This window comes from Corynebacterium sp. Marseille-P8863, assembly GCF_946902955.1.
GTDB lineage: Bacteria > Actinomycetota > Actinomycetes > Mycobacteriales > Mycobacteriaceae > Corynebacterium > Corynebacterium gottingense.
In genome coordinates this window covers 1-55,906 of record NZ_CAMPQC010000008.1, presented here as the reverse complement: position 1 = coordinate 55,906, position 55,906 = coordinate 1, and the positions used below count along the sequence as shown (strand labels likewise).

The following is a 55,906-nucleotide window of genomic DNA, read 5'->3' as shown; positions in this document are numbered from 1 at the left end:
GCTGAGGTCGCCCGCCGGTTCCCGGCGACGAAGGTGGTCATCTTGACCACGTTCGACGACGAAGACTACGTGGTCAACGCGCTTTCCGCTGGCGCGAGCGGCTTCCTGCTCAAGGATGCGCAGCCCGAGGTGCTGCTCGACGCCATCCGCACCGTGGCCGCCGGCGACGCCGTCATCTCCCCGCGAGCCACCAAACGCATCCTCGCGCGATTCTCCCAGCGCCCATCTCCAGCCGAGCACCACGACACCCCGCCGCTATCGGACGGGGATCGCGTGGCGCTCGACGAGCTCACTGCTCGCGAGCGCGAGGTCCTCGTCGCGATCGGCCGCGGCTGGTCGAATGCGGAGATCGCCGAGCGCATGTTCATTTCCATGCCGACGGTGAAGACCCACGTCGGCCGGATCCTGTCCAAGACGCAGTCGCGCGACCGCGTGCACGCGGCGCTGTTTGCCTACCGCACCGGCCTGGTCAGCCGCGCTGACCTGCTCGCTCCCTAAGGTGCGCTCATCCCCGGGTATGACCAGAAAGATGGTACCCCGCTCCGATGTTTTCGCAGCTCCGCGCGGCAAGAGTGGACACCATGGACACACCAATCATTGCAACGAAGGGTCTGACGAAGACCTACGGGAAACACGCAGTCGTCGATAAGCTCGATCTCGAAGTGCCCCAGGGCGCGGTACATGGCCTGCTGGGACCGAACGGCTCGGGCAAGTCGACCACGATGAAAATGCTGCTCGGCTTGACCACCCCCACCTCCGGCGAGATCACCGTGCTGGGCCGGCCGATGACGCGCGGGACCCGCGGCGAGGTACTCACCGGTATTGGTTCGCTCATCGAGTCGCCTGCCGCGTACCCGCACCTCACCGGCGCCGAGAACATGCGTATTGTCACCCGACTGTTTAAGGCCGACCCCGCCAACGCGCAGCGCGCGGTACGACTCGTGCGCCTTGAACAGCACATGGACAAGCAGGTCAAGCACTATTCACTCGGAATGAAGCAGCGCCTCGGGATCGCCATCGCGCTTGTGCGCGACCCGCAGCTACTCATTCTGGACGAGCCCACGAACGGCCTCGACCCGGCCGGCATCGAGGAGATCCGCGAGCTCATCATCAGCCTCGCACGCGACGAGGGCCGCACCGTCTTAGTCTCGAGCCACCTCCTCTCCGAGATTGAAAAGATGGCCACCAGCCTGAGCATCATCAACCAGGGCAAGCTCGTCTTTCAGGGCTCGCAGCAGCAGCTTTTCGACGCCCACCTCCCCGACCTCTTCATCCAAACCCCAGCAGGCGACGTCGCCGCGGAGGTCCTGCGGGCATCGCGCCCCCGCACCGTGACGGGCGGAATAGAACTGGCCGGGCTTGCCGACGACGACGTCGCCGCCGCGTGCGCGCAGCTTGTCAGCCATGGCGTGCCGATCCACCAGGTCGTGCGCAAACGCCGCAGCCTCGAAGAGATCTTCATTGGCATGACGGGACGAGAGGGGCTCAGCGCATGAGCGTCGAACTGTTAAAACTGCGCCGCACGCATGTCCTCCTGCTGGGCGGGGCGCTCTCGCTCGGGATCGTACTGATCGCGTGCATGTACATATTTGGCGGCGACCAGATCGAGCAATTCACCTCCGACCCGCACGACTCCTGGGCCAGCCACCTCATCGGTGTCGCGATCGCGCTCGCATTCCTTACACCCCTGCAGGCCGCGATCATTGCCAGCCGCACCGTGGATAACGAGCACGCCAACGGCGGGTGGCTGCTCAACGCCGTAGCCGGCATCCGGCAGGGCACGCTTTTGCGCCGCAAGCTTCACGTCGTCGCACCCCTGGTCGTCGCGCTGAAACTTGTGGAGGTCGGCGCAAGCGCCGCCGTGCCCGCTGCCATGGGAGCGCCGCTCCCCGCGGGTTCGGTCGCAACCGCGTGGGTGGCGTACGGTGCCGCTGCGGTGGTGACCAGCCTTGCTATCACGTGCATCATGCTCGTCCTCGCCGCCGTGACGGATTCCCAGATCGGCGTACTCACCTTGGGGGTAGTGGGCGGTTTCCTCGGGATTGCTTCGCTGCTCTCCCCCGCCTGGCTCGCTGCGTTCAACCCGTTCGGCTACTTCGCGGTGGTACTTCCCTACACCTTTGCCGACGACGGAATCGCCCTCACCCAACCCCATTGGGTGTTGTGGGCCGCCTACGTCATCTGCCTCGCCGCCGCCTTCGCCGTGGCAACACGGCACCTCAACAGGAAGGAGATCTAGCCATGGACCTGCTCTTCAATGACCTTGCTAAGCTCCGTCGCACCCACATTGCTGCGGTGCTGTGCGGTGTCCCTCTCATCGCGGTCGCGTTCGGCGTGGCCAACAACGCTGCACACTCCGAAACACTGAGCGCGGGGTGGCAAAGCTACTGGTCGCAAGCCACCCTGTTCTACGGCATGCTGTTTATGGTGGTGGGCATTGCCATCATCGCCGCAGCGGCCTGGCGCGTCGAGCACCGCGGCGGCAACTGGCACACGCTGCTCACCTCGTCTCGGTCCGCGGGCGCCATCGCCGCCGCCAAATTGGGGGCGATCGCCACCCTCACGCTGGTCATGCAGCTCATCTTCATCGTCTGCAGTCTTGCCGGCGGGTGGATGAGCGGACTCAGCGGCCTGCCGCCGTGGGCGCTGCTCGCGTCGTCGCTCATTGCGGTGCTTCCCGCGGTGGCGGTCGCCGCGTGGCAAAGCTTTTTATCCATGGTCATCCGAAACTTCGCCATGCCGATCGCGCTCGGCGCGGTCACTGGCGTCATTTCCTTCGGGTCGATCGCTGCCGGGGCACACGAGATGCAGTTCGTGCTCCCGCCCGTCGGATTGTCCAAGGCGCTGTGGATGGGCAGCTCCGCGGTCGCGGACGCCAACGCGCTCGACCTGCACACGGTCGCCAGCATCTCCCTCTCTGCCGCGGTACTCGCCGCGGCTGGGTGGCTCGCGTCAACGGTGTACCTGCGCCGCGTCGACGTGAACGCTTAAGTCCCAGGGGCTGCAAGGTACCCTGCCAGGCATGGCTGCGAAACAGGAGACGTACCAGATCGACACCGGCGAGGCCGAGGTCCACCACGAGCCGGACGGGTCGATGGTGCTCCTGGTCAACGGGGTCCCCAGCTCGCACATCGTGCCTGGCGAGCCGCAGCGCCTGGATTTTGAGTACATGCGCTGGATCGCGGACTTCCTGGACTCGGTCCAGCACCGTGGCGTGAGCGACCAGGCCCGCTGGCCCAAGCCTCGCCTGACGCATTTGGGCGGCGCGGCCTGCTCGCTGCCGCGGTACTTCGCGGATGCGTGGCCGGGTTCGCGCAACACCGTCGTGGAAATCGACGGCAGGCTCGCCGAGCTCGCGCGCGAGCTGTTCGACGTCCCCCGCGCCCCCGCCGTGAAGATCCGGGTGGGCGATGCGCGCGAGGTCACCGACTCGTTCAAGCCGGCGACCCGGGACGTCATCATCCGCGACGTGTTCGCCAACGCCGTGACTCCGCGGGAGCTGACGACGGTGGAGTTTTATGGGAACGTGTGGGCGTCGATAAGCGAAACCGGCGTCTACGTGGCCAACTGTGGCTCGCGCGCGGATCTCAAGGAGGCCAAGGAGGAGCTGGCCGGTATGTTCGAGGTGTTCCCGCACGTTGCGGCGATCGCGGACCCGCCGATGCTCAAGGGGCGGCGCTACGGCAATATCGTGCTCATCGGCGCCAACACCCCCATCGAGGCGAGCCCGCAGCTCACGCGCAACCTGCTCAAGGGCGCGGTGCCGGCGCAGTTCAAGGGCGAGCAGTGGGCACGGAGCTTAGCGACGACTCCGCGCCACGACCCCGAGCCGACACCCCCTGCCGGCGAGTGAGGAACTCCCGGGGCTACTTGGTGGCGTTATCCAACAGGATGAGCAGGTCGCCGACCTGGTAGTCGCCGATCATCATGCTGCGCAGGTCATCGACCGGCAGCTCGCCGTTGGCGGCGAGCTTGGCCACCAGGTCAGCGATGTTGCGCGCGTCCTCGTCGTCGAAGCCTGCCTGGTCGGCGGCCTCGGCGAGCCCGGCGATGCCGAGGGCGCCGCCCGCCAGCGCGAGGATCGCGACGACCAGGGCGGTGTTGTCCTGCTCCAGGACCTGCAGCTCGCCGGAGTCGGGTGCCTGGAACTGCTCGAGTAGGCCGCCGGCTGCGTCCAGGTTGCCGGCCGCGAACGCGTTGTACTGGGCGCCGGTGCCGTTGAACAGGTTCATGTCCACCGGGGTGTTGATGCCGGCAACGCGGCCGGCATCGGAGCGCTGCCAGAAGCTCAGCGTGCGCCAGCCACCAACCGGGGCCGGGGGCTGGTTCTGGTACGCGGCCAGCCAGAGCGGGTAGCTGGTGAACGCATTGGTGTTGTTCATGTGCTCGTACCAGAAGTAGCGGTAGGTGTACACGATGGGCTTGCGGCCGGTGCGCGCTTCAACCTCGCCCAGGAAGAGCTGGGTCCAGGCTGCGAGCTGGACCGGGCCGAGCCCCTCGTCGACCTCCAGGTCCAGCACCGGCGGCAGGTCTGTCTTGGGGCCCGCGTTGATGACGTCGGCGAAGTAGCGGGCCTGCGCCAGCGCGTCCTCGGCGGGGCGCGCGTAGTGGTACGCGCCGGCCTGCATGCCCGCGTCCGCGGCGGCCTGGGCGTCCTGGTCGTAGAAGTCATTTTTGAATCCGACGCCCTCGGTGGCCTTGATAAACGCGAACTTCTGACCGCCCGGGCCAGAAACGGTCTTCCAATCAATCGGGCCACCGCCCGGGTGCTGGTGGCCGGCAACGTCGACGCCGGAGATCAAGCCGGGTAGCGACTGCGCGTCCGCGGTCTTCTGACCGAACGGGCTCACGACGAGCAAGGTGAACACCATCGCGGCGGAGACCACCGCGGCAATGAGGGCTTTGGGGTGGCTGAGCAGGGCGTGCGGGCGCGAGGCGCGCGCGGGGGAAAGCGTCCAGGGTGCGTGCATACCCGGCACTCTAGCGCACTCAATTCACAACTTTCACACGAGACACACCATTGGAGGCGGAAAGTTTGGGAGCAAAAGAGGCGTCGACAAGCGCCCGTCCCTTACAGCGAGCCAGCCGCGCGGGCGCGCTCGATAACCTCGGCGATGTGGGCCACGAATGTATCGATGTCCTCCTCGGTGGTGGTTCGCCCCAGCGTGAGGCGCAGCGCGCCCATGCCATCGCGAGCGTCCACCCCCATGGCCTCGAGCACGTGCGAGACTCGATGCACGCCTGCCGAGCAGGCCGAGCCCGCCGACGCCTCGACGCCGAGCGAGTCCAGCAGCATGAGCATGGACTCCGCCTCCGCCCCCGGGAAGAGCAGGTGCGCGTGGCCGGCCAGGCGGGGTTCGGTCGCGGTCACCTTCGTCCCCGGGACCGCGGCGACGACACGCTCGATGAGCCGGTCGCGCAGGCCCGCGATCCGCGCGTTCTCCGCCTTGCGCTCGTCCAGCGCTTCGCGCAAGGCAGCCGCGGTGGCCGCCGCCGCGGCGACGTCGACGGTGCCGGGGCGCAGCCCTCGCTCCTGGCCGCCGCCGAGCACCACCGGCAGAGGGACCGGGGAACGCTTGGCCAGCAGGATGCCGGAGCCGCGAGGTCCGCCGAACTTGTGTGCGCTGGCGGCCAGCGTCGTCGCACCGGACGCGTGGAAGTCCACCTCGACCTTGCCCACCGCCTGCACCGCGTCGACGTGCAACGGCGTGCCGGCGGCGTTCGCACGCTCGGCGGCCTCACGGACCGGCTGGATCGCGCCAGTCTCGTTGTTTGCCCACATGAGCGTCGCCACCGCGGCGGGATCATCGAGCGCCGAAAGTTCGCGGACGTGGCCACCCCGGTCTGGCTCCAGCCACGCCACCTCCGCCCCTTCGGTCTGTGCCAGAGACTTGACCGTCTCCAGGACCGCGGAGTGCTCGATCGTGCTCGCGACGACCCGGCGCGGCGCCCCCTGCTTCGTCCGGGCACGGTAAAGGCCGCGCACCGCGATATTGTCCGCCTCGGTGCCGGAACCGGTGAACACCACTTCGACCGGGTCCGCACCAAGCAGCTCAGCGATGTCCTCGCGCGCCTGCGCGAGGACAGCGTTCGCCGCGCGGCCGGAGCCGTATTGCCCGCCTGGGTTGACGGCGTGTGCGTGTTCCACCCAGGCGTCGATAGCCACTTGCCGCATGGGGGTTGTTGCTGCGTGATCCAGATACACCATGCTGCTCATCGTAGCCGTCGCTTACGCCGCGGGGCGGTGCTCCCTCGCGTCGCAGATGTAGGCGAGCGCGTCGTCGCCGACCCGGGCTACAATCACGGCTCGCTGCTGCGTACCTTTGAGTTTGAGCTTCTTGCGCAGCGCGTCGGGGTCCACGTCCACGCCGCGCACGAGGATCTCTACCGCCCCGGCATCGTGGGCGCGAAGGGCCGCCTTCAGCTTCTTCAGCTGCACCACCTCGCGCAGGCGGAACCCGCTGTACCCCGGAGGTACGTCCCGCCCTGTCAGAAACGCGATGTGCGGATCGAGCATCCAGAGTCCGTGGCGGCGTGCCCACTCCTGCACCAGCCCGGCGCGGATGACGGCGCCGTCGGGTTCGACGATCCATTCCCCCGGCCCTTCGGCGCGGTGATCCCCCTCGCCCACGACGTCGCCCGCGCCGCGCACCACGTCCACGAACCCGTCGGCGCGGAGCACGACCGCCTCGCGTCCGGTGCCTATACCGGGGGTGTAGAGGCAGGTCTCCTTCACACCGCCATCCAACGAGACAACGCTGACCAACCCGTCCCACTCCGAGTAGTCAATGCCCGGCGCGCACTTGATCGCCAGCTCCGTACCCCGGTAGGCGTCCACGAGCGCCGGCAGGGGCGGCTCCAGGTCGGCGGGGTCTGTGATGCGACGCCCGTTTTTCCGCCGCGCCGGGTCTGCGACGACCACGCCCCCGGCCCCCGGCACGGACACCGGGTACAGCGCGTCGGCGCGGACGAGCCAGGCGCCGCGGCCGAGGTTGTAGCGCGCCATGCGCAGCCGCGCCTCGTCCAGGTCGGAGCCCAGCCAGGTGAGCCCCGCGTCCACCATGTGCGGGGCCTCGGACCCCACCGAACACGTCACGTCGTGCACGAGCGTCGCGCCCGCGCCGGCGAGCGTGCGCGCGCGGTGCGCGGCCACGAGCGCCGGAGTCGCCTGCTGCGCGGCGTCGGAGTCGGTGAGCCACCAGCCGGGGAACTTCCCGTCCGCCTGCCGCTGCGCGGCGATGAGCGCGGACACGGCGCGGGCGTGCTCCCCGAACTCCGCGTCTAGCCGTGCCCGGTCCGCAAACACGCTCACCTTCGTCAGGGCGATTTCCGGGGCGAGCGCCTCGATCCGCGTGGCGTGCTCCGCCAAGTAGGCGACCTCACTCGGGATGAATGCCATAACGGCCTCCGATCCGGTCCTTGGGTTTGAAAGTGAAAAACTCGGTGAAGCGCTCGTCGTCCACCGGGTCGCCGATCACCGGCGTGATGGTCGCATGCTTTGCCGCGGCCAAGACCTCGTCGACGGTGCCGTACTGCTCGATCAGCCTCAGCTGCGCCCAGGTCGCGGGGGCGAAACGGACCAGCCCGTGGCGCCAGCCCTCCAGCAGAAGGGAGGGCGGGAACCAGTTCGCGTCGTCCGCTTCCCCCGTGTTGCCGTCCGGCTCCTGCCCCGTCGGGTTGGCCGCGATAAAGCTAAACGTGTCGAACCAGTCGCCGCGACCGGATTGCCCCACCCAGCGCGCGAACGGTTTGAGCAGGTCGGCGCACACGTTGAGGTCGTTATCGCGCAGCACGTCCGTCAGCGATATTTCGTGCGACTCCAGTTGGAGGCGCTGGTGGTGGAACGGGCGGGCGTCGGCAAGCAGCTGCCCCTCCTCGTCGACGGCGAGCAGCGTGCCGGATTCCTCGAAGAGCTCGCGCACTGCCGCGAACACCAGCGCGTGTGCCTTGTACTTGGTCACGCCCAGCTGGCGGGCCATGGAGATCGCGCTGCGGCCAAGCCACAGGTCACCGTCGTTCCACGAGCGGCCTGGAAAGTCGCGGCTGTCCACCCCGCCGCCGGGAAACACCGTCACCCCGGGGTAGTTTTTCATGCTCAGCACGCGTTCCTGCATCCAGACTTCCAGCCCCGCTGCGGTGTCGCGCAGCAGGATCACGGTGGCGGACATGCGCGCACCATGGAACCCGCTGACCTCGGTGACGTCGATCTCGTCGCCGCGGTCGGTGGAAAACGCCCCCACGCTGCGCTGCATGCCTCGTCTCATGGTTCCGAAGGGCCCCGAGTGCTTCTCGACGCCCCCGCACTCACTTCCTGTGCGCCCCAGCGCGGGAGGAACGCGCCCGGCGCGCGAAGTAGCGCCCGTCGGCGCGGGTTACCTCGATCGGCTGGTGGTAGGCCTTGGACACGTTCTCGCTGTTCAGCACGTCATCGATGAGCCCTTGCGCGATCACCTCGCCCTCGTCCAGCAGCATGGCGTGCGTGAAGCCGTAGGGAATCTCCTCGAGGTGGTGGGTGATCATCACCATCGCCGGCGCGTCCGGGTCGAGCGCGAGCTCGCCCAGGTAGGCCATGAGGTCCTCGCGGCCGCCCAGGTCCATGCCCGCGGCCGGCTCGTCCATAATGAGCAGCTCCGGGTTGATCATCACCGCGCGCGCCACCATGACCCGCTTCTTCTCACCGTCGGACAGCGTGCCCCAGCGGCGGTCGATGAGGTGCATCGCGCCGACCTGCTCGAGCACGTCCATGGCCTGCTCGTAGTCCATCTCGTCGTAGTCCTCGCGCCACCGGCCCACGATGGCGTAGCCGGCGGAGACAACCAGGTCCCCCACTTTCTCGTCCTCCGGGACGCGCTGCGCGAGCGCCGAGGAGGTCAGCCCGATCGCGGCGCGCAGGTCGCGCATGTCGGTGCGCCCGAGCTGCTCGCCGAGCACGAACGCCGTGCCCTTGGACGGGAACTCCAGGGCCGATGCCATCCGGATCAGCGTGGTCTTGCCGGCGCCGTTGGGGCCCACGATCACCCAGCGCTCATCCAGTTCCACCTGCCAATCCACGGGGCCGACGAGTGTATTGCCGCCGCGGACAAACTCCACGCCGCGGAAGTCGAGCAAAAGGTCCGGATCGGTCACTGGTTCGGTTGCTTGTGCGTCATTCACGCCTCCCATTCTGTCCTATTTTCCGGCGCATGTGGGGAGGTTGGGGTGCGCGTCGCGCCAGCGCGAAAGTTAGGAGCAACTTAGGCCGGTGCGGTCCTTGCAGTTTCGCTACTGTGGCTAGTGTTACTGACCGGCTCGCGGTTGGCGCAGCACGCGCGTCGCGGGATCCCTACGCCACGTTCGAGGTAGATGACGCCATGGTTGCAAGATTCGGAATTGATGATGTCCGGCCCCAGGTCTCTGGCCGCACGCTCCCGTCGAAGGCGGTCGTCGGCGAGGTCGTTCCCGTCTCCGCCCTGGTGTGGCGCGAGGGCCACGACGCGGTGGCCGCAACCCTGGTCATCACCTCCCCCGACGGCGAGCAGTACTCCGTGCACATGCACCCAGAGCCCTACCGCCCCGACTACGTCCACTCCGTCTTCGTGCCCGACGAGCAGGGCCTGTGGCAGTTCCGCGTAGACGCCTGGTCCGACGTCATGGCGACCTGGCGCAACGCGGTGACGAAGAAGCTGGCGGCCGGCCAGTCCGCCGCCGAGCTGGCCAACGACCTCGCCCACGGCATCGAGCTGTTCACCGCCGCCGCCGAGCAAACCCCCGCCCCCGACGCCGCCGTGCTCAGCGACGCAGCATCGGCGCTTGCCGACGATTCCCTCCCCCTCCAGCAACGCGTCGAAGCGGGCTTGAGCGAGGACGTCCTCGACGTGCTCGCCGCCTACCCCCTGCGCGACCTGGTCTCCCACGGCCCGGTGTGCGACGTGCTCGTGGAGCGTCGCGAAGCGCTCGTGAACTCCTGGTACGAGCTCTTCCCGCGCTCCACCGGTGGACGCGACGAGAGTGGCGCACCGGTCCACGGCACGTGGGCGACGACCGCTCAGGCGCTCGACCGCGTGGCGGCGATGGGCTTTGACACCGTCTACTTCCCGCCAATCCACCCGATCGGCGAGGTCAACCGCAAAGGCCGCAACAACTCCGTTACTGCGGCGCCCGGCGACGTGGGCTCCCCCTGGGCTATCGGCTCCAAGGACGGCGGCCACGACGCATTCCACCCGGAGCTCGGCGGCGAAGAAGAATTCCTCGACATGCTCCGCCACGCCGACCAGCTCGGCCTGGAGATCGCCCTCGACTTCGCCCTGCAGGCCGCGCCCGACCACCCGTGGGCCGACGACCACCCCGAGTTCTTTACCGTGCTCGCGGACGGCACCATCGCCTACGCGGAGAACCCGCCGAAGAAGTACCAGGACATCTACCCCATCAACTTTGATAATGACCCAGAGACCCTCTACGACGAGGTCTACCGCGTCATCATGTACTGGGTTGAGCTGGGCATCTCTACCTTCCGAGTGGACAACCCACACACCAAGCCGGTGAACTTCTGGCACTGGCTCATTGCCAAGGTGCACGAGACCCACCCGGACGTCATCTTCCTCGCCGAGGCGTTTACCCGCCCGCCGCGCATGTACGGGCTGTCCAAGGCCGGTTTCTCGCAGTCTTACACCCACTTCACCTGGAAGGTGAGCAAGGAAGAGCTCACCGACTTCACCCAGCTGCTCATCGACGTCGCCGACGTCTCCCGCCCCAACCTCTTTGTCAACACCCCCGACATCCTGCACGCCTCGCTGCAGCAGGGCGGCCCCGCCGCCTTCGCACTCCGCGCCACCCTCGCCGCGACAATAAGCCCGCTGTGGGGTGTCTACTCCGGCTACGAGCTCTACGAGTCCATCCCCGTGCACGGCGGCTCCGAGGAGTACATGGATTCCGAGAAGTACCAGCTGCGCCCCCGCGACTTCGAGGCGGCCCTCGAGCGCGGCCAGTCCCTCGAGCCCTACCTCACCCTGCTCAACCGCATCCGCCGCGAACAGCCGGCCCTGCAGCAGCTACGCCAGATCCGCTTCCACGAGGTGACCAACGACCAGATCATCGCCTACTCCAAGGTTGACGCGGTCACGGGCAACGCCGTCCTCGTTGTGGTCAACCTGGACCCCTGGCACATGCAAGAGGGCATGGTGCGTATCGACGCCGCCTCGCTCGGCCTGGACCACGGCGAACCCTTCCCGGTCCACGACCTCATCACCGGCGACCGCTACACCTGGAACGAGCACAACTACGTCCAGCTCGTGCCGCAGCAAAACGTCGCCCATATCTTCCGCCTGCCCGAGGTTGCTCCGGAGCGTCGTGAAGCGCTCGCGTACCGCCAGATCTCGGACCACGACTACCGCCCGTAACCAGCACCTTCTCTACTCGCTTTACTAGAAAGACGATGATGACCGGCCACGAACTTTCCCCCGCAGCGCTTATCCCGGAGCACGACCGCCAACGCCTCCTCGAGTGCAAGCACCACGCACCGCACGACTTCTACGGCCGCCACGCCGTGGCAGGAAACACCGTCGTGCGCACTCGCCTGCTCGGCGCGACCGACGTGCAGCTGCTCATTCACAACGACGCCGTGCAGATGCACCACACCGGCGACGACATCTGGATCGCCGAGCTCGAGGGCGACCACGCGAGCGACTACCGCCTCAAGGTCACCTACCCGGACGCGGAGCCGCAGATCATCGCGGACCCCTACTTCTTCCTGCCCACCGTCGGCTCGCTGGACCTGCACCTGATCGCCGAGGGGCGCCACGAGCGCCTCTGGGAGGTCCTCGGTGCGAACGTCCACACCTACACCACCGACCTCGGCCAGGTCACCGGCACCGCCTTCGCGGTCTGGGCTCCGAACGCCAAGGGTGTGGCGGTCGTCGGCGACTTCTGCAATTGGAACCCGAACCAGTACCCGATGCGCACCCTGGGGTCGACGGGTGTGTGGGAAATCTTCATCCCCGGAATCGCGCCCGGCGCCCACTACAAGTTCGCGGTCCAAACCTCCGAAGGCTACCGCGTGGACAAGGCCGACCCGCTGGCCAAGGCCACCCTCGCCCCGCCGGAGACGGTCTCCGTTGTCGCCGACACCACCGCGTACGAGTGGCGCGACGCCGAGTGGATGCAGCGCCGCCAGGGTATGGACCCGGCGAACTCCCCCATGAGCGTCTACGAGTGCCACATCGGCTCCTGGAAGCAGGGCTCGAACTACAACACGCTGCGCGAAGAGCTCGTCCCGTACCTAGTCGAGCACGGCTTCACCCACGTGGAGTTCCTCCCGGTTGCCGAGCACCCCTTCGGCGGTTCCTGGGGCTACCAGGTCAGCGGCTACTACGCACCCACCGCGCGATGGGGCACGCCAGACGAGTTCCGCGCGCTTGTCGACGAGCTCCACGCGCACAACATCGGCGTCCTCGTCGACTGGGTCCCCGCACACTTCCCCAAGGACGCCTGGGCGCTCGCGCGCTTCGACGGCACCGCGCTCTACGAGCACCCCGACTGGCGCCGCGGCGAGCAGAAGGACTGGGGCACCTACGTCTTCGACTTCGGCCGCAACGAGGTCCGCAACTTCCTCGTGGCGAACGCGCTCTACTGGTGCGAAGAGTTCCACCTCGACGGCCTGCGCGTGGACGCCGTCGCCTCGATGCTCTACCTCGACTACTCGCGCGAACCCGGCGAGTGGCTGCCCAACCAGTTCGGCGGCCGCGAGCACTGGGACGCGGTCCAGTTCCTGCAGGAGATGAACGCCACGGTCCACCGCACCCACCCGGGCGTGATCACCGTGGCCGAGGAGTCCACCGCGTGGCCCGGCGTGACCGCGCCCACCGAGTCCGACGGCCTCGGGTTCTCCCTGAAGTGGAACATGGGCTGGATGAACGACTCGCTGGAGTACTTCTCGCTCGACCCCATCCACCGTTCCTACCACCACAACGAGATCACGTTCTCCCTGGTCTACGCGTTCAGCGAGAAGTACGTCCTGCCGTTTAGCCACGACGAAGTCGTGCACGGCAAGGGCTCGCTGTGGACCCGCATGCCGGGCGATGACTGGAACAAGGCCGCGGGACTGCGCGCGCTCTACGGCTACATGTTCTCGCACCCGGGCAAGCAGCTCATGTTTATGGGCTGCGAGTGGGGGCAAACCACCGAATGGGACGAGGCCCACTCCGTCAACTGGGACAACCTTGCCGACGACTGGGGCCACGACTACCACAAGGGCATCCGGCGCCTCGTGCGCGACCTCAACCTGGTCTACCGCGACACCCCGGCGCTGTTCTCCCAGGACAACACGCCCATGGGCTTCCAGTGGATCAAGGGCGACGACGCACAAAACAACATCCTCGCCTACATCCGCTGGGGCGCGGACGGATCGGCTGTCCTCGCGGTGGTGAACCTCTCCGGCGCCTCGCAGCCGAACTACCGCCTGGGCTCACCCAAGGCGGGCACGTGGGAGCTGCTCATCAACACCGATGACGCCGTCTACGGCGGAGCAGGCAACGAGCTCCTCCCCACCGTGGACACCGAGCCCACCACCTGGGACCAGTTCGACCAGTCCCTCAACCTGCACATCCCGGCGATGAGCGTGCAGCTGTACACGCTGCGTGGCTAGAACAGTGCGCTGGCCAGGGCGGTCCGCGCGTTGATCACGCGCGGATCGCCCGGCTCGAACAAGGTGAAGAGCTCGAGCAGGCGCTCCTTCGCCTTCGGCTCGGCCTTGGCGTAGCGCAGCAGACGCTCGAACGCCTTCTCCGGCGCGCCAGCGACAACCTCGGCGTCCGCCGCAACGAGCTGCTTGTCCACATCCTGCGGGTCCTGCTCCGCCTCCGCGATCGGGTCGGTGGTGCGGCGCTGGGGGTCGAGGCGCTGCAGGACTGCCACCGTCGCCTTCGCCTGCTTGACGGGCTGATTGTCGGGCTCGTCGGCCAAGATGGCGTTATAAAGCGCGGTGGCTCCCTCGAAATCGCTCCTATTCAGCGCGGCGGTTGCCTGGGCCAGTCGCGGGTCTTCCGGCTCGGGGGCATCCGTCTCCGGCTCGTCGTCCAGACCCTGCAGCTGCGGGCCGACGTTCTTCACCAGCGCGTCGACCCACTGCTTGAGCTGGTCGGCGGGCTGGTTGCCCTCAAAGTTAGTCACCGGTTGGCCGGCTGCCAGCGCCACCACCGTCGGCAGGGCGCGAAGACCGAACATCTGCGCCACCTGCGGCGTGGCGTCCGCGTCGACGTACGCGACGAGGAACTTGCGCTGCCCCGCCGCCAACTGCTGCAGCGTCGCCTTGAGCGACTCCGAATCCTCCGACCGGGAAGTGCCAATCATCAGCACCACCGGCACCTGCACGGAGCGCTGGAAGGCGCGGGCCTCGATGTCCTTCTCGGTGACCGTGATAAACGGCTCGAATCCGCCCTCCTTGAGCTGCTGCTGCGCCTCCTTCTGCTCCACCAGCTTGTTCAGGTCAACTGCGCCTGGTCCGAAATCCGGCATTTAGTTCGCTCCTTCGTCATTGGCGTCATTGGCGTCATTGGAAAAGTGCTTCTCTAGCGACGCGACTTTTTGGTGCATCATGTCGGTGTAGCCCGGCCTGATGTCAGCTTTGATCACCAACGATACCCGTGGGGACACCGCCTCCACCGCTTGCGTGGCACGCTTGATCACGTCCATGACCTCGTCCCACTCCCCCTCGATCGTGGTAAACATCGCGGTCGTCTCGTGCGGCAGCCCGGATTCGCGCACGACGCGCACGGCGCGCGACACGGCCTCCGACATCTCTGCAGTAGCGTTATTGGTCACCGTTGGGGCGACAGAAAATGCAGCAATCATGCGGCCCAGCCTACCCGGACGGACGCTACCGCTTCTCCCAGCAGTGCTTGTGCCAGTGGCGGCGATCGTCGCCACGCCCGCCTGTGTCGCGCGGCCACGCCACGACGTGCGCCACGCCCGGCGGAATGTTCTGGTTGCATCGCGGGCACACGTAGAACTTATTCGCCGCTGCGGCGCCGATCTGGCGCACGAGGTAAATCTCCCCGTTCGCCCAACTTGGGCCCTCGACCTCCTGGGTCCCAATGAATGTGGACCCGTCGCGCGGTAGCACGTAGGACGGGGTGACGTTGTGTCTCCGGTTCCGTCTCGGCATCGTTTCCCCTTCGCGCCTAGAAGAGCCGCAGCTCGTCGGACTCGATGCCGCGGAGCTCGTCGTAGTCCAGGGTCAGGCAGCGGAAGCCGCGGTCCTCGGCGAGCGTGCGCGCCTGCGGCTTGATCTCTTGCGCCGCGAACACCCCGCGCACCGGCTTGAGCACCTCGTCGCGGTTGAGCAGCTCAACGTAGCGAGTGAGCTGCTCAACGCCGTCGATCCCGCCGCGCCGCTTGATTTCTACAGCCACGGTCTGTCCGTCTGCATCCCTGGCGAGGATGTCCACCGGACCGATCGCCGTGGGGTATTCGCGGCGCACCAGGCTGTAGCCCTCTCCGAGGGTGCCGATGTGCTCCGCCAGCAGCTCCTGCAGGTGCGCCTCGACGCCATCCTTGACCAGCCCCGGGTCCTCGCCCAGCTCGTAGAAGGAGTCCGACAGGATCTCTTCCACCGTGATGCGCAGCTGCTCCCCCTTCGGGTTCTCCACGATCCAGAGTTGCTCGCCGGTATCCTCGCCGTCGATGTCCACCACCGCTTCCTCCTTCAGGGTGCACGGCGGCGTCATCCAGTTCAGGGGCTTGTAGGCACGGTCGTCCGCGTGGACGGACACTGAGCCGTCGGATTTCAGCAAAATGAGGCGCAACGCGGACGGAAGGTGCGCCGCGAGGCGACCAACGTAGTCAACGGAGCAACGAGCTATGACGAGACGCATGCACCACAGGGTACCGGGCGCGCAGCGGGGAACAGAAACGGGTCGGGTGGGTGCGCGGTGGCGTCGAGAAGCACTTAGGCGCGGCCCCGCTGCACGCGCTGTGCCAGCGAGCGAACGTCCACGCGCTGCTGGCGACGATCCGGCGCAGACTCCACCCAGGAAATGAGCGCCATCTCCACGTGGCGATCCGCCGCAAACTCGAGTTGCCCGCGCGGGCTGGTCATCTCCAGGACCGTCGACACCCCCGGCATAATTTCCTGCTCATCCGCAGTCAGGTCGCGCACCCCGTTGATAGTCAGGTCGCGGCGGTCCAGCGCGTAATCGTAGTTTGATGACAGCGACCGCAGCTTATAAAACTGCAGCTCTTCCCCCGTGTATCGCAGAATACCGTGCCGCCAGCCGTGCAGCCCCTGGGCCGGCAGCTTGCGGATCAGCGCGCGCCCGCCGGAATTCCGGAACATGGCAAACCGCCAGATCGCAATACCCGTGACCCCGATGACCACAAGCAGCACCACAGAGACGATGATCTCCATCGACACCTCCCTGCGAGATTCCGTTGTTGCCAGGCCCCCGCACATCGTGGAAGCACGCTTAAGCGATAATCCTACTTTGCTGCGCAGACAATGCAAGCATCATCGGGACAGCCGCTTAACGACGTCGCGCCCCCGCCTACCTCACGGCAGGTGGGGGCGCGAAACGTACAAGGAAGGAGCGTGCGTTGCCCTCCTCCCGGGCGCTGACGCAAACTCGGTCTAGCGCGAGCTGTTGCGGCGAACCGCGGCAAGCTCGGCCTCCGAGCGGGCCTTCACGAGCGAGTCGTCGGCGCGCAGGCCGGACTCTGCCTCGGCGGTGTCAACCTCGTCCGCGAGCTTCGCGAAGTCAGCGAGGATGGTCACCTTGTCGCCCTGGACGGAGAGGAACCCGCCCTGCACAGCGGCGACGATGCGGTCGCCGCTGGTGGGACGGATGGTCACCACGCCGTTCTCCTTGAGCTGGCCAAGGAACGGCTCGTGACCGGGCAGCACGCCGATCTCACCTTCGATGGTCTGCGCGGTGACGATGCTGGCCTGACCCGACCAAAGCATGCGGTCCACCGACACCAATTGCGCGGTAAGTTCAGCCATGTCTGCCTCCTAGCCCTGCAGCTTCTGGTACGCGGCCTCGACGTCGTCGAGACCACCGAGGTTGCTGAAGGCCTGCTCCGGGTAGGCGTCGAACTCGCCCTCGCAGAGCTTGTCGAAGGCCTCGATCGTCTCCTCGAGCGGGACGTAAGAGCCCTCGTCGCCCGTGAACTTCTTCGCCACGAAGAAGTTCTGGCCGAGGAAGCGCTGCAGCTTACGAGCACGCATAACGGTGATCTTGTCCTCTTCGGACAGCTCGTCCATACCGAGGATGGCGATGATGTCCTGCAGCTCCTTGTTCTTCTGCAGAATACCGATCACCTTCTGCGCGACTGCGTAGTGACGCTCGCCGACAATGCCCGGCTCCAGGATGCGGGAGGTCGAGGTCAGCGGGTCCACAGCCGGGTAAATACCCTTGGAGGCAATGGAACGCGACAGCTCGGTCGTCGCATCCAGGTGGGCGAAGGTGGTCGCCGGTGCCGGGTCGGTGTAGTCATCGGCCGGCACGTAGACCGCCTGCAGCGAGGTAATGGAGCGACCCTTCGTGGAGGTAATGCGCTCCTGCAGCACGCCCATCTCATCAGCCAGGGTGGGCTGGTAGCCCACGGCGGAAGGCATACGACCCAGCAGGGTCGAGACCTCGGAACCGGCCTGGGTGAAACGGAAGATGTTGTCGATGAAGAGCAGCACGTCCTGGTTCTGCACATCGCGGAAGTACTCCGCCATGGTCAGGCCGGACAGGGCCACGCGCATACGAACCCCTGGCGGCTCATCCATCTGGCCGAAAACAAGGGCCGTATCTGGGAGCACGCCCATCTCTTCCATTTCGAGGAAGAGGTCGGTGCCCTCACGGGTACGCTCGCCGACGCCGGCGAAGACCGACGTACCAGAGAACTCGCGGGCGATACGGGTAATCATCTCCTGGATGAGGACCGTCTTGCCCACACCTGCGCCGCCGAAAAGGCCGATCTTGCCGCCCTTCACGTACGGGGTGAGCAGGTCGATGACCTTAATACCCGTTTCCAGGATCTCGGTCTTACCCTCGAGGTCCTTGAAGGCCGGCGGCTGGCGGTGGATGCCCCAGCGGTCGCCGTTCTCGCCGACGCTCGGGTCATCCAGGCACTGGCCGAGTGCGTTGAACACATGGCCCTTGACCTGGTCGCCGACCGGGACGGAGATCGGGTTGCCGGTGTCGAGCACCTTCGCGCCACGCACAAGGCCGTCGGTCGGGGCCATGGCGATGGTACGCAGCAGGTTGTCGCCCAGGAACTGGGCGACCTCGAGCACGATGGTGCGGGACATGCCCTCGAGCTCGATGTCGACCTCGAGTGCGTTGTACAGAGCGGGCAGCTCGCCGCGCGGGAACTCCACGTCGACGACTGCGCCGATTACGCGAACGACGCGTCCGTTGTCAGAACCCTGCGGGTTCTGCGCGGACTGTGCCTCGTGGGCTGCAGCCTTGGTCTCGGCCTCGCCCACCGGCTCATCGTTGCGCTCATCAAATGATTGAGCAGTAGTCATGATTTAGTCACTTTCTCCACTACCGGACAGCGCGCCAGCGCCGCCGATAATCTCGGTGATTTCCTGGGTGATTTTTGCCTGACGGGCTTGGTTAGCCTCACGGGACAGATTGTTCGCCAGGTCGGTGGCGTTATCCGTCGCGTTCTTCATCGCCGTACGGCGAGAAGCGGATTCCGAAGCCGATGCTTCCAAGAAGATCGAGTAGAGCGACCTGGAAACATATGTCGGAAGCAGCGAGGTCAGCAGCGTGTCCGGATCGGGCTCGAAGCTCATATCCGGGTTCACGGAGCCGTCCTGCTCCAGCATGCTCTTCTGCTCGTACTCGAATTCCTCGAGGACGGGCTCGATGGGCAGCAGCTGGTGCACGCGCGCTTCCTGCGAGAGCATAGACACGAATTCGGTGTAGACAACGTGCACTTGGTCGAAACCGCGCACGCCCTGGCCCTCCGTGCCGTTGACGCCTTCGCGCCATTTGGCGGTGTCCTCGGAACCAGCCATGAAACCGTCGATGATGTGGCGACGCACGTTGTGCGTATCCTCCCACGACGGCTTCTGGGACCAGCCGGTCCACGCGCCACCGACGTCCATGCCACGGAACCGGAAGTGGGTAACTCCCTTGTTACCGGTGACGTAGCGAACCACCTCGTAGCCTGCGTCGCTCAGCATGCGCTCAAGCTCGGCGGCCTTCTTCAGCACGTTGTGGTTGTAGCCGCCAGCCATACCGCGGTCAGAGGTGACCACGAGGATCGCCGCGACTCGCCCACCATCACGCTCCCGGAGCATGGGGTGGTCGAGGGAGCTCGCGGCGGCGAGGCGTTCCATGACGTCTTGCATCTCGTCCGCGTACGGCTTCGCCGCAGCGACGCGAGCCTGGGCCTTGGTGATCTGCGACGTAGCGATCAGCTCTTGGGCCTTCGTGATCTTCTTCGTTGAGTTGACGGACCGGATGCGGTCACGCAATTCGCGAAGTGTTGCCATGGTGCTGTTTCCTCCCTTCCTTTATGTAGGTCCTAAAGTCCTGCGCGCTGCAGAACCTAGGAGCGGCTGACGTTGAGCTTGTTCTTGGACACTTCGCCGGCGTCCAGGGCCTGCGCCTCCGGCTCGCGCACGACGCGCTCGCCCGAGGAAGCCTGGAAGGTGCGAGCGAACTCTTCGTTGACGCGCTTGATGGCGTCCTTCGAAGCGTCGTCAAGCTGCTTGCCGCCCTCGATCTGGCTAAAGACCTCGGGTGCGGAGGACTGGATGGCCTCCTGCAGCTCGGACTCGTAACGGCGGACATCCTCGACGGGAACGACGTCGAAGAGGCCCTCGTTCGCTGCCCAGATGGACACGATCTGGTACTCAACCGGTTGCGGTGCGTTCTCGGACTGCTTCAGCAACTCGACCAGACGCTGACCGCGCTCAAGCTGTTTCTTGGAAGCAGCGTCGAGGTCGGAAGCGAAAGCCGCGAACGCCTCAAGGTCACGGTATGCGGCGAGGTCCAGACGCAGGTTACCTGCGACCTTCTTCATGCCCTTGGTCTGCGCAGCGCCACCGACACGGGAGACAGAGATACCCACGTCGATAGCCGGGCGCACGCCCTGGTTGAACAGGTCGGACTGAAGGAAGACCTGGCCGTCCGTAATGGAAATGACGTTGGTCGGAATGAACGCGCCCACGTCGTTTGCCTTGGTCTCGATGATCGGCAGTGCGGTCAGGGAGCCAGCGCCGAGCTCGTCGTTCAGCTTCGCTGCACGCTCCAGGAGACGGGAGTGCAGGTAGAAGACGTCGCCCGGGTATGCCTCGCGGCCCGGCGGGCGGCGCAGCAGCAGCGAGATCGCACGGTAGGCCTCGGCCTGCTTGGTCAGATCATCGTAGATGACCAGGACGTGCTTGCCCTGGTACATCCAGTGCTGGCCGAGTGCAGCGCCGGAGAACGGTGCCAGCCACTTGAAGCCTGCGGAGTCGGACGCCGGAGCCGCCACGATGGTGGTGTACTCCAGCGCACCGTGATCCTCCAGGGTCTTGCGCACACCAGCGATGGTGGAGCCCTTCTGGCCCACAGCCACGTAGATGCAGCGCACCTGCTTCGACGGGTCACCGGTCTCCCAGAAAGCCTTCTGGTTGAGGATGGTGTCGATGCAGACCGCGGTCTTACCGGTCTTGCGGTCACCAATGATGAGCTGACGCTGGCCGCGGCCGATCGGGGTCATGGCGTCAATCGCCTTCATGCCCGTCTGCAGCGGCTCCTCGACCGGCTGGCGGTCGAGAACGCCTGCGGCCTGGAGCTCCAGGGCGCGCTCTTCTTTGGACTCAATCGGGCCAAGGCCGTCAATCGGCTGACCCAGGGGGTTGATTACTCGGCCAAGGAAGTCTTCCCCAACGGGGATGGACAGGACTTCGCCCGTCCGCTTGACTTCGTCGCCTTCGGTCAGGGACTCAAAGTTACCCAGCACCACGACACCGATGGAATCGGTCTCGAGGTTCTGTGCGACGCCAATGACGCCGTTCGGGAACTCGAGCAGCTCGTTCGTCATGCACCCTGGCAGCCCGGAAACCTGGGCAATACCATCTGCAGCCGAAGTCACCACGCCGACCTCCTCACGGGAGGCCTCCGCGGAGTAGCTCGAGGTGTAGTTCGCTATCGCGCTACGGATCTCATCGGAGGAGATCGTCAGCTCCGCCATGTTCTTCCTGCTCTCGGTAGTTTGTTCCAGCATTATCTTCGTTCTAAAGGGCCGCGTTGGCAGCGACGTCGGTGCGCAGGCGCGTGAGCTTGCCACGCGTCGAACCATCAATCACTTCGTCACCAACGCGGATAACCACACCACCGAGGAGGCTGGGGTCAACCTCGGAGTGGATGGCCATCTCGCGGCCGTAAATCTTCTCAAGCTTCTGCGCCAGGACGCCGCGCTGGGAGTCGGACAACTCCTCCGCGGTGGCGACACGTGCCACGGTCTTGCCACGCATACCGGCAAACTCGGAGGACAGCTCCACCAAGTCATCTACCGGGTTGTGGCGCGGGCGACCGATGACCTGCAAAGCCAAAGCCTCGGTGAACATCGTCACCTTGCCGTAAATCACGTTTGCCAGCAATCCTCGCTTTTTCTCGGAGGCCGCCGTGCGGTCGGACAACAGCTGGGTCAGATCCTTTTCGCGCTCCAGCACGTTGGCGAGCTGGTACAGCTCAGTTTCAACCTGCTCGAGCTTGCCGTCTTTCTCGGCACCGCGCGCGATTGCGCGGCGGCCGAGGTTGACCAGCCCGGTGCGGAACTCGCGGGGCGTGGACCACTCCTGCTCGGCTGCTGCCAGCAGGACCTCAAGCGTCGGATCTGCGACCTTGGCGCTGAACACGTCGCGCATAATGCCGGTGCGCTGGGAGCTCTCCACCGAGTTATCAGCAACGGCGATGCGCAGTGCGCGCTCGCCGTCGAGCTGGTTCACGATGAGGAAGAGCTCAGCACCGACGTTCATCGCCACGGCGACGGCATTGTCGGAATTCTGGATCAGCTGATCAAGCTTCTCCGAGACCTTTGCTTGTGCTTCGCGACTCGCTGCCTTCATCTCGCCTACTTTCTCGTCGAGACGTTGTCGAGCTCAGAGAGGAAGGAGTCGATCGTGTTCGAGCGGCGGGTGGAGTCCGACAGCTCGGTGCCAAGCAGACGCTCGGCGAGGTTGATCGAGTTCTGGCCCAAATCGTTGCGCAGCTCTGCGACGACCTGCTCACGGGATGCCAGAAGCTGCTTCTCTCCAGCTTCCACAATGCGCTTGGACTCTGCCTCCGCGCGCTCGCGGGACTCCGCCTCGATCTCCTTACCCTTGGTGCGGGCAGCTTCGCGGATCGCGGCGGCCTCGGCGCGTGCCTCAGCAAGCTCAGCATTGTTCTTTTCCAGGGCAGCCGATGCTTCAGCCTGGGCAGCCTGAGCGCGCTCAATGCCACCCTTGATTTGGTCTTCGCGCTCCGCCAGCACTTCCCGGAACTTCGGAAGCACGTACTTCCAGAAGAGGAGGAAGATGATGATGAAGACGACAAGCGACCAAACCACGTCGTACGGGGCAGGCAGAAGCACGGAGGGCTCCGAAGTCATCGGAATCTCCTCGGTCCCTTCTGCCGCCACGAGAAATTCGTTGACGTTAGTCATTGGTTGCTCCTGTTCTAGAAATGAAATCTGTTCGCTAGGTGGTGCGAGCTTTTCTTAGAACAGGAAGCCGGCAACGAGGCCGATGAGGGCAAGGGCCTCAACGAAGGCGATACCCAGGAACATGGTGGTACGCAGCTGACCAGCCATCTCGGGCTGGCGAGCCATGCCCTCAACGGTCTTGCCAACCAGCATGCCGATACCGATGCCGGGGCCGATGGTGGCGATGCCGTAGCCGATGGACTGGAGGCCGTCGAACGCGGTGACAGACTCGTTTGCCTGGGCGAGGATGATGTCGTTCATGTGAAAGTCGTTCCCTTTCTAGGTGCTCCCCCGCTCCTAGTGCGGGAGGGCGAGTGACAATGTGGAGGGGTTATTCAGTTTGACCGGTTGGTCGCGCTTTGTTAGTGCGCATCCGCATGCAGCGATAGTTCGATGTACACCGCCGTCAGCAGGGCAAAAATGTATGCCTGCAGGAAAATAACGATGAGCTCGTAGAGCGTGAACAGAATCGCAGCAATGATGGTCAGGCCACTGAATGCGGTCCACCCGTTGAGCTGCCAGAAGAAGAAGTTCGTAGCAGAGTACAGCAGGACCAAAATGATGTGGCCGGCCAGGAAGTTCGCCATCAGACGAATTGCCAGGGTGACCGGACGCAGGATGAAGGTTGAGAAGATCTCAATCGGCACCACGAGGAAGTGGAGGAAGAAAGGCAGTCCAGGAATGACGGTGGAGTGCTTGAAAAACGCCACACCGTAGCGCTGGACGCCCGCGTAGATCATCGCGATGTAGGCAACAACCGCCAGCACGGCCGGCATGCCGATACGTGCGTTAGGTGAGATGTTGAGGAACGGAATGATCGTCGCGGCATTCATGAACAGCACGGTGAAGAAGATGGTGGCAATGACCGGCAGGAACCGGTTTCCATCCTTCTTCCCCAACGTATCTTCTGCAATGTTGACGCGGACGAAGTCCACGCCCATCTCTGCGAAGTTTTGCAGCCCCTTAGGAACCAGCTTCGGCTTCCTAAAGGCAATAACAAAGAGGACCACAAGGATTGCCGCGACAAGAAGTCGGACAAGCATAATGCGGTCGAGCGCGAACCATCCATTGGCAAAGTCTTCACCAATGAACTGGTCGTACGTGTGCCCCGGGAAAATTTCTGGACCAAGTTCGGGTGCGTGGAATGAACCCTTCATGGCCAAAGTTGTAACGCTCAGCGTTCTCTCCCGTTCTCGGGCCGCATCCTCAAAGAATGCGGTGCGATGGACGTCTTCATCAAGGCTGTCTCCCGCGGCGGACTCCGTCGCACATCTGCTTCCGCGGGGACAGGGGAGTCTCTTCAGGCAGCGAGACCCAGCGGCGCTGGGCAGTCCCCTGCCTCAAGTAAGCCCAGCGGATACTTTAACAGGTCGTCATGAGTTTCCTGGACTTTGGGGGGACTCGGACACTATGCACCCTCAACCTGGGAAGTTTGCGCCCAACTTTGACTCAACAGCCTGCAGATTTGCCCTCCTGTAACATCAGTCACACACACGCGAAAAGGGGTGGAATTTTCCCCTTCTTTGGCCAAGGCGTGGGCCTGGCTACCCCCGGTTGCGCACCTCCGGGGGCAGGCCGGATCGGGGATAGCTCGGGGCTAGCTCAGGTACGACGTCCTCGTCGTAATAACGCCCCACGCCTCGGCGGCCAGCGCGACGACGAGCGCCGCGAGCGTGGTGACACCGAACGCCGTCGAATCATAAAAGTTGAAGTTACGCAACCAGACGAAGAGTAAAATCAAGACCACCATCTTGACCAGCCACCCGCCGAGGACGACCGCCATCGTGGTGCTGGGCGAGGATTCGGAGGTCACCAGGACGGTGACCGCGGTAGCCAGCACGAACCCACCGCCAATGGCCACGCCCAAGAGCACGGCCCAGATCCCGGGGAGATCGCGCGTGGCGCCCCATGCCATCAGGCTGATCAACGTGAGCGCGACGAGCGCTCCCCCGGCAACCTTGAGGGCTCGGATGATTGGCCGACGCTGGTCCGTGTATTCGGAAGCGTCGCGGACGTTAAGGTCGCGGGGCTGGGATTCCGGATTCGGGCTGGAAGTAGTCACGATGGGTAAGTTTACCTACGCGCGTGCTCGATCTCCCCGCGCCCTCTCCCCTCGCCGGACCCCAGCGGGGCCTCGACCGGTTTCGGCCCAATCTTTCCGGCCATCAACGGGACGAGAGTGAGCAGAAAGGCGCCGAGCAAGAGTACAGCGGTGAACACCGCTGCCACCCGCACCGGGACGATCGAGAAGCTCACCGCGCCAAACGCCACTGCGGCCACCCAAAAGTACAGCACAAGCACGGTGCGTCGGTGCGTATGACCCAAGCGCAACAGCCTGTGGTGGATGTGCCCGGCGTCCGCAGCAAAGGGGCTTTGCCCCCTCGCGGTGCGTCGAATCACCGCCCAAACCAGGTCCACCACCGGAAGCGCAATCGCAGCAGCGACCACGATGATCGGACTGATCAACGCCACCAGGTCTGCGGTCCCGTACAGCGACATGTTGATTTTGCCCGACGCCGAGATCGACGCCGCAGCCAGCAACAATCCGATCAGCATCGCGCCCGAGTCGCCCATAAAGATGCGCGCCGGCTCAAAGTTGTGCGGAAGGAAACCCGCGCAGATACCCACGAGGGCCGCGCAGATGATCGCAGGCGGATACGCGGACACGGCGCCGCCCTGCTCGTGCAGGACGGTGAGCGAAAACACCAGGATCGCTGCGCCGGCGATGACGCCGATCCCCGCGGCGAGCCCGTCGATGCCGTCAACGAAGTTCACGGCGTTGACCAGCAGCACCGTAAACACGGCAGCGATCACCATCCCCTGCATCTGGTCCAGAATCAGCGTGGTGCCCTCACCGAAGGGCACGTAGAACACGGTGAACGCGATGCCCATCAGGCACATAATGATGGCGGCCAAGAACTGCCCCAGCAGCTTCGTCATCGCGCCGAGCTCGTAGAGGTCGTCCACGATACCCACGATGACGATCGCAAACGCGCCCGCCAGCACCGCCGTCATCTCCGGGGTGATCGGCGCAAACCCGCGGGTCAGCGCGGGAAGCTGCTGTGCGAGGAACACGGCGCAAACGAAGCCGGTGAACATAGCAAGCCCGCCCACGGACGGCGTCGGCTGCGTGTGCACGTCTCGTTTGCGGACCTCCGCGACACGCCCGGTGCGCACGAGCAATGAGCGCACCGGGCCGGTGGCTAGGTACGTGATTGCGGCGGCTACGAGCAGGACGAGGCCGAGCTCGCGCAGCGGGACGCCAGCTCCCGTCATCTACTTCCTCCGCAAGCTCTCCGGGTCAAGGTTCAGGACTTCACCGAGCCGCTCGGCGCTGATCGCTGCCTCGCGCAAGATCTGCGGGTGGCGGCCGGAAATGTCGATGATCGTGGAAGGCTCTCCCACCTGCGCGTCGCCACCGTCGAGGTACACGCCGATCGCGTCGCCAAACTGCTGCTTCGCGTTCGCTGCGTTGAGCGCCGGCGGATTACCAGAGATGTTGGCGGACGACACCGCCATCGGCCCCGTCCGCTGAAGCAGCTCCAGCGCGAGCGGCTGGTTGGGCATGCGCAGCAGCACGGTGCCGCGCGTATCGCCCAGGTTCCACGGCAGGCTCGGCGCCTCCGGGACGACGATGGAGAGCCCGCCCGGCCAAAAGGCCTCGACCAGCGTCTTCGCCGTGTCGGAGAACTCCCGCACAAGCCCCTGAATGGTGGTCCAGGAACCGACGAGCACCGGCACCGGCATGTCCGGCCCGCGGCGCTTGGTGGCCAGGAGGCTCGCCACGGCGTCGTTATTAAAGGCGTCAGCGCCGATCCCGTAGACCGTGTCCGTGGGCAGCACGACGCAGCGACCCGCCTGCACCTGTTCGACCGCAGCGGTCAGCCCCGCCTCGCGCCCGCTCGGCTCGAGGCAGTTGTAGATCATGCTCCCCATATCGCTCCTTCGGTTCCGTTTCGGCTACAGCTTACTCGCGCACACAAACCGGTTCCGCCCGGCCAGGTCGCGCAGTACCGTCGGCGGACCGAAGCCGCCGCAAGCCTCAATCACGGAGCAGGTGCTTGTCGACGTCACGTCATCATGCTCCACGCCCAACCATCCCCCGGGACGCAGCAGGCGCTGGGCCACCGGCACGAGCCCGCGGATCGCGTCCATGCCGTCGGCGCCGGAGAAGACGGCCTCGGGCGGATCGCGGTATACTTCCGGCTCGAGGTCCGGGGTGTCCGGGACGTACGGCGGGTTGGCCACCACGAGATCCACCGCGCCGTCGAGGTCGCGGAGGAGCTGGGGGTCGGTCATGGAGGCGTCGACAAGCGTGATGCGCACCCCGTGCGAGGCGGCGTTGCGCGCCGCGTACTCACGCGCGGTGGCGGAGAGCTCGACGGCGTACACGCGCGCTTCGGGGATATGGCTGGCAACGTAGATAGCCAGCGCCCCCGAGCCGGTGCCCATGTCCACCACGGTGGGTGCCGGCGTGCCGGCGAGGGTGCACACGGCCCAATCGGCCAGGACTTCCGTCTCCGGGCGCGGGATGAACACGCCCGGGCCGACGGCGAGGTCGAGCGGCCCGAAGGGGGCCGTGCCCGTGATGTGCTGGAGCGGCTCGCGCTGCGCACGACGCTTAACGACGCCAGCGAAACGCTCAGCAAACGTCTCGTCCACCTCCGCAAACGTCACCGCCATCGGGCTCATGCCCAGCACGTGGGCGGCGAGCAGGCGGGCGTCGACGTCCGGGGTGGGGACGCCGGCGTCGGCGAGGATCGAGGTGGCGTCGAGAAGCTGCTCCCGCATTGCGGCGCGCCTACTCGGCTTCAAGTCGCTCCTGGCGCTCGTGGGTCTGCAGCGCGGTGATCAGGTCCTCCATGTTGCCGTCGAGGACCGAATCCAGGTTGTTCGCCTTGAAGTTGATGCGGTGATCCGAGATGCGGTTCTCCGGCCAGTTGTAGGTGCGGATGCGCTCCGAGCGGTCCATCGTGCGGACCTGGGAGGCGCGGCCTTCGGCCTCGGCGGCCTCGGCCTTCTCGCGCTCCAGCTGGTCCAAGCGGGCCTGCAGGACCTGCATCGCGCGGGCGCGGTTCTGGATCTGGGAGCGCTCGTTCTGGCAGGTCACCACGATGTTGGTGGGCAGGTGCGTGATGCGCACCGCGGAGTCCGTGGTGTTCACGCCCTGGCCACCCTTACCGGAGGAGCGGTAGACGTCGACGCGGATGTCCTTCTCGTCGATGTGGACGGACTCGACCTCGTCGGCCTCCGGGAAGACGTAGACGCCTGCCGCGGAGGTCTGGATGCGGCCCTGGGACTCGGTGACGGGCACGCGCTGCACGCGGTGGACGCCGCCCTCGAACTTCAGCTTGGACCAGGCGCCGTCGCGCGACGGGTTCTTCGCCTTGACGGACACCGTCATGTCCTTGATGCCGCCGAGGTCGGTCTCCGCGGCGTCGAGGACGTCCCACTTCAGGCCGTTCTTCTCGCAGTATTTCTGGTACATGCGCGCCAGGTCGCCCGCGAACAGGGCGGCCTCTTCGCCGCCCGCACCGGCTTTGAGCTCCATGATGACGTCGTCGCCATCGTGCTCGTCTCGCGGGGCGAGGAGGTCTGCGAGCTCCTCCTCCAGGCGGACGATCTCGCCCTCGAGGCGCTCCGCCTCCTCCGCGAACTCCTTGTCCTCGCTAGCCATCTCGGCTGCCGCCTCGTGGTCGTCCTTGGCCTGCTGGAGCGCGTCGTTCGCTTTGATGATCGGCTGCAACTCGGCGTAGCGCTTGGACAGCTTGCGGAACAGGTTCTGGTCCGAGGTCACCTCCGGGTCACTCATCTGGGCCTGGATGCCCTGGTACTCGGAGACGTAGTCGTCTACAAGTGAGACTTCATTCGCCATTACTTGTACTCCTCTTCGTCTTTGTCCGCGACCATGGGAGCGGAGTTGGCCACGCCCATGAGGAACTCGCCGTTCGACTTCGTCTTCTTCAGCTGCTTAATCAGCATATCGATGGACTGCTGCGGATCCAGCGCCGAAAGGATGCGGCGCAGCTTGTGCATAATGCGCGTCTCCTCCGGGCTCATGAGCAGATCGTCCTTGCGCGTACCGGACGGGTTGACGTCCACCGCTGGGAACACGCGGCGCTCCGCGATCTTCCGGTCCAGCTTGAGCTCCGCGTTACCGGTGCCCTTGAACTCCTCGAAGATGACGGTGTCGCCGGCGGAACCGGTCTCCACCATGGCGGTCGCGATGATGGTCAACGAGCCGCCCTCCTCGATGTTTCGGGCTGCACCCAGGAAGCGCTTCGGCGGGTATAGGGCGTTGGAGTCCACACCACCGGAAAGGATGCGGCCCGACGCCGGCGACGAGTTGTTGTACGCGCGGCCCAGGCGGGTGATGGAGTCGAGCAGCACGACGACGTCCTGCCCCATCTCCACCAGACGCTTCGCACGCTCGATCGCGAGCTCCGCGACGGCAGTGTGCTCTGACGGCGGACGATCGAAGGTCGACGCGATGACCTCGCCCTTCACGCTGCGCTGCATGTCCGTGACCTCTTCCGGGCGCTCGTCGACGAGAACGACCATGAGGTAGCACTCCGGGTTGTTGGTGGCGATCGCATTGGCGATGTTCTGCAGGATCGTCGTCTTACCAGCCTTCGGCGGGGAGACGATCAGCGCGCGCTGCCCCTTACCAATCGGCATGACCAGGTCGATCACGCGGGTGGTGAGGATCTTCGGCTCGGTCTCCAGGCGGAGGCGCTTGTTCGGGTACAGCGGGGTGAGCTTGTGGAACTCGGCGCGCTGCTTCGCCTCCTCCGTGGTCATCCCGTTGACGGAGTCGACGCGGACGAGCTGGTTGTAGCGCTGGCGGTTGCGGCCGTTGCCGTGGGAGTGGCTTTGCCCGTTCTGGCGAACCTGGCCGATTACGGCGTCGCCCGCGCGCAGGCCGTTCTGGCGCACCAGCTTCTGGTTCACGTACACGTCGGCGCTGTTCTTGCGGTAACCGGTGGTGCGGACAAACGCGGCGTTGTTGTCCACGATGTCCACGATGCCGGCAACTTCCTGCAGCTCCTCCGGGTCGAACTGCTGGTTGTTGTCGTTCTGATTGTGCTGGTTGTCGCGGTTGTCCCGGTTTCGGTTCCGGTTGCGGCGGTTCCGGCGGCCGCGGCGTCCGCCGCCGCCCTGGTTGCCGTCGTCGTTGTTGTTGTTCCGGCCGCCGCGATTGTTGTGCTTGCCGCCGCGACCGTTGTTGTCGTTGTTGTTGTCACGGTTGTCGCGATTGTCGTGATCGTTGTTGTCACGCTTCTCATCGCGCTTGTCGTCGCGATTATTGTTGTCGTCCTGGTCCTGGCGTGCGCGGTTGCGGCGCGCCCGACGCGCGGCCGAGCGCGATTCGTACTTCTGCCCCTCGTTCTCAGCCTGCTCGCCCTGCTGCGGCTGTTCCGCTTGCGTGTCCTGCGCTGCGTGCTCACCGTCCGCGGGACCAGCGGAGCGTCGAGAAGCGCGGCGGTGATGCCCTTCGTTGGTGTGTTCCTCGGCTGCTGCCTCGGCCGCCGCGGCGCGTGCCTTGCGCGGAACCTCCCCGGTCACAATCGCCTGGATCAGGTCGCCCTTCCGCAAACCGGAGACGCCCTTCAGGCCCTTTTCCGCCGCCATCTTGCGCAGCTCGGGGATCTTGAGTGCGGAAAGATCGGCGTTGCCGCCTGCTGCCGCGTTACCCGTGTCGGTCACGAATGTCCTTTCGTCGCTTGACCAATTGTGGTGTCCCCCGCCAAGGAGCCGGCGGGCGCTCCGGAAGCGATCGCGTTTCCGTGCGCAATATGTGGGACGTTCATCGCCTAAACCGGCGTGTCAATCTCTATGCGGCACTTGCTCGCCGCGAGTGTTCCCCTCAAAGGCCTCGAGGTCGTGGTGGCCAAGGCATCACTGGCCTCGCACCATTCGTGCGCCGCCTGCGTGCGCGACGCGACGAGTGCGGAGGGTTGGTGGGAACTACCTGGAACCCCGACTGCGCGTCAAGCGCCCAGGCACTATGTCGAACCCGCGAACAGTGTAACGCATAGCGCAACACGTGTACTTCCTGCCCTTGTTTTCCGGCGAGTCGGACTGGCTAGACTAGACCGCATGCTTTCAACGATGCAGGAAGTGCCGTTCTCAGTCGCGCAGATTTTGCACTACGGGCAGCACACCCACGGGTCCACCAAGTGCACGACCTGGCGCGCAACCGGCGCAGAGGAATGCACGTTTGCGGACATTGGCGCGCGCGCCGGGGCGTTCGCCAACGCACTGCACGATGACCTGGGGATCGACGGCGACCAGCGCGTGGCCACCTTCATGTACAACTGCGCCGAGCACCTCGAGGTGATGTTCGCCGTCGCCGCGAAGGGCGCGGTCTTCACGCCGCTGAATATCCAGCTCATGGAGGACCAGATCGCCTACATTGTCAACCACTCCGAGGCGAAAGTCGTGGTCGCCGACCCGCGCCTCGCGCCCAAGCTCGGCCGCCTGCTCGCACACTGCCCGCTGGTAGAGACGGTCGTGTTCACCGGCCTCTACCCCGTCACGGAACCCTCGGAGGAGATGCCGGACGGGGTTCGCACGGCGAGCTATGAGCAGCTTCTCGACGGCCGCAGCACCGTCTTCCCCTGGCCCACCCTCCCCGAAAACACGGCCGCCGCCCTGGTGTACTCCACCGCGACGACCGGCGCGCCGAAGGGCGTGGCGTACTCGCACCGCTCGCTGTGGCTCGAGGCGACGAGCCTGCGCGCCATGGACTCGCTCGCCGTGACCCACGGCGAATCTTTCCTCTGCTGCATCCCCATCTACCACGTGCTGAGCTGGGGTGTGCCCTTCGCCGCATTCCTCGCCGGCGCGCCCCTGGTCCTGCCCGACTCGGACATGTCCGCGCCGACGCTGGCCAAGCTCATCGCCACCACGCACCCGCGCGTCGCCCACGGCGTGCCGACACTCTGGATCCAGCTGATGGTCCACTACCTGCACAATCCCCCGGAGCGCATGAGCCTGCAGGAGCTCTACGTCGGCGGCTCCCCCGCCCCGCCGGCGCTGATCAAGATGTGGGAGGAGCGCTACGGCGTCGACGTCGTCCACGTGTGGGGCATGACCGAGACGTCCACGGTTGGCACGGTTGCGCGCCCGCCGTCGGGCGCGTCCGGCGAAGCTCGCTGGGCGTACCGCATCTCCCAGGGCCGGTTCTCGCCGTCACTGGAGTACCGGGTAGTCAACGACGGCCAGATCATGGCCTCGACGGACCTGACCCAGGGCGAGATCCAGGTCCGCGGCAACCTCGTGGCCAAGGGCTACTACCACTCCCCGACCCAGGAGCCCGGAGAAATCGCCTCCGAGTTCCGCGGGGAGCAGATTACCGACGCCCGCAAGCACTTCACCGCCGACGGCTGGCTCCGCACCGGTGACGTTGGCACCGTGACCAACGACGGGTTCATGACGCTCTACGACCGCGCCCGCGACGTCATCCGCTCCGGCGGCGAGTGGATTTATTCCGCACAGGTGGAAAATCTCATCATGGAGTCCGACGTCGTCGTCGAGTGTGCCGTCATCGGCATCCCCGACAAGAAGTGGGGCGAGCGCCCGCTCGCGGTGACGAAGCTGCTCAAAGGCATCGAGGCGTCCCCCGCCACCGCCGAGCGACTGCGCGCCGGGCTGGAATCGGTGCTACCCAAGTGGATGACGCCGGAGTACTGGACGTTTGTGGATTCCATCGACAAAACCTCCGTGGGAAAGTTTGACAAGAAGGACCTGCGCAAGCACCTCGCTCGCGACGAGTTCGACATCATTGCGCTGCCCGGCCCCGGCAACCGGTCGCACGGCAACCCGTCGACAGCGGAGGTGGAGGCCGCGCACGAAGAGGAGGGTTAGGCGAGTGTCGAGAATAATGCCCCCTCAAATCGTGCTTATTCCGTTCGACGTGGCCTACCCCCTATAGTTATGGGCACTATGGCCACACTTCGTACGCTGGATGATCAATACGGTCGCACCGCCCGCGACTTGCGCGTGAGTCTGACCGATCGCTGCAACCTGCGCTGCACGTACTGCATGCCGGCAGACGGCCTCGAGTGGATGCCCACCGAGCAAGCGCTCACGGACGAGGAAACCATCCGCCTCATCCGTCTCGCCGTCGAGTCGCTGGGCATCCGCCAGGTCCGCTTCACCGGTGGCGAGCCGCTCCTGCGCAAGTCGCTCGAGCAGATTGTCGCCGCGACGAAGCGCATGCGTATCGACGCCACGCCCACCCCTCCCACCACCGCCCTCACCACCAACGCGCTCGGCCTGGCGCGCCGCGCCTCCGCGCTCGCCGATGCGGGGCTGGACCGCATCAACGTGTCCCTAGACACCACGAGCCCGGACCTGTTCACGCGCCTGACGCGCCGCGACCGCATCCACGACGTTTTCGCGGGCATCGACGCCGCCCTCGCCGCCGGCCTGACCCCCGTCAAGGTCAACGCGGTGGTCATGCCGGGGGTGAACGAGGACGGGATCCTCGACCTCGTCGACTTCGCCCTGGACAAGGGACTCCAGCTGCGCTTCATCGAGCAGATGCCACTGGGGCCGCGGGAAAACTGGCGACGCAGCGACATGGTGACGGCCACCGACATCCTCGCCCGGGTCGAGGAACGCTACGCGCTCTCGCCCGCCGAATCACCGCGCGGCTCGGCACCCGCCGCCCTGTGGAACATCACGGACGGCACCCGCTCGGGCACCCTGGGGGTCATCGCATCGGTGACGCACCCGTTCTGTGGTGCCTGCGACCGCACGCGCCTCACCACAGATGGCGCGGTCCGCTCCTGCCTATTCTCTTCAACCGCGGACGAGGTGTCGCTGCGCGACCTCATGCGCGCAGGAGCCTCGGACGACGAACTTGCCGACGCCTGGGCCCAGGCCATGTGGCTGAAGAAGCCAGGTCACGGCATTGACGACGAAGGCTTCCTCCAGCCCGAACGCCTCATGAGCGAGATCGGCGGCTAACCCATGCGCGCCCACCACCCCGGAGAAGGCCAGGGCACACGGCCGAGCGTTACCGAACACCTCGAACGCGTGCTCTCGCTCGCCCACCCGCGCGTCGAACGCGACGTCCCGCTCGACGCCGCAGCCGGCCTCGTGCTCGCCTCCGATGTCAGCGCAGCACTCGCCGTTCCCCCGTTCGACAACTCCGCCGTCGACGGGTTCGCCGTCCACGCGACAGACCTCCCCGCCCCCGGCCCGTGGACGCTCCCGGTCGCGGGCGACGTCCCCGCCGGCTCGCCCGCACTCGCCTGCCCCGCGGGCCACGCCATCCGGGTCATGACGGGCGCCCCCGTCGACGGAGCCGACTCCGACCTGATTGTCGTCCCGGTCGAGCAGACCAGCATCCCCCGCGGCCCGCACCCGCTCCCGCAGCACGTGACCATCAACGAAGCCGACACCTCGCGCAGCCACATCCGGCGCGCCGGCGAGAACGTCCGCCCCGGCACGCGGATAGCCAGCCGCGGCACGCTTTGCGACGCCCCCACGCTCGCCGCGTGCGTCTCCACCGGCATTCGCACCGTCGACGTCTTCGCGGCGCCTCGCATCGCCGTCGTGTCCACGGGGAGCGAACTCGTGCCCTGGCCCGGCGCGGTCAGCGGCCCGCAGATCCCCGACTCGAACCTGCCAATGCTCGCAGAACTGGCCGCCGCAGCGACCGGGCACCGCGGGACCGTCCAGCGCTTCCACGCCAACGACGCCGCCACCGACGCCGCGGACCTCCTTGCCCGCGCCGCCGCATCCTCAGACCTGGTCATTACTTCCGGCGGCGTCAGCGCCGGAGCGTTCGATGTGGTCCGCGCGGTGGCGGAGGACGAGGCGAGCGGGTCGATGTGGTTCGGCCACGTTGCGCAACGCCCCGGCAGCCCACAGGGGGCCGGCACGTTCCGCGGCACCCCAATGGTGTGCGTGCCGGGCAATCCGGTTGCCGCCTACGTCTCGTTCGTCCTGTACGCCGCGCCGTTGATTGCAGCCCACGCCGGTCGCACTGACCGACTGCGTCTCGCCGAGCGTCCGCGGGTTGTGACCGAGCGTGCACCCGGGTTCCCGTCGACATCGAGGCCGGACACGACGTTCGCGGTTCCCGTCCGGCTGCGGTACGACGGCGACCGGGCGGTGGCGGAGCCGTTTTCGGCGGCGACGAGCTCGAGTTTCGTGGCATCGTTGGCGGGTGTGGACGGGCTCGCTGTCGTCGATAAGCACTCTGGCCCAGTACACGTATATCTCTAAGGAGCATGATGGAATTCACCCACTTGAACGGCGCTGGCGAGGCCTACATGGTCGACGTCACGGAGAAGCGGCCGACCGTGCGCACGGCGACGGCGCAGGGCGAGGTCGCGTGCTCGCCCGAGGTGATGGCAGCGCTGGCGAACGGAACCGTGCCGAAGGGCGACGTGCTCGCGGTGGCGCGCGTCGCCGGGATCGCCGCTGCGAAGCGCGTGCCAGAGTTGCTGCCGCTGGCGCACACGATTGGCGTGCACGGCTGCGCGGTCGAGATTGCGCTGCGCGAGGACCACGTGTTTATCCAGGCGACGGTGCGCACTGCCGACCGTACCGGCGTGGAGATGGAGGCGCTCACAGCGGTGAACGTCGCCGCGCTGTCGATCGTAGACATGGTGAAGGGCGTGGACCGGTCCGCATACATCCGCCGCTGCGGCATCACGGCGAAGTCGGGTGGGCGCTCCGGTGACTGGTCGCGCGAACTGCCCACGCTGCGCGAGCAGCCGGAGGCGTAGCGCGTGCCGCTCGGCGTCATCGTCCTCGCTGGCGGCAGGTCCACGCGCATGGGCGCGGAGAAGGCGCAGGTCAAACTCGACGGCCAGCGGCTGGTCGACCACGTCATCGCCTCGTTGCCGGACGATGCGGACGTCGTGGTGGTGTCCCCATTCCCGCTGGGACTGCGCGGCGTCAGCCAGGTCGCAGAGGACCCGCCGTTCGGCGGCCCCGTCGCGGGGATTGCCGCGGGTCTGGGCGCGCTCGAAACCGACCTCGTCGGCGTGATCGCCGTGGACGCTCCCCGGTCCGGCGCGCTGCTGCCCTGCCTGGTGCGCACCCTCACCGACAAGGAGACCGACGTCGCTGCAGTCGAAGCCGAAGACAGCTACCTGCAGCCGTTGTGCGCCGTCTGGCACCGCGCAGCGCTGCTCCGGGCGCTCGAGCGCGCGGGGGCAAGCGGTGTCGCCGCAAAGCGGCTTTTCGACGCCCCCACGCAGGTGGCGCGCGTACCTGGCGACGGCCGCGAGCAGGACTACGACACCCCAGAGGACCTGGGCGCCCTCGGTGAGGTCGAACTCGGCCCCACTCATGCGTCCAACCAATCGTCGAAGCATTCGCCGTAATCTGGCAGCTCCGCCATGACGCGGGCATCGTCGTCGCGCAGCGGGGTGCGCCGGTCCCCCGAGACCCACCGCGCGCCGTCGGGACCGACGAAGTGGATGTCGTCGCCCTGTCGCAGAATTCGTATTTCCCCGTCGGAGACCATGGAGTGGCACGAACTGCACAGCGGGAGGAGGTTGTCCAGGTCGGTCAGCCCGCCGTTGGCCCAGTCGTCGATGTGGTGCGCCTCGATGAAGTGCTCATGCGTGCATCCGGGCATGGCACATTGACTTCCCCACATCGCGGAGAGCGCCTGCATCTGGGTTTTGCTGGCCAGCCTGCGCTTTCTCCCGTAATTGATGATCAGCCCGTGGGTGTCGGCGAGCACGCCGCGCGCCTCTGCGTTCGCCGCGATGTTTGCCAGCCTGAACGCCGGCACCGAAGTGTTGTTGGGCAAATATCCCCGCCCCTGGGTGTCCATCATGATGGTCACCTGCGCTGCCGGGGCGAGCTTGGTCGACCTGGCCATCCCCGAGCGGACCAGCTGCACCATCCCCATCAGCGACGCGAGCAGCAGCCGCTGCGGAGGCAGACCCGTCCCCGATTTCAACAGGTCAGCCTGCGCGGCGTCCGGGAGGTCGGCGACCTTGTCCAGCGCCGCGTCCAGCTTGGCGTGGTCCAGCATGCCGTCCGCGTCCAGGTAGTCGCGCATGTCGCTCATCCCGGCGTGGTACGCCAGCGCCCCTGCCTTCAGCGCCGCTTTGAACTGCGCTCCGTCGACAGCGCTCATCGTGCCCCAGATTCGAGTCTTCTCCCCATCCTCCCTCAGCTGCAGTCCATTGGCGGAGTGCGTGGATCCGCCCGAATCGTTCTCCATGCTGCCCGCCAGCGCCTGCTTGAGCCCGTGGTAACCCAGCTCAACCGCCTGCTCAACAAGCACCGCCTCGTTGTCCGGCGTGATGTACTTCAGGACAAGCCTGACCGTCGAATAATCAAGCTCCCCACCAGCAAACGCCTCACGAAGCAGCTCGTATGGGCGCAGCTTGCGGGCAACATCAGCGTATTCGTAGGCGCGGGACTTCTTCATCCTGCAATAACGGATGAGCCACGCCGCGGTGCTGCGGCACCCGGTTTCGCCGGCGTAGTCTGCCTCATCAAACTGCCCTATCGCATCCAGCACCGCAGCGTGGCTCTGGCTCAGCGCGTGGCTCGCTTTCACTATCTCCGCCGAGAGCGCTTTGAGGCTCTTCGGCCGCTCCAAGGTGGTAGTCACTGTCCTGTCTCCGAATCATCGATCTCATGTTTGTGCGAACACTAACACCCCCACCGAACACGGAGTCAGAACATTTCGAACATAGCAGGTAAAGGCGCATACTCCGGCCGAACATTCTCCCCTTCAGACCCGCCACATTTACGCACACACATGCATTCGGTTTTCCGCCTGTGCGGAAAAACCGGCCCATCGCACCGCGCCGTTGCGCCCACCCCTGCGTGGTAGATTCTCTCCGTACAACTCGCCGCCACAAAGGAGCCGCCGTGCGCGCCGTTCACGCCGCCATCGCCGCGACCGCGCTCGCATCCCTCCTCGCCTCGTGCGCAAGCGACCCCGTTCCCGGCGGCAGCGAGGCAGTGGTCGTCCTCGGCGCGGCGTCGACAAGAGTCCTCAACGACGAGATGCGCACGCTTATCGACGCCCCACTCACCTTCAACAACGCAGGCTCCTCCACCCTCGTGCAGCAGCTGCGCGAGGGCGCACCCGGAGACGTGCTCATCACCGCCGACCAGAAAAACATGGACGACGCGGTGCGCGCGGGCGTGGCGCGCGACCCCGAGGTCGTGGCGACGAATTCGATGGTGCTCGTAGTTCCGAAGGGAAACCCGGCGGGCGTGCGCAGCGCCGATGACCTGGAGCGCGACGACGTGAACTTTGTCATGTGCGACGCCCAGGTCCCCTGCGGCGCGGTGTCGCAGCAGCTTCTCCGCGCCAACTCGCTCGACGTTCACCCCGTCTCGTTGGAGCACAACGTGGCAGACACGCTGGGCAAGGTGGTCTCGGGCGAAGCCGACGCCGCGTTCGTGTACCGCACCGACGCGGCTGCGGCGGGCGGCGACGTGGACACCGTCGACATTCCGCACGCCGCCGAGTTCCCGAACTCCCTGGTCGCGGGCGTCGTCACGAGCTCCGAGCACCCGGGCGAGGCGGGCGAACTGGTGCACCGACTCCACAGCCCGCAGGCGCGCGAGATGTGGGAGCAGTCCGGCTTCACCCCGGCAGCATGATGCGCGCTCGACCGACCCCTACCCCGCCAGTTGTTTCGGCGCTGGCGGCGATCACGCTCGCGCTCATCGTCCTGCCCGTGTTTGCGCTCGGAGCGCGCGTGCCGTGGACCGACCTCGGCGCCGTGCTCCGGACACCGGAAACGCACGAACTGCTGCGGGTAACGGTTGCGTCGGCCACGCTTGCCACGGTCATCGCGGTCGCGCTCGGCACGCCGCTGGCGCTGTGGCTCCAGCGGGTCCGCCGCGGGTCATCGCTGGCGCGGCTCCTCGTCCTCCTGCCACTGGCAATGCCGCCGGTGGTCGCGGGCCTTGCGCTCTCGGCGCTCATCGGCAGGCGGGGCCTCGCCGCCCCGCTCCTCGACGCGCTGCACTGGCAATTCGCCTTCGCCTTCCCCGGCGTTGTCGCCGCTCACGTGTACGTTGCCCTGCCCTTCGTGGTCATCACACTCGATTCCGCGCTGCGCCAGCTGGGGCCGGAGGTGGCCGCTTCCGCGGAGGCGGTCGGGATCCCGCCGGGACGGATCGTTCGCCGGATTATCCTGCCCGCCATCGCCCCGGCTCTCGTCACCGCCGCTGGGCTCGCATTCGCCCGCTCGCTGGGCGAGTTCGGCACCACCCTCACCTTTGCCGGCTCCATGCCTGGCACCACACGAACCATGCCGCTGGGGATCTACCTGGCGCGCGAGGTCGACCAGTCACTCGCCTACGGGCTTTCCGCCATTCTGGTGGGGTTCGCGGTCCTCGCGCTTGTGACAACCGCCCTGCCAGCCGCGCTCGCGCAGTGGCGCGGCCGACACCGGCCCGCGGAACAACCGCGGGAAACCGGCACGATCGACGCCGCGAAACTCAGTCAGCTGACCCGCCCCGCCGCGAGCGGCGAGGAAGTCCGTGCCGGCGCCACCCGCTTCCCCGCCAACGCAACAACGGCGCTCATCGGGCCGAATGGCGCGGGGAAGACGACGCTGGCCAGGGGCGTTGCAAAGCACCGGGGCGTCGTGCTGCTCACGCAAGACCCCGCACTGCCGCCGACCGCGACACCGCGCACCGCGCTCGCTATGGTCACCCGCAGCGCCGAGCAGCTGCTGCGCGCGGCCGGGCTCGCATCGCTGGCAGATGTCCCCGTCCCCGCGCTGTCCGGCGGGCAGGCCGCCCAGGTCGCGCTGGTCCGCGCCCTCGCTGCCCGCCCCCGCGTGCTCATCCTCGACGAACCGCTCGCCGCCATCGACGCCGCCACCACCGCCCAGTGGCGCCGCCTGCTGCAGGCCACGGCCCGCGAACGCACCACGATCGTGGTCACGCACGACGCCATCGACGTCGCGACGCTTGCGGACCACGTCGCCGTCATGCGCAGCGGCAGCGTCGTCAGCCTGCGCCCCGCCGCCGACGAGCTCGCCGCCCCCGCCACCGCATTTTCCGCACGCCTACTGGGCATGAACCTGCTCGCGGACCTCAGCCTGCTCGAGGGGCCACCGCTTACCGACACCACCGTGCCCCGCCCCCTCCGCGCCTCCTTCCCCCCGGACGCGCTCTCTGTGATTCGCACCCCACAGCCCGCGGGCTCCCACCTGCTCCGCGGGCGCGTCAGCGCGGTCGACCTGCTGCCAGGAGGCGGCGCCGCCGTCGAGCTGGCCGTGGGCGGGGACGCCGAGCACACCGAGCACACCGAGCACTACGTCTCGCTGCTCGTGGACCGCGACGCGGTGCTGCGCCAGGACCTCGCGCCCGGAACGCAGGTGACCTGCGCGTTAGACGTGCGGAAGGTCAGGCTCATCCCGGCGGAACACGGGTGAAGTTTTTCCGCACGTGCGGAAAAACTTCACTACCCACCCGCGAACGGCGGAAGCACGTCGACGCGCGACGCGCCGGCCAGCGGCGTGGAAGGATCCGACCGGGTGCCGTCGACGAGGAACGTGCAGCGCGCCACGATGTCCGCGAGCGTCTGGCCGGAATCGGTGGTGCCGGTGTGGCGCGACGTGGCGTCGATAAGCAACTGCTCGAGCGTTGAGAACTCGCCGACGTCCTCGCACGGCGTGCCGGTGGCCGCGCGGGCGGCGGCGAAGTAGTGGATCTGCATGCTCACACGATACCTGCGTGCTGCGCCGTACGATGGCCCCATGAGCCGAACCCCCGAAACGCATTTCGCCGCGATTGCGGAGGCGCTCGGTGAACGCCGCACCGAGCTGACCACGCCGCTTGACGCTGCCGCGCGCGGGGCGTCGCTTGCCGGCGCCGTCATGACGCTGCGCCAGCAACCGCCCTTTACAAACTCGCAGATGGATGGGTACGCGGTGGGTGAGGTGGGCGCTCGCGAGGCGGTAGTCGGCCCCACCGTTGCTGCGGGCGCGGACCCGGACACCGCGTACCCGGTGGGGCTGGGCGCGCTGGCGGCGCCGGTGATGACGGGGGCCAAGCTGCCGAGCGGGACGCGGGCGGTCGTGCCTGTGGAGGCGTGCGCCCCGGCCAAGTTCGTCGGCGAGGGCGAACGCGTGCGCCTGCCGGCAACGGAAGAAGGCGCCTTCGTGCGGCGGGCGGGCTCCGACATTGCGGCGGGCGAAGAGCTCGCTCCGGCGGGCGCGCCGGTTACCCCGGCGCTCGTCGGCGCGCTGGCAAGCCAGGGCATCAGCGAGGTCGAGGTCGTGCGGGCGGCGCGGATTGTCATCGTGACCGGGGGCGCCGAAGTCACCGCAAGGCCTACCGGCCCCGCGACGATCCCCGACGCCAACGGGCCGATGCTGCGGGCGTTGGCGTCGCGGTACGGCATCGCGGTTGCAGCGCACGTGCGCACCAGCGATGACCCGGACGAGCTGGAGGCGCAGGTGCGGGATGCAATCGCGGAGCACGCGCCGGACGCAGTGGTCACCTCCGGCGGGATCAGCCACGGCAAGTTCGAGGTGGTCCGCCAAATCTTCCGCCAGGGCTGGTACGGGCACGTGGCCCAGCAACCGGGAGGCCCGCAAGGGCTCAGCCGCTTCGCCGAGACGCCCGTGATCAGCCTGCCCGGCAACCCGATCTCCACGCTGGTCAGCTTCCGTACCTACGTCGCGCCGCTGCTCGGGCACGCGCCCGAGCCGATTCTGGCGCCGCTTGCTTGCGACGTCGCGGGGTTGGAGGACAAGGAGCAGTTTTTGCGTGGCGCGGTCAAGCACGGGGCGATTCGGCCGATCGGCGGCCCCGGCTCACACCTCCTCGCGCAGGGGGCGCAGGCAACGCACCTCATCCGGATTCCCGCGGGTGCCACACTGCGGGCCGGCGAGCTCGCCGCCGCGTACCCGCTGTAGCGCCCGGCGGTACGATGGGGACGCTATGAGAAACGCAGAGGTCATCGTCGCGTCCACGCGGGCGTCGCAAGGCATCTACCAGGATAAATCCGGGCCGATCGCGGTCGAGTTCCTGCGCGGAATGGACCTGCGCACCCCGGACGCCACCGTGGTGGCGGACGCCGACATCGACGCCGCTGTGCGCGACGCCATCGCCCGCCGGCCCAGCGTCGTCCTCACCTCCGGCGGTACCGGCGTCAGCCCCGACGACCGCACGGTCGAGGCCGTCGCCGCGCACGTGGACCGCGAGCTCCCGGGGATCGCGCACGCCTTCTACCATCAAGGTCTCGCCTCCACCCCGACCGCTATCCTCTCGCGCACCGTCGCCGGCATCACCCAGCGCGGCACCTTCATCATGGCGCTGCCCGGGTCGCGCGGCGGCGTGCAGGACGGCTGCGCGGTGCTCGCCCCGATCCTGCCCCACCTCCTCGACCAGCTGGAAGGCAACCATGCACACTAGCCGCCCCGACCCCGACTACGTCGCCGCGCAGACCGGCCAGGTCATCGGCGCCGTCGTCACGGACCAACCGCTCGAACTGCTCGCACAGCAGGCCACCACCGACACACTCACCGACGCGATGGGCGCGCTCGTCCGCTTCGACGGGATTGTCCGCGACCACGACGGCGGCCAACGCGTCCGTACCCTCGCCTACGAGGCGCACCCCAGCGCCACCGATGAGCTGCGGCGCGTCGCCGCGGAGGTCGCGGCCGCCCACCCCGTCCGCCTCTTCACCGCGCACCGCACGGGCGAGGTGCCCATCGGCAAGCTCGCCTTCCTCGTCCTCGCCGCCAGCGCGCACCGCGGCGACGCCTTCGACGCGTGCGAGACAACCGCCGACCGCGTCAAGTCCGAGGTGCCGATCTGGAAACGGCAGGTCATGGCCAGCGGCGAGACCCAGTGGGTGGGCATTGATGGATAGCCGCTACGTGCGCCAAACCGCGCTCATCGGCGAGGCCGCCCAGCAGAAACTCCGCGGCGCGCGCATCGCCGTCGTCGGCGCGGGCGGCCTCGGCTCCCCCGCCCTCCTCTACCTCGCGGGCGCGGGCGTCGGGAGCATCGTGCTTATCGACGACGACGCGGTCGCCCTCTCCAACCTGCACCGCCAAGTCATCCACACCACCGGCACCGTCGGCGACGCCAAAGTGCTCTCCGCCATGGACGCGCTCGAAGCCCTCAACCCCGACACGGAGGTCGACCCGGTCCGCACGCGCCTGACATGGGACAACGCCGTGGCGCAGCTCGCCAGCGCAGACATGGTCCTCGACGGCTCCGACAACTTTGACACCCGCCACGTCATCTCTCACGCGGCGGCACGCCTGGGCATCCCGCACATCTGGGGCTCCATCCTCGGTGTCGAGGCGCAGCTCTCCGTCTTCTGGGCCGGCCACGGCCCCGTCTACGAGGACCTCTTCCCCGCCCCGCCGCCGCCCGGCTCGGTCCCGTCGTGCTCGCAGGCGGGCGTGCTTGGGCCGCTCGTCGGCATCGTCGGCTCCGCGATGGCGATGGAGGCGCTCAAGCTCGCCACCGGTATCGGCACGCCGCTCGTGGGCACGCTCGGCTACTTCGACGGCCTCGCCGGCACCTGGGAATACGTCCCGCTCAACGCGGACCCAGCCGTGACCGAGCGCGTCCGCGAGCTTGACCCACCGCACGGGCCCACGGAAGTAGGCAGTATATCGCCGGGGGCAGTGCTTATCGACGTCCGCGAGCCCGCCGAATACGCCACCCACCACATCCGGGACGCGATCAACGTGCCGCTGGGCAAGGTCCTCGACGGCTACACCCCGCCGGAGTTAGCAGGCGGCGGGGTGCTCATCTGTGCCTCGGGCGCCCGCTCCGCGCGGGCGGTCGCCGCGCTCGAGGCCCGGGGCGTGCGCGGGGTGGCAAGCCTACGCGGCGGGATGGACGGCCTGGGGCGCTAGGCGCTCGCCCCTAGTCGCTCGTCAGCTCGGCTTTGACCGGGCCGGCGACCTCGAGGTCCAGCACGCGCAGGCCGGCGGCGCGGGCCTCGTCCAGGATCGCCTCGTCGACGGGCTCGGTGCACAGCACCATCGCGGTCGGGCCGGCGCCGGACAGGTACGCGGCGTAGCCGCGGTTGCGCAGGCGGTTGACCCACTCCGCCGTCACCGGGAGTACGTCGGACCGGTACGGCTGGTGCAGGCGGTCGCGGGTGCCCTCCCAGAGCAGCTCCGGGTGGTTCTGAATCGCTACCGTCATCACCGCGGTGCGCGACACGTTGAAGCGCGCGTCCGTGTGCGTGACGTGGCTGGGCAGCACCTTGCGCACCGCGTTGGTGGAGGCGTGGAAGTCCGGGACCAGTGCGTACGCCCGGATCCGCGGGTCCACGTCTACGCCCACAGCCCGGTACTCGGGCAGTGAGCGCCCGTCCACCGGGATTTCCGTCCAGGACACGACTGCCGCGCCGAGTACGGACGCACCGGCGTTGTCGGGGTGCCCCTCGAATTCGCTGGACAGTTGGACGATTTCGTCGGTGCTCAGCGGACCGCCCGCGAGTGTGTTCGCGGCGACAACGCCCGCTACCGCGGCGGCCGCGGAGGACCCGAGGCCGCGCGACTGCGGGATGTTGTTGTTGCAGGTCACTTTCAGCCCCGGCGCCTCGACGTCAGCCGCCTTGAGCCCGGAGCGGATCGCTTTGACCACCAGGTGGGAGTTGTCACGCGGCAGCTCGTCGGCGCCCTCGCCAAAGATCTGTACGTCCAGCCCGGACGCGGTGACCTCGACCTCCACCGTGTCGTAGATGCTCACGGCGATGCCCAGGGTGTCAAACCCCGGGCCCAGGTTCGCGGAGGAACCCGGGACGGTCACGGTGGCCTTGAGGCCTACTTGCAGGTCGGTGGGCATTGCGTTCCTTTCCTCCCTTAGGAGTCGAGACGGATGACGGAGTTAACCGCCTGGACGGCGTCATGCTCAGAAAGCCGCTGCACAATCGCGCGCAGGTCCTTCTCCAACGCCTTGTGGGTGACCACGATGAGGTGGGCCTCGTTCCCGGACTCTTCCTGGCGCACCGCGGAGAGCGAGACGCCGTCGTCGGCAAAGTGCCGAGCGAGGTCGGCCAGCACGCCGACGCGGTCGGAGACCGTCATGTTGATGTGGTAGCGCGTGGGGACCTCATCGAAGGCCACGACGTCGTAGTCGGCGTAGGGGTTCTCCGCGGGGGCGCGGCCGCCGTGCACCTTGTTGCGGGCGGCGCCGACCAGGTCGCCGAGCACCGCCGACGCCGTGGGCGCACCGCCGGCGCCGTTGCCGTAGAACATGAGGCGCCCGGCCGCCTCCGCCTCCACGAAGATGGCGTTGTAGGACTTATCCACCGTGGCCAGCGGGTGCTCGTTGGGCACCAGGGTCGGGTGGACACGGGCGTTGACGGCGGTGGTGTTGCCCGCGTCGTCGTACAGCCGCTCGCAGATGGCCAGCAGCTTGATCGTCTGGTTCGACTTCTTCGCCGCCGCGATGTCATCCGCAGTGATCTTGGAGATCCCCTCGCAGTACACATCATCAAAGGTCACGCGGGTGTGGAAGCCCATGGACGCAAGGATCGCGGCTTTCGACGCCGCGTCGTGGCCCTCCACATCCGCGGTCGGGTCGGCCTCGGCGTAGCCCAGACGGGTCGCCTCCGCCAGGGCGTCCTCGTAGCTCGCGCCAGTTGACGCCATCGCGTCCAGGATGAAGTTGGTGGTGCCGTTGACGATGCCGGAGATCCGCTCCACCTTGTCGCCCGCCAGCGAGCGGCGCAGCATGCCAACCACGGGGATGGCCGCAGCGACGGCCGCCTCGTAGTAGAGGTCCACGCCGGCCTCGTTGGCGGCGTCCGCCAGCTCGGAGCCGTGCGCCGCCACCAGCGCCTTGTTAGCGGTCACGACGGACTTCCCCGCGTGCAGCGCTTTGAGCACCAGCTCGCGCGGGTAATCGATGCCACCGATCAGCTCCACGACGACGTCGATGTCGTCGCGCGTGACCAGCTCCGAGGCATCATCGGTCAGGTACACGCCCTGGACTTCCGGTGCGTCCTTGTGCTTGTCCAGGTTGGACACGGCGACGCCGCGGACCTCGAGCGGACCGCCGACGCGCTGCTCCAGGCTGTCAGAAAACTCCTTGAGCAGGCGCAGCACCTCGGTGCCCACGGTGCCCTTGCCCAGCACGGCCACGCCCACGGCGTGCCCAATCCCCTTGCCCGGGTAGTTGCCGTTGTGGCCTTCGGCGCTTGCGACGGTCATGCGTGTTCCCTCTCCTCAAGTAACGGGTCTGCGTACCCGGCACAGTGTACCGCTTGGTCTACTTTTTCGGGGCCGGGTACCGGTGTTAATATTCGCGGGCCAAAATGTCCTCGACCGTTTCGCGCCTGACCATGGGTTTTACCTGCCCCGCGCGCACGGCAACCACGGCCGGGCGCCCGAAGGAGTTGTAGTTCGAGCTCATGGAGTAGCAGTACGCGCCCGTCGCCGCGATGGCGATAAGGTCGTCGGACGCAATGTCGTCGGGCCACGCGACGTTTTCCACCAGGATGTCGCCAGACTCGCAATGCGAGCCGACCAGGCGCGTCGGCACTGGGGTGCCCTCGGTGAAGCGGTTGGCCACGCGGGCGTCGTAAAGCGATGCGTAGAGCGCTGGCCTGATGTTATCGCTCATGCCGCCGTCGACCGCGATGTAGCGGCGCATTGCGGTGTACGAGGTGTGGACGTCCTTGACGATGCCGGCGCGGTACACCGTCACCGTGGACGGGCCCGCGATGGCGCGGCCGGGCTCAACCACCACCGTGGGGGCCTCGATGCTCAGGTCGTCGGCGACGTGCTGGACCTCGCGCAGGAGGTCCTTCGCCACCGCCTCGACGTCCAGCGGCTCTTCGCCGTTCATGTACGCAATGCCGTAGCCGCCGCCCAGGTCGAGGAACTTGAGCGCGACGCCCTGTTCCTTCCAAATCTGGGCGTAGAGGCCAAGGACGCGCTGGGCGGCAAGCTTGAAGCCCTCCGCGTCGAAGACCTGGGAACCGACGTGGCAGTGCAAGCCGGTGAGCTCCAGGTGCGGCGAGCGGATCGCGGCGACCGCGGCCTCGTACGCCGAACCGGAGGCAAGCGACAGGCCGAACTTCTGGTCCTCATGGCTGGTGGCGATGAACTCATGCGTGTGCGCGTCCACGCCCGGCTTGGCGCGGACGAAGACGTCCTGCACCTTGCCACACTCTTCCGCCAGCGCCGCGAGTTCGGTGAGTTCCTGGCGGGAGTCGATCACCACGTGGCCCACGCCGGCGTCCAGGCACAGGCGCAGGAAGCTGGCGGACTTGTTGTTGCCGTGGACCGTGATCCGCTCCGGCGGGAAATCGGCGGCCAACGCGATGCGCAGCTCGTTCTCGCTCGCTACGTCAAGGGCCAGGCCTTCTTCGTCGACCCAGCGGGCGATGTGGCGGGTCAAAAACGCCTTCGACGCGTAGTGCACGTTGCGGGCGGAGCCGAACGCCTCTGCCATGTCGCGGCACCGCGAACGGAAATCGTCCTCGTCCACCACCATGACGGGCGTGCCGTACTCCGCGGCGATCTCGGGCAGCGGCACACCCGCGATGGTGATCACGCCATCCTCCTGGCGCGCCGCGTTGCGGGGCCAGACGTGCGCGGGGAGCTCATTAAACTGCTGCGCAGACGGGGTTTCTACAGCATTATCCATGGTGCGCCAGTCCCCCTACATCCGCTCCGGGGCGGACACGCCGACCATGCGCAGCGCGTTTGCCAGCACCTGGCGGGTGGCCATAGATAGCGCGAAGCGCGCGCCGTGGATCGGGGCGGTGTCCTCGCCGGACTTCGGCAGGACCTGGCAGGAGTCGTAGAACTTGTGGAAGGAGCTCGCCAGCTCCTCGGCGTAGCGGGCGATGCGGTGCGGCTCGCGCAGCTCAGCGGCGGCCTTAACCACTGCCGGGAACTCGCCGAGCGTGCGGATCAGGTCACCCTCCTTCTCGTGCGTGAGCAGCGCGAAGTCCGCGCCCTCGGCGCTCACGCCGGCGTCCTGCGCGTTGCGTGCCAGCGAGCACAGGCGCGCGTGGCCGTATTGCACGTAGTAGACCGGGTTGTCGCTGGACTGCTTCGTCCACAAGTCCAGATCGATGTCCACGCTGGAGTCGACGGAGGAGCGGACCAGCGAGTAGCGCGCGCCGTCCACACCGATGGCGTCCACAAGATCATCCAGCGTGATGATCGTGCCCGCGCGCTTGGACATCTTCACCGGCTTGCCGTCGCGCACCAGGTTCACCATCTGGCCAATGAGCACCTCGACGGCCTCCGGGTTGTAGCCCAGCGCCTGCGCTGCGGCCCGCAGTCGCGCGATGTAGCCGTGGTGGTCCGCGCCGAGCATGTAGATGGCCAGGTCGTGGCCGCGATCAAACTTATCCGCCACGTAGGCAATATCGCCCGCAATGTAGGCGGCGTTGCCGTCGGACTTCAGCACCACGCGGTCCTTGTCGTCGCCGAAGTCGCTCGAGCGCAGCCACCAGGCCCCCTCAGCCTCGTAGAGGTTGCCGTTGTCCTTCAGCGTCTGGATCGCCTTGTCCACCGCGCCCGACTCGAACAGTGAATTCTCGTGGAAGAACACGTCGAAGTCCACGCCAAACTCGTGCAGCGACTCCTTGATCTGCGCAAACATCATCTCCACGCCAGCCGCGCGGAAGTTTTCCTGCACCTGCGCGTCATCGCCGTCGAGTGCATCGGCATGCTTATCGACGACAGCGCCCGCAATCTCCTTGATGTAGTCCCCGCCGTAACCGTCCTCGGGGGTCGGCTCCCCCTTCGCCGCGGCCACGAGTGAGCGGGCAAAACGGTCGATCTGCCCGCCGTGGTCGTTGAAGTAGTACTCGCGGGTCACCTCGGCGCCGGAAGCCTCCAGCACGCGCCCCAGCGAGTCACCCACGGCAGCCCAGCGGGTGCCGCCCAGGTGGATCGGGCCGGTCGGGTTTGCAGAGACGAACTCAAGGTTGATCTTCTCGCCTGCGTACAGAGTCGAGCCACCGAAGCCCTCTCCCGCGTCCAGGATCTGGCCAACCAGGCGCCCCTGCGCGGCGGATGCCAGGCGCAGGTTGAGGAACCCGGGGCCCGCGACCTCGGCGGTGTCCACTGCATCGTCCGACGACAGCGCCTCGGCCAGCCAGGTGGCGAGCTCGCGCGGGTTGGTCCCCGCCTTCTTGGCCACCTGCAGCGCGATGTTGGTGGCGTAGTCGCCGTGCTCCGGGTTGCGCGGGCGCTCCACGGTGACGTTGTCCGGCACTACGGATGCGTCGAGGTCGTGCTGCGTGAGCACGGAAACGGTCGTCGTCCTGATGAGCTGAGAAAGGTCTGCTGGCGTCATGGGGTGCAAGTCTAATTCACCCCTACCGCATTCTCTCCATGGCCCGCGTGCGCACCACGTTTCCCGGTTCGCATGGTGGTACCTCCTCCCCCGTCTGGCCGCCTTTTATACCCCCGCCTCCGGCGTCGGCCCAGCTCAGAATAGTTTCGCGTTGAATGTACTTTTCTCAAAATTCTCCTGCGAATACGTTTACTCGCGTGTCATAATTCCGTGAGAATGTCGGCGCACACACAGGGGAACGCCCCGCGTGGCATTTCATACATTTCCTTCCAACCAAGGAGCGCAAACATGGACCAGTTCCAGGTCTTCACCGACGCAGTCGGGGGCAGCGTCGGACTTTCCGCATTGGTGTCGGCGATCCCTCTGCTCACCTTCTTCATCATGCTGCTGGGCGTGAAAGCCAGCGCGCACCTCTCCGGCCTCGTCGCCCTCGTCGCCGCCCTGCTGGTCGCCATCTTTGGCTTCAACATGCCCGCGGGAATGGCCATCTCCTCCGCCTTCCGTGGCGGCCTGTTCGGCCTGCTCCCCATCGTCTTTGTCATCATGGCGGCGATCTGGTCCTACCAAATCACGGTCGCCTCGGGCCGCTTCGAAGATTTGCGCCTCGTATTTGACAAGATGGGCCACGGTGACGTGCGCATCCAGGCCATGCTCATCGCGTTCTGCTTCGGCGGACTGCTCGAGGCCCTCGCAGGCTTCGGCGCCCCCGTCGCCATTACCGCGACCATGATTCTCGCCCTGGGCATCAAGCCGCTGCGCGCCGCAACGATCGTGCTGATTGCCAACACCGCACCGGTTGCGTTCGGCGCCGTCGCCATCCCGATTACCACCGCCGGCGAGGTCGGTGGCCGCACCCTCGAGCAGACCGAGAACATCGCTGCCATCGTCGGCCACCAGACCCCGTTCCTGGCGTTCTTCGTCCCCTTCATCATCGCCGGCATTATCGACGGCATGCGCGGCGTCCGCGAGACCGCACCCGCAGCCCTAGTCATCGGCCTCTCCTTCGGTATCGCGCAGTGGTTCACCTCGAACTTCTTCGCCTACCAGCTCACTGACGTCGTCGCCTGCATCGTCGCGCTCGGCGCAGCCTTCCTGCTGCTCCGCTTCTGGCAGCCGAAGGGCATCGCCGACATGCGCGAACGCCTTGAGCTCCCGCGCTCGGAGAACCCCGACGAGGTCGAGCTGCCCGGCAACCGCATCTGGATGGCACTCATGCCCTACGCCGTCGTCGTGGTCATCTTCGGCCTGGCCAACCTGGGCTCCACCATCCCCGAGTGGCTGAGCTCCTTCAAGGTCACCTTCCCCTGGCCGGGCCTGCCGCAGGGCTCGCTTCTCGACGCCAACGGCGCCGACGTCAAGGCCGACTACTCCTTCGCCTACCTCAACAACCCGGGCACCCTGCTGGTCATCTCCGGCCTCATCGTCGCCCTGGCCTACATCATGTTCAACGAGAACGGCCGCTACTCGCTGACCTGGGGCCAGGTGGGCAAGGAGCTGACGGACACCATGTACCGCATGCGCTGGTCCGCCGCCACCATCGTGCTCGTTCTTGCACTCGCCTACGTGATGAACTACTCCGGCCAGACGGTGACCATCGGCGAGTTCTTTGCCAACCTGGGTGGGTTCTTCGCCTTCGCTGCCCCCATATTGGGTTGGGTGGGTGTCGCCGTCACCGGTTCCGACACTTCCGCCAACGCACTCTTTGCCAAACTGCAAGTCACAGCGGCTGATCAGCTGAATCTCAACCCGGATCTCATGCTCGCCGCCAACACCACCGGTGGTGTTGTGGGTAAAATGGTTTCGCCTCAGTCGCTCGCAATCGCTGCAACAGCGGTAGATATGGAGGGCAAGGAATCGGAGATCTTCAAGAAGGTTGTCGGCTACTCGTTTATCTTCTTGCTCGCGGTCTGCGTGATGGTCTTCCTGCAGACCAATATTCTCAGCTTCCTGGCACCTGCCGTATAATGCACCCGCCCGGCTGTCGGATGAACCGGCAGTAGCAATTTTTCTAAGGAGTCCACTTTGCGAGTAGCACTGTTTTCTACTTGTATCGGCGACGCTCTGTTCCCGGACGCACACAAGGCAACCGCCCTTGTGCTGTCCCGTCTGGGCTACGAGGTCGTCTTCCCAGAAGGTCAAACGTGTTGCGGCCAGATGCACGTCAACACCGGATACCAGAAGGAAGCCGTCCCGATCGTCGAGTCTTACGTCGACGCATTCGCCGACCCGTCCATTGACTACGTCGTCGCACCTTCCGGCTCCTGCGCTGGCGCTGTCCGCGAGCAGCACGTCTTCCTGGCCGACCGCTACGGCAGCTCCGCGCTGATTGACGGCGCGAAGAAGGCCTCCAAGAAGACCTACGAGCTCTCCGAGTTCCTCATCGACGTCGCAGGGACCGAGGACGTCGGAGCGTTCTTCCCCCACCGCGTCACCTACCACGAGTCCTGCCACTCCCGCCGCTTCCTGGAAGTTGGCGATCGCCCCTACAAGCTGCTGCGCGCAGTCGAGGGCCTCGAGCTGGTGGAGCTGCCCAACCGCGAGGAGTGCTGCGGCTTTGGCGGCACCTTCGCAGTGAAGATGTCTGAGGTGTCCGCCGCGATGGTCTCTGACAAGACCCGCCACATCAAGGAGACCCAGGCCGAGTTCGTCACCGCCGGTGACTCCTCCTGCCTCATGAACATCGCCGGCTCAATGAGCCGCCAGCACTCGGGCGTCCGCGCCCTGCACATGGCCGAGATCCTCGCCTCCACCAAGGAGCACCCGTGGACCCCCAAGTCGGCCGCTTACTCGAAGGAGACCATGCTGTGAAAGTTGCACTTGGCAAACCCCAGATGCCGCCCCACGCGGCTGGCCCCAACCACCTGCGTGGCACCGAGAAGTTCCAGAAGGCTGCGCACCACGAGCTGGACAACGTCACCAAGCGCCGCAACCTGAACTACGCCACCACCGCGATTCGCGTGAAGCGCCAGGAGGTTGTCGACGAGCTGGATGACTGGCAGGAGCTGCGCACCGCAGGTTCCACCATTAAGCAGGACGTCGGCGCGCGCCTGCCGGAGCTGCTCGAAGAGTTCGAGCGCAACGTGACCGCCCGCGGCGGCCACATCCACTGGGCGCGCGACGCCGCCGAGGCCAACGACATCATCGAGGGTCTCATCCGCGAAACCGGCGAGACCGACGTGGTCAAGATCAAGTCCATGGCCACCCAGGAGATCGCCCTCAACGAGGAGCTGGAAAAGCGCAGCATCACCGCGCAGGAGACCGACCTTGCGGAGCTGATCGTGCAGCTCGGCGAGGACTTCCCCTCCCACATCCTGGTGCCGGCGATTCACCGCAACCGCGCTGAGATCCGCAACATCTTCGTCGATAAGATGCCCAACACGGACGAGTCCCTCACTTCGGACCCGGCCGAACTGGCAGAGGCTGCCCGCCAGTACCTGCGCGAGCAGTTCATGAAGGCGAAGGTCGCCATCTCCGGCGTGAACTTTGGTGTTGCTGAGACCGGCACCGTCTCCATCGTGGAGTCCGAGGGCAACGGCCGCATGTGCCTGACCATGCCGGAGACCCTCATCTCCGTCATGGGCATTGAGAAGCTCGTGCCGAAGTTCCAGGACCTGGAGGTCTTCCTGCAGCTCCTGCCGCGCTCCTCCACCGGTGAGCGCATGAACCCGTACACCTCCCTCTGGTCCGGCGTGACCGAGGGCGACGGCCCGCAGAACTTCCACATCGTGCTGCTGGACAACGGCCGCACCGCGGCGCTGTCCAACGAAATCGGCCGCGAGGCCCTCAAGTGCATCCGTTGCTCCGCCTGCCTGAACGTATGCCCGGTCTACGAGCGCGCGGGTGGACACTCCTACGGCTCCACCTACCCGGGCCCGATCGGCGCCATCCTCACCCCGCAGCTGACCGGCATGGAGGACCTGGATGATCCGAACTCCTCCCTGCCGTACGCGTCGTCCCTGTGCGGCCGCTGCAACGAGGTCTGCCCGGTGAAGATCCCGATCACGGACATCCTGCTGGAGATGCGCCACCAGAAGGTGGAGCAGCACCGTCCGTTCATGGAGTCCAAGGCCTTCGGCCTCATCGGCACCATGTGGGGCAACCCGAAGCTGTGGGACAAGGCAGTGCGCATGGTCGCGCTCGGCCGCATCCTCGGCGGCTTCAAGGGCGAGATCTCGTCCATGCCGGCGCCGCTGTCAGCATGGACGGAGTACCGCGACGTGGCCGTGCCGCCGAAGAAGTCCTTCCGCCAGTGGTGGGAGACGGACGAGGCGCGCGACCTGCTCGCCGCCGAGCGCAAGCGCGGCGTCCCGGGGCGCGACTCCGAGTCGCACGCCACCAACTTTGTCGACCCGAACACCGGAGAGGATAAGTAAGCATGGCACCGAACGTTTCCTCCCGTAACGAGGACGCAAAGAAGGAGATCCTCAAGCGCGTCCGCGATGCGCAGCAGCTCTCCGAGGCTCCGTCCCACGTCGAGGCCGTGCGCGAGTACCGCACCACCTCCGATCACACCCCGGAGCAGCTCCGTGAGATCCTCATCGACCGCCTGCTGGACTACAAGGCCAGCGTCGTTGAGACGTCTGAGGCGGACCTCGCGTCCAACATCGCCAAGATCCTCGCCGAGCGCGGCGCGAAGGACATCGTCTACGCCCCGGGCCTGGACGCCTCCCTGTTCGCTGAGTTCGACGGCGATGCCCGCGCGGACGACCCCGCGTCCGACCCGCGCCAGCTTGGCGACATCGGCGCCGCAGTGACCGACTCCCAGGTCACCTCCGCGCAAACGGGCTCCATCGTGCTCGAGTCCGGCGACCTCTGCGGCCGCCGCGCGCTCTCGCTCGTGCCCGACCGCCACGTGGTCATCGTCCGCCCGGACTCGCTGGTCTACGGCGTCCCGGAGATGATGAGCCGCATCGACCCGGAGAAGCCGGCCACCATGATTTCCGGTGGCTCCGCAACCTCCGACATCGAACTGGTCCGCGTCGAGGGCGTGCACGGCCCCCGCGACCTGATCGTGATGGTCGTTCACTAGAGCGCCAGGACCGCTAAGGCTTCGCCCTCCAGCGGTCCACACACACAGAACGGCCGGTACCTTTCGGTACCGGCCGTTCTGCTGTCATTGTTTCCCGTGTCACGCCTCCTCAAAGGCGCACAATCATCATGCGACACCACCCCTGCAAATCCGTGAAAACTCCCTGGCCCATTCCATAGACGTGCTTAGGAAATTCCGGACTCCGTCGCATTCGCTTGTCGACGCCACCGACCAGGCCGATTACTCCCCCGCCCACCCCAAGTGCTACCCTTTACCGTATTGCTTTTCCGCGCACATGTGCGCTGGTGAAGCACTGTCTCCGTAGCTCAGTGGATGAGAGCATCGGTTTCCGGTACCGAAGGTCGCAGGTTCGAATCCTGTCGGGGACACGCTTGTCCTCAGTCGCGACATAGTTGACAACTCAGTCGCGACATGGTGGACAAACCGGTGCCTCGGTTTTTATTTTTCCGAGGCACCGGTTTTGTGTTTTAGGTCAGTGGGGGTTGGCCTTTTCGCCAGTATGGTTTTTGGTAGTTGCGGGATGTGTCGATGTAGTGCTCGGCGATGATTTCGCCGGTCTCTTTTAACGATGTGGTGACGTGGTTGTCGGTGATGACCATCAGGATGGGCTTGCCGCCGTAGGCGCGTCCGATGCCTAGGTGGTAGAGCCTTCCGGCATAGCGGATGGTGACTTTGCCGTTGACACCGACGATGTCGTTGCGGGTGCGCCATTCGTCATTAGGGGTGTCCGTGGGTTGAGCTTTGGCTCCGGCGGTGTAGGCCTGTTCCGGTGTGCGGCGTCCGAGTGCTCGATGAGGCCTTTCTGCGTTGTAGTACCCAGCGAATTCGTCGAGTTGTTGTTGCAGCTGGGAGATTGTTTCTGCTGGTGGTCGTGCTTTGATCCAGCGTTTGAGCGTCTGGTGGAATCGTTCGATCTTGCCTTGAGTCTGTGGGTGCCCAGGTCGGCCATTTTTCTGTTGAATGCGGTGGTGATTAAGGGTTTTCTCGAAGGCGTTGCGACCTCCTTTCCGGCCGGCGAGTCGTGCTGTAAAAACCAGTCCGTTGTCGGTAAGCGTGGATGCTGGCGGCCCATAGGTGTCGATGAGGTGCTGGAGCTGTTCTGCCACTGCAGTGCCCGTAAACGCGTGCTGGGCGGTAATTGACAGCAGGTAGCGGGAATGGTCGTCGAGGAAGTCGAGGACTTCTACACGAATGCCGTCGGCGAGGAAAAGGTGGGTAATGTCGGCTTGCCAGCACTCATTGGGCATTTCGGCTTCGAAGCGGATGTAGGAGCTTCGTGGCTTCTTCTGGGGCTGTGGGGTAACCAGGCCCGCGTTGGTGATGATGCGGCGGATGGTGGAAGTTGATGGGACTCGCTGACCCTGTCGTTGAAGGTGGAAGGCGATGGTGTCTGGGCCTGCGTCGAAACCGGCCCTGGTCAACTCTTTGCGCATTTCGATGATGTGTTTACGCAGGTTTTCGGGGATGGCTTGGGGGTGGGTGTGTGGTGCGCGGGATTTCGGGGCGATCGCTTCAGGCCCGCCGGCGTCGAAGTCGGCGAGGATTTTGTAGACGCGTTGGCGGGAGATCCCGAATCGTTTGGCGACTTTGGCAGCTGGTTCGCCTTGGTCTCGTACGGCCTTAACGATCGCGAGGTTGCGGTTGGGGCTGTTCATTTTGTCAACAATGTCCCGACTGATCCCCGTGTGGCTTCACGCCACGCGGTTGCTGGTCGGTGTCAACTATGTCGCGACTGAGGTGTCAACCATCACCCTAGGTGGTTTTCTTGGGCTAAGTGTCAACCATGTCGCGGCTGACCTGTCAACCATCAGGAAGAGGGTGTCAGAAAGTTTGTGTGTGAGGCTCTCATCTAGAAGGAGTTTCACCGATAATGACTACGGTGTCACCGAAGAACAACCATGACCCGGCGAGGGTCAACGAGATCAGCGAGAAGCTGATGGA

Annotated in this window: 53 protein-coding genes and 1 tRNA gene (1 of these 54 cut by a window edge); 23 read left to right on the top strand and 31 right to left on the bottom strand. The window is 66.4% G+C overall.

What is annotated here, in order from left to right; genetic code table 11:
• From OVO38_RS07405 to OVO38_RS07385, 5 genes are all read left to right on the top strand, one after another.
• Positions 1-498, top strand: the 3' portion of a protein-coding gene (locus tag OVO38_RS07405) for a response regulator (protein ID WP_173783208.1). The gene continues 204 nt to the left of window position 1, outside the view; only the last 498 of its 702 coding nucleotides appear in the window; the start codon falls outside the window, past its left edge; its stop codon occupies positions 496-498.
• Positions 499-581: 83 nt separating this feature from the next.
• Positions 582-1,496, top strand: coding sequence for an ABC transporter ATP-binding protein (locus OVO38_RS07400; RefSeq protein WP_267208118.1), 915 nt, complete (start codon positions 582-584; stop codon positions 1,494-1,496).
• The gene (locus OVO38_RS07395; RefSeq protein ID WP_267208117.1) at positions 1,493-2,239 is read left to right on the top strand and encodes an ABC transporter permease; all 747 of its coding nucleotides are present in this window, start codon (positions 1,493-1,495) and stop codon (positions 2,237-2,239) included. Before OVO38_RS07400 ends, OVO38_RS07395 begins: the two co-directional genes overlap by 4 nt.
• Before the next feature lie 2 nt (positions 2,240-2,241).
• Complete coding sequence (locus OVO38_RS07390) at positions 2,242-2,991, top strand: ABC transporter permease (RefSeq protein WP_267208116.1); 750 nt, start codon at positions 2,242-2,244, stop codon at positions 2,989-2,991.
• A gap of 31 nt (positions 2,992-3,022) precedes the next feature.
• Positions 3,023-3,853 carry a spermidine synthase gene (locus tag OVO38_RS07385; protein WP_267208115.1) on the top strand — a complete coding sequence of 277 codons (831 nt, stop codon included), beginning with the start codon at positions 3,023-3,025 and terminating at the stop codon, positions 3,851-3,853.
• Between the two features lie 13 nt (positions 3,854-3,866).
• On the opposite strand, the gene OVO38_RS07380 is transcribed toward OVO38_RS07385, so the two are convergent.
• The 5 genes from OVO38_RS07380 to OVO38_RS07360 all read right to left on the bottom strand — a co-directional run bounded on the left by OVO38_RS07380 (position 3,867) and on the right by OVO38_RS07360 (position 9,162).
• Entirely contained in the window at positions 3,867-4,970 is a 1,104-nt protein-coding gene (locus OVO38_RS07380) for a glycoside hydrolase family 25 protein (protein ID WP_267208114.1), read from the bottom strand.
• Between the two features lie 101 nt (positions 4,971-5,071).
• Positions 5,072-6,208: a cysteine desulfurase family protein gene (locus tag OVO38_RS07375; protein ID WP_267208113.1), complete on the bottom strand. Its 1,137-nt coding sequence runs from the start codon at positions 6,206-6,208 to the stop codon at positions 5,072-5,074.
• Positions 6,209-6,229: 21 nt separating this feature from the next.
• Entirely contained in the window at positions 6,230-7,399 is a 1,170-nt protein-coding gene (locus tag OVO38_RS07370) for a THUMP-like domain-containing protein (protein ID WP_267208112.1), read from the bottom strand.
• Complete coding sequence (locus OVO38_RS07365; RefSeq protein WP_095553087.1) at positions 7,380-8,252, bottom strand: NUDIX hydrolase; 873 nt, start codon at positions 8,250-8,252, stop codon at positions 7,380-7,382. Before OVO38_RS07365 ends, OVO38_RS07370 begins: the two co-directional genes overlap by 20 nt.
• A gap of 52 nt (positions 8,253-8,304) precedes the next feature.
• Positions 8,305-9,162 carry an ABC transporter ATP-binding protein gene (locus OVO38_RS07360; RefSeq protein ID WP_154878674.1) on the bottom strand — a complete coding sequence of 286 codons (858 nt, stop codon included), beginning with the start codon at positions 9,160-9,162 and terminating at the stop codon, positions 8,305-8,307.
• A 188-nt stretch (positions 9,163-9,350) separates the two neighbouring features.
• Here OVO38_RS07360 and OVO38_RS07355 point away from each other — a divergent pair, with 188 nt between their 5' ends.
• A complete protein-coding gene (locus tag OVO38_RS07355) occupies positions 9,351-11,375 on the top strand; it encodes a maltotransferase domain-containing protein (protein WP_267208157.1) in 2,025 nt (674 codons plus the stop codon).
• A gap of 38 nt (positions 11,376-11,413) precedes the next feature.
• Positions 11,414-13,618 (top strand): 1,4-alpha-glucan branching protein GlgB, encoded by a 2,205-nt coding sequence (gene glgB / locus OVO38_RS07350; RefSeq protein ID WP_267208111.1) that lies wholly within the window; start codon positions 11,414-11,416, stop codon positions 13,616-13,618.
• Here the strand turns inward: glgB and OVO38_RS07345 are convergent.
• From OVO38_RS07345 to rho, 19 genes are all read right to left on the bottom strand, one after another.
• A complete protein-coding gene (locus OVO38_RS07345) occupies positions 13,615-14,487 on the bottom strand; it encodes a tetratricopeptide repeat protein (protein ID WP_095276033.1) in 873 nt (290 codons plus the stop codon). The genes glgB and OVO38_RS07345 overlap by 4 nt on opposite strands.
• Complete coding sequence (locus OVO38_RS07340) at positions 14,488-14,823, bottom strand: thiamine-binding protein (protein ID WP_267208110.1); 336 nt, start codon at positions 14,821-14,823, stop codon at positions 14,488-14,490. It lies immediately after the preceding gene.
• A gap of 25 nt (positions 14,824-14,848) precedes the next feature.
• Positions 14,849-15,136 carry a hypothetical protein gene (locus OVO38_RS07335; protein ID WP_095276028.1) on the bottom strand — a complete coding sequence of 96 codons (288 nt, stop codon included), beginning with the start codon at positions 15,134-15,136 and terminating at the stop codon, positions 14,849-14,851.
• A 16-nt stretch (positions 15,137-15,152) separates the two neighbouring features.
• Complete coding sequence (gene nucS, locus OVO38_RS07330) at positions 15,153-15,845, bottom strand: endonuclease NucS (RefSeq protein WP_144717067.1); 693 nt, start codon at positions 15,843-15,845, stop codon at positions 15,153-15,155.
• A 74-nt stretch (positions 15,846-15,919) separates the two neighbouring features.
• Positions 15,920-16,378 carry a DUF2550 domain-containing protein gene (locus tag OVO38_RS07325; protein WP_095535050.1) on the bottom strand — a complete coding sequence of 153 codons (459 nt, stop codon included), beginning with the start codon at positions 16,376-16,378 and terminating at the stop codon, positions 15,920-15,922.
• Between the two features lie 219 nt (positions 16,379-16,597).
• Positions 16,598-16,969 carry a F0F1 ATP synthase subunit epsilon gene (locus OVO38_RS07320; RefSeq protein WP_144717068.1) on the bottom strand — a complete coding sequence of 124 codons (372 nt, stop codon included), beginning with the start codon at positions 16,967-16,969 and terminating at the stop codon, positions 16,598-16,600.
• 9 nt (positions 16,970-16,978) lie between these two features.
• Positions 16,979-18,487: a F0F1 ATP synthase subunit beta gene (gene atpD / locus OVO38_RS07315; RefSeq protein ID WP_233125505.1), complete on the bottom strand. Its 1,509-nt coding sequence runs from the start codon at positions 18,485-18,487 to the stop codon at positions 16,979-16,981.
• A gap of 3 nt (positions 18,488-18,490) precedes the next feature.
• Positions 18,491-19,465: a F0F1 ATP synthase subunit gamma gene (locus tag OVO38_RS07310; RefSeq protein ID WP_095536946.1), complete on the bottom strand. Its 975-nt coding sequence runs from the start codon at positions 19,463-19,465 to the stop codon at positions 18,491-18,493.
• Positions 19,466-19,521: 56 nt separating this feature from the next.
• On the bottom strand, positions 19,522-21,186 hold the full coding sequence (atpA, locus tag OVO38_RS07305; protein WP_095276014.1) for a F0F1 ATP synthase subunit alpha: 1,665 nt from the start codon (positions 21,184-21,186) through the stop codon (positions 19,522-19,524).
• A 10-nt stretch (positions 21,187-21,196) separates the two neighbouring features.
• A complete protein-coding gene (locus tag OVO38_RS07300; RefSeq protein ID WP_095276012.1) occupies positions 21,197-22,030 on the bottom strand; it encodes a F0F1 ATP synthase subunit delta in 834 nt (277 codons plus the stop codon).
• Between the two features lie 5 nt (positions 22,031-22,035).
• Positions 22,036-22,608 (bottom strand): F0F1 ATP synthase subunit B, encoded by a 573-nt coding sequence (locus tag OVO38_RS07295; protein ID WP_095536947.1) that lies wholly within the window; start codon positions 22,606-22,608, stop codon positions 22,036-22,038.
• Between the two features lie 54 nt (positions 22,609-22,662).
• Positions 22,663-22,908 (bottom strand): ATP synthase F0 subunit C, encoded by a 246-nt coding sequence (locus OVO38_RS07290; RefSeq protein WP_095276007.1) that lies wholly within the window; start codon positions 22,906-22,908, stop codon positions 22,663-22,665.
• A 101-nt stretch (positions 22,909-23,009) separates the two neighbouring features.
• Complete coding sequence (gene atpB / locus OVO38_RS07285) at positions 23,010-23,804, bottom strand: F0F1 ATP synthase subunit A (protein ID WP_095276005.1); 795 nt, start codon at positions 23,802-23,804, stop codon at positions 23,010-23,012.
• A gap of 440 nt (positions 23,805-24,244) precedes the next feature.
• A complete protein-coding gene (locus tag OVO38_RS07280; RefSeq protein ID WP_369825011.1) occupies positions 24,245-24,712 on the bottom strand; it encodes a hypothetical protein in 468 nt (155 codons plus the stop codon).
• Positions 24,713-24,720: 8 nt separating this feature from the next.
• A complete protein-coding gene (locus tag OVO38_RS07275) occupies positions 24,721-25,923 on the bottom strand; it encodes a glycosyltransferase family 4 protein (protein ID WP_095553092.1) in 1,203 nt (400 codons plus the stop codon).
• Positions 25,924-26,583: an L-threonylcarbamoyladenylate synthase gene (locus OVO38_RS07270; RefSeq protein WP_095275998.1), complete on the bottom strand. Its 660-nt coding sequence runs from the start codon at positions 26,581-26,583 to the stop codon at positions 25,924-25,926.
• A 24-nt stretch (positions 26,584-26,607) separates the two neighbouring features.
• Entirely contained in the window at positions 26,608-27,438 is an 831-nt protein-coding gene (prmC, locus tag OVO38_RS07265; RefSeq protein ID WP_267208107.1) for a peptide chain release factor N(5)-glutamine methyltransferase, read from the bottom strand.
• A gap of 10 nt (positions 27,439-27,448) precedes the next feature.
• On the bottom strand, positions 27,449-28,522 hold the full coding sequence (gene prfA / locus OVO38_RS07260; RefSeq protein ID WP_095553094.1) for a peptide chain release factor 1: 1,074 nt from the start codon (positions 28,520-28,522) through the stop codon (positions 27,449-27,451).
• A complete protein-coding gene (rho, locus tag OVO38_RS07255) occupies positions 28,522-30,354 on the bottom strand; it encodes a transcription termination factor Rho (RefSeq protein WP_267208106.1) in 1,833 nt (610 codons plus the stop codon). The genes prfA and rho overlap by 1 nt, the downstream gene beginning before the upstream one ends.
• Before the next feature lie 393 nt (positions 30,355-30,747).
• Between rho and OVO38_RS07250 the strand changes: the two genes are divergently transcribed.
• The 5 genes from OVO38_RS07250 (at position 30,748) to mobA (ending at position 35,999) form a co-directional block, all read left to right on the top strand.
• Positions 30,748-32,517 (top strand): long-chain fatty-acid--CoA ligase, encoded by a 1,770-nt coding sequence (locus OVO38_RS07250; RefSeq protein ID WP_267208104.1) that lies wholly within the window; start codon positions 30,748-30,750, stop codon positions 32,515-32,517.
• A 78-nt stretch (positions 32,518-32,595) separates the two neighbouring features.
• Positions 32,596-33,624, top strand: coding sequence for a GTP 3',8-cyclase MoaA (gene moaA, locus OVO38_RS07245; protein ID WP_239216123.1), 1,029 nt, complete (start codon positions 32,596-32,598; stop codon positions 33,622-33,624).
• Between the two features lie 3 nt (positions 33,625-33,627).
• Positions 33,628-34,890: a molybdopterin molybdotransferase MoeA gene (locus OVO38_RS07240; RefSeq protein WP_095548250.1), complete on the top strand. Its 1,263-nt coding sequence runs from the start codon at positions 33,628-33,630 to the stop codon at positions 34,888-34,890.
• An 8-nt stretch (positions 34,891-34,898) separates the two neighbouring features.
• A complete protein-coding gene (gene moaC / locus OVO38_RS07235; RefSeq protein ID WP_095536955.1) occupies positions 34,899-35,396 on the top strand; it encodes a cyclic pyranopterin monophosphate synthase MoaC in 498 nt (165 codons plus the stop codon).
• A 3-nt stretch (positions 35,397-35,399) separates the two neighbouring features.
• A complete protein-coding gene (mobA, locus tag OVO38_RS07230) occupies positions 35,400-35,999 on the top strand; it encodes a molybdenum cofactor guanylyltransferase (protein ID WP_267208103.1) in 600 nt (199 codons plus the stop codon).
• Here mobA and OVO38_RS07225 read toward each other — a convergent pair.
• Positions 35,963-37,249, bottom strand: coding sequence for an HNH endonuclease signature motif containing protein (locus OVO38_RS07225; protein WP_267208102.1), 1,287 nt, complete (start codon positions 37,247-37,249; stop codon positions 35,963-35,965). The two genes, mobA and OVO38_RS07225, sit on opposite strands and share 37 nt — an antisense overlap.
• A gap of 263 nt (positions 37,250-37,512) precedes the next feature.
• On the opposite strand from OVO38_RS07225, the gene modA reads away from it, so the two are divergent.
• Positions 37,513-38,256 (top strand): molybdate ABC transporter substrate-binding protein, encoded by a 744-nt coding sequence (modA, locus tag OVO38_RS07220; protein WP_267208101.1) that lies wholly within the window; start codon positions 37,513-37,515, stop codon positions 38,254-38,256.
• Complete coding sequence (locus OVO38_RS07215; RefSeq protein ID WP_267208100.1) at positions 38,253-40,046, top strand: ATP-binding cassette domain-containing protein; 1,794 nt, start codon at positions 38,253-38,255, stop codon at positions 40,044-40,046. The genes modA and OVO38_RS07215 overlap by 4 nt, the downstream gene beginning before the upstream one ends.
• A 29-nt stretch (positions 40,047-40,075) precedes the next feature.
• Here OVO38_RS07215 and OVO38_RS07210 read toward each other — a convergent pair whose 3' ends face one another.
• Positions 40,076-40,330 carry a MoaD/ThiS family protein gene (locus OVO38_RS07210; RefSeq protein WP_095275974.1) on the bottom strand — a complete coding sequence of 85 codons (255 nt, stop codon included), beginning with the start codon at positions 40,328-40,330 and terminating at the stop codon, positions 40,076-40,078.
• Between the two features lie 40 nt (positions 40,331-40,370).
• Between OVO38_RS07210 and OVO38_RS07205 the strand changes: the two genes are divergently transcribed.
• The 4 genes from OVO38_RS07205 to OVO38_RS07190 are packed head-to-tail and all read left to right on the top strand — an operon-like array spanning position 40,371 to position 43,496.
• The gene (locus OVO38_RS07205; RefSeq protein WP_267208099.1) at positions 40,371-41,534 is read left to right on the top strand and encodes a molybdopterin molybdotransferase MoeA; all 1,164 of its coding nucleotides are present in this window, start codon (positions 40,371-40,373) and stop codon (positions 41,532-41,534) included.
• 25 nt (positions 41,535-41,559) lie between these two features.
• Positions 41,560-42,033: a MogA/MoaB family molybdenum cofactor biosynthesis protein gene (locus OVO38_RS07200; RefSeq protein WP_267208098.1), complete on the top strand. Its 474-nt coding sequence runs from the start codon at positions 41,560-41,562 to the stop codon at positions 42,031-42,033.
• Complete coding sequence (locus OVO38_RS07195; RefSeq protein ID WP_239216901.1) at positions 42,023-42,493, top strand: molybdenum cofactor biosynthesis protein MoaE; 471 nt, start codon at positions 42,023-42,025, stop codon at positions 42,491-42,493. Before OVO38_RS07200 ends, OVO38_RS07195 begins: the two co-directional genes overlap by 11 nt.
• Positions 42,486-43,496, top strand: coding sequence for a ThiF family adenylyltransferase (locus tag OVO38_RS07190; protein WP_267208096.1), 1,011 nt, complete (start codon positions 42,486-42,488; stop codon positions 43,494-43,496). Before OVO38_RS07195 ends, OVO38_RS07190 begins: the two co-directional genes overlap by 8 nt.
• A gap of 10 nt (positions 43,497-43,506) precedes the next feature.
• On the opposite strand, the gene thrB is transcribed toward OVO38_RS07190, so the two are convergent.
• The 4 genes from thrB to argS all read right to left on the bottom strand — a co-directional run bounded on the left by thrB (position 43,507) and on the right by argS (position 48,915).
• Positions 43,507-44,436 carry a homoserine kinase gene (gene thrB / locus OVO38_RS07185; RefSeq protein WP_095275963.1) on the bottom strand — a complete coding sequence of 310 codons (930 nt, stop codon included), beginning with the start codon at positions 44,434-44,436 and terminating at the stop codon, positions 43,507-43,509.
• A gap of 17 nt (positions 44,437-44,453) precedes the next feature.
• The gene (locus tag OVO38_RS07180) at positions 44,454-45,806 is read right to left on the bottom strand and encodes a homoserine dehydrogenase (protein WP_267208095.1); all 1,353 of its coding nucleotides are present in this window, start codon (positions 45,804-45,806) and stop codon (positions 44,454-44,456) included.
• Positions 45,807-45,891: 85 nt separating this feature from the next.
• Positions 45,892-47,247: a diaminopimelate decarboxylase gene (gene lysA, locus OVO38_RS07175; protein ID WP_267208094.1), complete on the bottom strand. Its 1,356-nt coding sequence runs from the start codon at positions 47,245-47,247 to the stop codon at positions 45,892-45,894.
• A 15-nt stretch (positions 47,248-47,262) separates the two neighbouring features.
• Positions 47,263-48,915, bottom strand: a complete 1,653-nt coding sequence (gene argS / locus OVO38_RS07170) for an arginine--tRNA ligase (protein ID WP_095535072.1) — start codon at positions 48,913-48,915, stop codon at positions 47,263-47,265.
• A gap of 288 nt (positions 48,916-49,203) precedes the next feature.
• Here argS and OVO38_RS07165 point away from each other — a divergent pair, with 288 nt between their 5' ends.
• The 5 genes from OVO38_RS07165 to OVO38_RS07145 all read left to right on the top strand — a co-directional run bounded on the left by OVO38_RS07165 (position 49,204) and on the right by OVO38_RS07145 (position 54,333).
• Positions 49,204-50,880, top strand: a complete 1,677-nt coding sequence (locus OVO38_RS07165) for an L-lactate permease (protein WP_267208093.1) — start codon at positions 49,204-49,206, stop codon at positions 50,878-50,880.
• Between the two features lie 57 nt (positions 50,881-50,937).
• Positions 50,938-51,723, top strand: a complete 786-nt coding sequence (locus tag OVO38_RS07160) for a (Fe-S)-binding protein (RefSeq protein ID WP_095535074.1) — start codon at positions 50,938-50,940, stop codon at positions 51,721-51,723.
• Entirely contained in the window at positions 51,720-53,288 is a 1,569-nt protein-coding gene (locus OVO38_RS07155; RefSeq protein ID WP_267208092.1) for a LutB/LldF family L-lactate oxidation iron-sulfur protein, read from the top strand. The genes OVO38_RS07160 and OVO38_RS07155 overlap by 4 nt, the downstream gene beginning before the upstream one ends.
• 2 nt (positions 53,289-53,290) lie before the next feature.
• Positions 53,291-53,944: a LutC/YkgG family protein gene (locus OVO38_RS07150; protein WP_267208091.1), complete on the top strand. Its 654-nt coding sequence runs from the start codon at positions 53,291-53,293 to the stop codon at positions 53,942-53,944.
• A 315-nt stretch (positions 53,945-54,259) separates the two neighbouring features.
• A tRNA-Arg gene (locus tag OVO38_RS07145) sits at positions 54,260-54,333 on the top strand.
• A gap of 99 nt (positions 54,334-54,432) precedes the next feature.
• Here the strand turns inward: OVO38_RS07145 and OVO38_RS07140 are convergent.
• Positions 54,433-55,620, bottom strand: a complete 1,188-nt coding sequence (locus OVO38_RS07140) for an IS481 family transposase (protein ID WP_267208089.1) — start codon at positions 55,618-55,620, stop codon at positions 54,433-54,435.
• Between the last annotated feature and the right edge of the window lie 286 nt (positions 55,621-55,906).

What these genes read in the sequence shown, in the direction of transcription:
- OVO38_RS07320 (WP_144717068.1), bottom strand. Translation starts at nt 16,969, where the DNA reads ATGGCTGAACTTACCGCGCAATTGGTGTCGGTGGACCGCATGCTTTGG.
- OVO38_RS07335 (WP_095276028.1), bottom strand. Translation starts at nt 15,136, where the DNA reads ATGCCGAGACGGAACCGGAGACACAACGTCACCCCGTCCTACGTGCTA.
- OVO38_RS07270 (WP_095275998.1), bottom strand. Translation starts at nt 26,583, where the DNA reads ATGGGGAGCATGATCTACAACTGCCTCGAGCCGAGCGGGCGCGAGGCG.
- OVO38_RS07165 (WP_267208093.1), top strand. Translation starts at nt 49,204, where the DNA reads ATGGACCAGTTCCAGGTCTTCACCGACGCAGTCGGGGGCAGCGTCGGA.
- argS (WP_095535072.1), bottom strand. Translation starts at nt 48,915, where the DNA reads ATGACGCCAGCAGACCTTTCTCAGCTCATCAGGACGACGACCGTTTCC.
- lysA (WP_267208094.1), bottom strand. Translation starts at nt 47,247, where the DNA reads ATGGATAATGCTGTAGAAACCCCGTCTGCGCAGCAGTTTAATGAGCTC.
- OVO38_RS07355 (WP_267208157.1), top strand. Translation starts at nt 9,351, where the DNA reads ATGGTTGCAAGATTCGGAATTGATGATGTCCGGCCCCAGGTCTCTGGC.
- OVO38_RS07340 (WP_267208110.1), bottom strand. Translation starts at nt 14,823, where the DNA reads ATGATTGCTGCATTTTCTGTCGCCCCAACGGTGACCAATAACGCTACT.
- OVO38_RS07190 (WP_267208096.1), top strand. Translation starts at nt 42,486, where the DNA reads ATGGATAGCCGCTACGTGCGCCAAACCGCGCTCATCGGCGAGGCCGCC.
- OVO38_RS07295 (WP_095536947.1), bottom strand. Translation starts at nt 22,608, where the DNA reads ATGACTAACGTCAACGAATTTCTCGTGGCGGCAGAAGGGACCGAGGAG.
- prmC (WP_267208107.1), bottom strand. Translation starts at nt 27,438, where the DNA reads ATGCGGGAGCAGCTTCTCGACGCCACCTCGATCCTCGCCGACGCCGGC.
- OVO38_RS07360 (WP_154878674.1), bottom strand. Translation starts at nt 9,162, where the DNA reads ATGGGAGGCGTGAATGACGCACAAGCAACCGAACCAGTGACCGATCCG.
- OVO38_RS07370 (WP_267208112.1), bottom strand. Translation starts at nt 7,399, where the DNA reads ATGGCATTCATCCCGAGTGAGGTCGCCTACTTGGCGGAGCACGCCACG.
- OVO38_RS07210 (WP_095275974.1), bottom strand. Translation starts at nt 40,330, where the DNA reads ATGCAGATCCACTACTTCGCCGCCGCCCGCGCGGCCACCGGCACGCCG.
- OVO38_RS07385 (WP_267208115.1), top strand. Translation starts at nt 3,023, where the DNA reads ATGGCTGCGAAACAGGAGACGTACCAGATCGACACCGGCGAGGCCGAG.
- OVO38_RS07395 (WP_267208117.1), top strand. Translation starts at nt 1,493, where the DNA reads ATGAGCGTCGAACTGTTAAAACTGCGCCGCACGCATGTCCTCCTGCTG.
- moaA (WP_239216123.1), top strand. Translation starts at nt 32,596, where the DNA reads ATGGCCACACTTCGTACGCTGGATGATCAATACGGTCGCACCGCCCGC.
- OVO38_RS07290 (WP_095276007.1), bottom strand. Translation starts at nt 22,908, where the DNA reads ATGAACGACATCATCCTCGCCCAGGCAAACGAGTCTGTCACCGCGTTC.
- OVO38_RS07150 (WP_267208091.1), top strand. Translation starts at nt 53,291, where the DNA reads ATGGCACCGAACGTTTCCTCCCGTAACGAGGACGCAAAGAAGGAGATC.
- atpB (WP_095276005.1), bottom strand. Translation starts at nt 23,804, where the DNA reads ATGAAGGGTTCATTCCACGCACCCGAACTTGGTCCAGAAATTTTCCCG.
- OVO38_RS07300 (WP_095276012.1), bottom strand. Translation starts at nt 22,030, where the DNA reads ATGAAGGCAGCGAGTCGCGAAGCACAAGCAAAGGTCTCGGAGAAGCTT.
- OVO38_RS07140 (WP_267208089.1), bottom strand. Translation starts at nt 55,620, where the DNA reads ATGAACAGCCCCAACCGCAACCTCGCGATCGTTAAGGCCGTACGAGAC.
- atpA (WP_095276014.1), bottom strand. Translation starts at nt 21,186, where the DNA reads ATGCTGGAACAAACTACCGAGAGCAGGAAGAACATGGCGGAGCTGACG.
- glgB (WP_267208111.1), top strand. Translation starts at nt 11,414, where the DNA reads ATGACCGGCCACGAACTTTCCCCCGCAGCGCTTATCCCGGAGCACGAC.
- OVO38_RS07195 (WP_239216901.1), top strand. Translation starts at nt 42,023, where the DNA reads ATGCACACTAGCCGCCCCGACCCCGACTACGTCGCCGCGCAGACCGGC.
- OVO38_RS07325 (WP_095535050.1), bottom strand. Translation starts at nt 16,378, where the DNA reads ATGGAGATCATCGTCTCTGTGGTGCTGCTTGTGGTCATCGGGGTCACG.
- moaC (WP_095536955.1), top strand. Translation starts at nt 34,899, where the DNA reads ATGGAATTCACCCACTTGAACGGCGCTGGCGAGGCCTACATGGTCGAC.
- nucS (WP_144717067.1), bottom strand. Translation starts at nt 15,845, where the DNA reads ATGCGTCTCGTCATAGCTCGTTGCTCCGTTGACTACGTTGGTCGCCTC.
- OVO38_RS07200 (WP_267208098.1), top strand. Translation starts at nt 41,560, where the DNA reads ATGAGAAACGCAGAGGTCATCGTCGCGTCCACGCGGGCGTCGCAAGGC.
- OVO38_RS07380 (WP_267208114.1), bottom strand. Translation starts at nt 4,970, where the DNA reads ATGCACGCACCCTGGACGCTTTCCCCCGCGCGCGCCTCGCGCCCGCAC.
- OVO38_RS07310 (WP_095536946.1), bottom strand. Translation starts at nt 19,465, where the DNA reads ATGGCAACACTTCGCGAATTGCGTGACCGCATCCGGTCCGTCAACTCA.
- OVO38_RS07275 (WP_095553092.1), bottom strand. Translation starts at nt 25,923, where the DNA reads ATGACGGGAGCTGGCGTCCCGCTGCGCGAGCTCGGCCTCGTCCTGCTC.
- OVO38_RS07205 (WP_267208099.1), top strand. Translation starts at nt 40,371, where the DNA reads ATGAGCCGAACCCCCGAAACGCATTTCGCCGCGATTGCGGAGGCGCTC.
- OVO38_RS07345 (WP_095276033.1), bottom strand. Translation starts at nt 14,487, where the DNA reads ATGCCGGATTTCGGACCAGGCGCAGTTGACCTGAACAAGCTGGTGGAG.
- OVO38_RS07215 (WP_267208100.1), top strand. Translation starts at nt 38,253, where the DNA reads ATGATGCGCGCTCGACCGACCCCTACCCCGCCAGTTGTTTCGGCGCTG.
- OVO38_RS07390 (WP_267208116.1), top strand. Translation starts at nt 2,242, where the DNA reads ATGGACCTGCTCTTCAATGACCTTGCTAAGCTCCGTCGCACCCACATT.
- OVO38_RS07240 (WP_095548250.1), top strand. Translation starts at nt 33,628, where the DNA reads ATGCGCGCCCACCACCCCGGAGAAGGCCAGGGCACACGGCCGAGCGTT.
- atpD (WP_233125505.1), bottom strand. Translation starts at nt 18,487, where the DNA reads ATGACTACTGCTCAATCATTTGATGAGCGCAACGATGAGCCGGTGGGC.
- thrB (WP_095275963.1), bottom strand. Translation starts at nt 44,436, where the DNA reads ATGCCCACCGACCTGCAAGTAGGCCTCAAGGCCACCGTGACCGTCCCG.
- OVO38_RS07400 (WP_267208118.1), top strand. Translation starts at nt 582, where the DNA reads ATGGACACACCAATCATTGCAACGAAGGGTCTGACGAAGACCTACGGG.
- OVO38_RS07180 (WP_267208095.1), bottom strand. Translation starts at nt 45,806, where the DNA reads ATGACCGTCGCAAGCGCCGAAGGCCACAACGGCAACTACCCGGGCAAG.
- OVO38_RS07250 (WP_267208104.1), top strand. Translation starts at nt 30,748, where the DNA reads ATGCTTTCAACGATGCAGGAAGTGCCGTTCTCAGTCGCGCAGATTTTG.
- OVO38_RS07365 (WP_095553087.1), bottom strand. Translation starts at nt 8,252, where the DNA reads ATGCAGCGCAGCGTGGGGGCGTTTTCCACCGACCGCGGCGACGAGATC.
- OVO38_RS07375 (WP_267208113.1), bottom strand. Translation starts at nt 6,208, where the DNA reads ATGGTGTATCTGGATCACGCAGCAACAACCCCCATGCGGCAAGTGGCT.
- prfA (WP_095553094.1), bottom strand. Translation starts at nt 28,522, where the DNA reads ATGGCGAATGAAGTCTCACTTGTAGACGACTACGTCTCCGAGTACCAG.